Below are 57671 nucleotides of genomic sequence, written 5' to 3'. Positions count from 1 at the left end.
CTTTACAGCTAATTTAATTGATTATTTTCATGCAGTCCTTTATGGCTGCTCTATACTCAAGATAAAATACTAATCGATATTTTCGGTGCTACAAAGCGCCTAGCATCAAGGATCACAACATGATATTGCTGGTTGGTGGAGAAAAAGGTGGCAGTGGCAAAAGCTGTTTAGCACAAAATATTGCTGTACATATTAGCCAAAAACACGATGCGAATGTACTTATGGTTGACTGCGATCCGCAACGAACTACATCCGACTGGATCCAAGCTCGTAATAATGACCCCAGCCTAAAAGCCATCAATTGTATTCAGCTTTATGGAAAAATCCGTAATGATCTACTGAGTCTTAATGATCGGTTTGACTATGTCATTGTTGATTGTGGTGGCCAGGATAATCTAGCAATGCGAGCTGCCATGTCTGTCGCAACCTATGTTGTTATCCCACTTCGTCCTAAGCGACGCGATCTTAAAACCTTACCTCATATGGAAGACATGCTCAGTACTTGTAAAATGGTCAATCCTAAAATGATTGCCGCCATTGTGATAACACAATGCCCTGCACTGCCATCTCAAGGTAAACGGATTTTAGAAGCTAAGGAAGTGGTTGAGTCTTTTGGTTTACGCGCACTGAATTCAGTGACGTTTAGTCGTAACATCTATGATGACAGCGAAGAAAGCGGCTCTTCAGTGCTTGAAATCGATCCTAGCGGTAAAGCGGCAGATGAAATTAGAGCCATTGCCGATGAGCTTTTTGCCATTCCACCAGAAAATAGTTATGAGTTTAACTGATCTTAAGCGCAAGAAACCCAAAGATACCCGAGTAAAGGTATCTGTAGACGACTTTATCGAAGATGCTAATAATTATGCGTTAGGTCTTGGGGCATCGCATGGTCAACCCGATATCACTTCAACAACTCAAGAGTTCTTAAAAGGGCTCGATAAAAAAAGCACTAAAATTTATCGTCATGCCACTTTCACACTGACCGAAAAAAGCATTTCACAATTGGATGAGATAGCCAAAACCAGCAAAGTTGCCAAATCCAAAATTCTCAGAATACTCATTGATGAGTTTTATCAGCAAAGTAGTGTGAAACAATCTGATTTATTGCGTAAAACATCACGTTAACAGCAACAGTTTTTGGTTAATATCTTCAGAATATACTGGCATAGATGCGGTCCTGTGATGCACCAAATACCCAAGTTATAGCGTATTATCGATTGTGAGCAATGATATGTTGAGACAACTCATCATGGTCGACTCATCATGGTCGACTCATCATGGTCGACTCATCATGGTCGACTCATTAGTCGTGACAAAACGTGATAGTTCAGCGATGCATCGAAATACAATATCCCGGTTCTAAAACAACCTTAGTTGATAACCTATTATTACTGTTGATAGCTTTTTAACAATAGACTGAAATTGAAATAGTATGGTTTTATATTACACTCACATTTTGAAAACCAGATGCTGAGAACTAGACTTGACTAACCTGTTAATACACGCTCACAAGAGTCAATAATATATCCACCACAATTTGACTGCGTTTAATTAATCCAAAGAGAATATATGTCGTTAATAATACTGCTAACACAGCAAATGTGTGTTTACTTAGTTATCGTTTACTTAGTCAGTAAAACGCCATTGTTTAAACTTTTCGCAGAAACATCAAAAAGATTACCGCACAAAATTTTTATCTATCTGGTGTTCTCAAGCTTTTGCATTATGGCGACTTACTTTGGTGAGCAAACATCTGGAGCCATCGCCAATACTCGTGCTATGGGCGCTGTGTTGGGCGGATTATTAGGTGGACCAGTCACTGGTCTACTGGTTGGGTTAACTGGTGGATTACACCGTTATTCAATGGGTGGATTCACTGATATTGCTTGCGCCATATCCACCACCTTAGAAGGCTTATCCGCGGGTATGATCAGTTATTACTTCAAAAAAGCCGGTAAATCAGAAATAGTTTATCAGCCAATTGTGGTATTTGGTGTGACGTTTATGGCTGAAATAATGCAGATGTCGATAATTGTATTAATCGCAAAACCCTTTGACCAAGCCTGGGAATTAGTCAAACTCATCGCCCCGCCAATGCTACTGATTAACTCACTAGGCGCGGCGATGTTTATGAGTATTGTTCGCGACCAAAAGGCCATGTTTGATAAACTTTCTTCCAGCTTTTCGACTAAAGCACTCAAAATAGCTGAGCGCAGTGTCGGCTTACTGTCTAAGGGGTTTGATTTAGAGTCGAGCCAAAAAGTCGCCCAGATAGTAATAGAAGAAACCCAAGTCGGCGCAGTCGCCATTACCGACACCACTAAATTACTGGCATTTATTGGGCTTGGTGCCGATCACCATATACCTAATACGCCTATTTCCTCAAAAATCACTCTCGAAGCCATCGCACAAAATAGTGTGATGTTTGCTGATGGTGTCGATACCACTTATTCCTGTTCTATATCGCCCAATTGCAGTTTAGGCTCAAGCCTAGTTATTCCGCTGCGCAGTAACGACGAAGTCATTGGCACCATTAAATTATACGAGCCTAAAAACAAATTGTTTTTAAACATTAATCGTACTTTAGGCGAAGGTATTGCCAGGTTACTGTCTAACCAAATTCTTTATGGCCGCTTTGAACAACAGCAAAACTTATTGATGCAAGCAGAGATAAAATTGCTACAAGCTCAAGTTAATCCGCACTTTTTATTTAATGCACTCAATACAATCAGTGCGATTATTAAGCGTGACCCGCAAATGTCTAAACAATTATTACAGCAGTTATCGCAATTTTTACGCATCAACTTAACCCGAACGACTGGACTTGTGACAATGGCTGATGAACTTGAGCACATAGACGCTTACCTAGCCATTGAACGCGCCCGTTTTATCGACAAACTGCACGTCAACATAGATATTGCTATGATTTATCATCACCAAAAAATGCCTGCATTTACCTTACAGCCTTTGATTGAAAATGCAGTTAAACACGGTACGTCGCGGATGCTCGATGCTGGTGTTATTGATGTTAAAGCCACATTAGACGGCGATGACTTATTGCTTAACGTGACCGATAATGCCGGTTTATATCAACCCTCTAAAAACACAGATGGTTTAGGCATGAACTTAGTCCACAAACGAATTCAAAATTTATTTGGCAGCCAATACGGTATTGAAGTTGAGTGTGAACCCGATGTATTCACCCGCGTTAGTGTGCGTTTACCGTTAAAGGAAATTGACCAATGATCTCGTGCTTAATCATTGATGATGAACCCTTCGCCCGCCAAGAAGTGGCAGATTTACTCGACAAACATCCTGATATCAAAGTCCTTGGACAGTGTAGTAATGCTATTGAAGCACTACAACAAATTAACCTGTTAAAGCCCGATCTGATTTTTGTTGATATTCAAATGCCACGGATAAATGGCATGGAGTTAATCGCCATGCTTAATCCTGAAAAAATGCCACGAGCAGTATTTATTACCGCATTTGATGAATATGCGATCAAAGCATTTGATAACAATGCATTCGACTACTTACTTAAACCCATCGATGAAAAACGCTTTAACCAAACTTTAGACAAAGTACGCACCAACATGACGCCGCAACTAATGACGCAGATACTGCCAACGCAATTAGCCCATTTACCCTGCTACAGTGGCAATAAACTCAAAGTTGTCGCTACCGCTGATGTAGAATTTATAGTCAGTGATGTAGGCGGTATTCACGTGTGCTCCAATAAAGGTTTCAGTCACACCCAATTAACCCTTAAGGTATTAGAACAAAAAACCGCGCTATTTCGTTGCCATAAACAATACTTACTGGCCACAAGTGCTATTTCAGAAATTGAAATCACCGACACGGGTGCAGAAGTCACCACCCATAGCGGGGCAAAAGTACCTGTGTCACGTCGTTATCTTAAAGAGTTAAAGCAGTTGCTTGGATTTCAATAACTAGGTATACGCCACATAAAGCGTGACATGCACCACATTTGCCCAACCACCAACACCGCTCAGGATGACTATTTACCGCTTACTCAGCCTTTTTAACCTGTCACTCAGTTAGTCCCAAATACCCTATTTTGATGTTTTAAAATGATGTCACTATAAAAATGGGGAGATAACAAAATGACGTGGTTTTTACTTTGTGTAGGCCTGCTAATTGGCGGCTATTTTATTTATGGGGCTTTTGTCGAAAAAGTGTTCGGCATTAACACCCAAAGACAAACGCCTGCTTTCACTCAGACAGACGGTGTCGACTTCGTACCGATGTCTAAAGGGAAAGTATATTTAATTCAACTGTTAAACATTGCTGGTGTCGGTCCAATTTTTGGTCCGATCCTAGGTGCCCTTTATGGCCCGGCGGCGATGCTATGGATAGTATTTGGTTGTATTTTTGCCGGTGCGGTTCACGATTATTTTTCGGGGATGTTATCGGTACGCAATAACGGTCAATCAGTTCCTAACTTGGCTGGTAAATATTTAGGTAAAAATGCCAAACACTTTATGAACTTGTTTGCCATTATCTTATTGTTGCTAGTTGGCGTGGTGTTTATCTCTGCTCCTGCAGGATTACTAAGCAAACTTACCGGACTAGATGTCACCATCTTTGTTGGTATCATTTTTGTGTATTATTTAATTGCTACCATCGTGCCTATCGACAAGATTATTGGTCGCTTATATCCATTCTTTGGTGCATTACTGGTCTTTATGTCACTCGGACTGATTATAGCGTTAGCATTATCAACCGAACATACCATGTTACCTGGCTTTGAAATGGGTGACTTCTTTAGCAACTTAAACCCAAATGACATGCCATTATGGCCAGCCTTGTTCATCACGATTGCATGTGGTGCAGTATCGGGATTCCATGCAACACAATCACCTTTAATGGCGCGCTGCGTTGAAAATGAATCAAACGGCCGCTTTGTGTTTTTTGGCGCCATGATTGGTGAAGGTGTTATTGCATTAATTTGGTGTGCAATTGCATTATCATTCTTTGGTGGTGTTGAAGGATTGAATGTCGGTATGGCTGGTAACCCAGCAAATGTTGTATACGAAGCATCTAATGGGCTATTGGGTACATTTGGTGGCTTCTTGGCTATCTTAGGTGTCATTGTATTGCCTATCACCTCTGGCGATACCGCATTTCGTTCAGCGCGATTAATTTTGGCAGAGTTCTTTAACATCAAGCAAATTGAGTTACCGAAGCGTTTAATGCTCGCGTTACCATTATTTGTCGTCGGTGCCGTATTGACTCAAGTCGACTTTGGTATTATCTGGCGCTACTTTGGTGTCGCAAACCAGACTACTGCTGTATTAATGTTATGGACCGCTTCAGCTTACTTACTGCGCTACAATAAATTCCATTGGATTTGTACTGTACCGGCTATGTTCATGACCTGTGTTGTGATTAGCTTTATGTTGAACTCATCAACATTAGGTGCAGGTCTACCGATGACGGTGTCAACCATTGCAGGTTTAGTCACTACCGCAATCATTGCGACAATGATTATTATTAAAACCAAAGGCAAAGGGGATATTGACACTGACGAAGATGACAAAGTTGAACTAGTCAACGAGCTATAGAGGTTAATATCATCAATAAACGGCAGCTTCGGCTGCCGTTTTTGTGTTGATATCACTTTGGCAACAATGTGGGTATAATATTGCCAAACTTAATTAGCTCGCACGGCTCATGACACAAGCAAACAATCCGCTTCACGGCATAAAACTAGAAACTATCGTGACTTCACTCGTTGAAAAGTACGGCTGGGAAGAGCTCGCATCTAGGATAAACATTCAGTGTTTCAAAGATAACCCGAGTGTAAAATCAACCTTGAAGTTTTTACGTAAAACGCCTTGGGCTCGTGACAAAGTTGAATACTTATATCGTAAAGCAAACAAGCTGCCATTACCGCCGCCTAAAGAAGATAGCCGTGGATCATTTTCCGCTAAATCTCGGCCAGCCAAAGCCAAAGTGAATGCGGCTAAACCTGCAGCAAATAAAGTCGTTTCTGCTAAAGCTAGCTCAGAGACTGCATCGACAGAACCTGTGAATGCCAATATTTGGGGAACTAGCTCAAATTAATGTATTCACCTATTCACATTGGTAGGGCTTATAGCGGAAATTCAAAAATTAAGCGCCACACTTTAAGCCCACCACCGACTTGATAACTTAATCCAAAATGTTCAATTTCGACACTGTCTAAGCCTATCGCACTCAAGTTGATAGGTTTAGAGAATGCTAGCGTTGCGCCTATTTCATAGGTGTATGAGGTTAGAACATCTTTCCCAACTGGGGTAACAAATTTTAGTTTATCGAAATACCAGTGTCCGGCAATAAACAATCTCGGTTCAACCCGGACATCTTGCCACTGCCAATCATAATTAACCCCAAAATCTACACCTGTTTTAAAAACCGAATAGCCTTCTGTGCTGTCGTTTTGATTACTTTGGTAACCTGCATAATAAATCCGATTTACCCAAATAGGGGTAAACAAAGGCGCATCAAGTTTATAGAGTGCAGAAACGCCAGTGGAAAAAATACCCACATGACTGTAAGTTGAAAAATTATGTCCATAGCCTAAATCAACATAGCTCTCAAGCGTTAACTTGTCGTCCACCAGCCAGTGATATTCAAGCCCAGGGGTTAGAGTAATTGTGCCGACATTGTTAGGAATGCTGCCTTGAGGTAGGTCATTAAAGGAGTAATCAAAAAAACCAAATGATGCAGTAAAGCGTAACTTCAATAAATAGTCATCTGTTGAGTCAAGCACAAATCCCATAGGAATATTGGCGACAGCAGCGCTTTGGCCAGAAGTTCGATACACACCGCTGCCTAGGTAATTGGCAAATGCATAATGAGACGCGTCAGGTTCAGTGATAAGCTCAGGTGGTGTAGTCGGCGTTAATTCAGCAGCATGACTCATACTGCTACAAACAATAAGCAATATCATCAAAGATAAGCGGAAGGTTACATCTATAAAACGCAGGTAATCAAACAATGATGATTCAATAAGCGGTAAGTTCTGCCTTTGTTTCATCATCATTTAGACTATTATTGTTGCAGACTATTCATCGTGGAAATGGTATTCCGACATCATATGGCCCAACTCTGTTGATTTGGTCTTTAAGTATGATTCGTTATAGCGATTCTTTCCCACTTGTAACGGAATACGTTCTGCGACTTCGATACCCATATTTTGCATCGCCATCACTTTACGCGGGTTATTGGTCATCAACTTTACTTTAGTCACGCCAATTTGCGTTAACATCGGCAAAACCATGTCGTATTTACGCATATCAGCTTCAAAGCCTAAACGCTCATTCGCTTCAACCGTATTAGCACCAGCATCTTGCAGCTCGTAAGCTCTTATTTTATTAAGCAACCCAATACCACGGCCTTCCTGGCGCAAGTACAGAAGAAACCCCTGCCCTTGTTCAGCAATACTCTGCATTGCTGCTTGTAATTGAAAACCACAATCACAACGTAAACTAAATAATGCATCACCGGTCAAACATTCAGAATGAATACGACCTAACATGGGCTCTGTGGGATCCAGTTGACCAAATGTCAAAGCAACGTGTTCTTTACCTGTCGCGGTTTCTTCAAAACCGTGCATAGCAAAAACACCCCAAGGAGTGGGTAACTTAGATGTTGCGATATACTTTACCGACATGAATTAACCTTACGACAACTAACTGTAAAAGAAAATATTAGAACTTAGCAGGCGCAAAACCCGTCACATCTTTTATGCCCATTTCACGGCCTAATGCCGTTAAAGGATGCACAACGACTAAACCTTTAACCGACTTGTTTAACTTACCCATATCGGCTTGTTCGGCTTTAGTCAGCACGCGCTTAAATCCTAACGCTTTCAGCGCCACACCTTCTTTGCTGAACTCGCGAGTTTGCTGGCCTTTAATGCTGGCGATTCGCTTAGTCACTGTCGCCACTTCTTTCTTAAACTGCAGGACAATCGTGGCATCGCCACGTGCTTCAGCCGCAGCTAACTTGCGACGAAACTTGTCTAATTTATCATTCAATGTCTGCAGTTCTAGCTTTAAATTCATTTGATTACCTTAAGTGCTTTGGCGTGTTAGTGAATCGTTTACGCTTATACGTTTATCACAACACCGTTTCGGAGGCAGATTATATACCCAAAACCACCTAAGATGCGAATAGCAAACGCTTCATATATGAATGTACAGGCAAAGTTTTTCACCCTGTACAAACAATCTGGATATTATCGCATTACAATTAATCATCAGCGTGAGACGCGGTGCACTTATTGGATAACAAATACTAATGGGTGCTTAAGCCACTTAATACCTAAGCTTTACCATGATTTATACCCTTTATTGGCAAGTTAACCATGTTCATTCCTCACTCAAATTGTGCAATTGATCAGCAATCAAATCACCAAAACCCATTCTTTGCCACATTTATCACAACACACCATTGCAATACTTATGATAATCATTATCATTCGCAACATTGTTAATAAAGAGCTTAACCCGTTATGACGCCATTACGTTTATCGCTACTCGCCCTTGCTTGTCAAAGTGTACTGTTTCCCGTTTATGCTCACGCACAAACGCCTACTTCCCAACCTGAGGTTACAACACAACCTGCAGATGATACGACCAATGCATCATCCTCTACCAATTATGAACGAATAACAGTTTATGGTAGACAAAACCAAGTAGTGATGAACTCCGGCTTAGCAACCAAATCTGATATGTCGCTGATGGAAACGCCTGCCGCGGTGGTGATTGTTGATGAAGCATTAATTGATGCCCAAGGCATCACCAACATGCAAGATTTGGTTCGTAACATCAGCGGCGTAACTCAAGCGGGTAATAATTATGGTATTGGCGACAATTTGGTCGTGCGCGGATTAGGCGCCAACTACACTTACGATGGTATGTATGGCGGTGCTGGATTAGGTAACACCTTTAATCCAACTCGTTCACTAACCAACGTGAGTTCCGTTGAAGTACTCAAGGGCCCTGCTACTGGTCTGTATGGTATGGGCAGCGCAGGTGGCGTGATTAACCTTATTGAGAAAAAACCTCAATTTGACAGTAAACAGTTGTTTGAAGCTGAAGTGGGTCAATGGGATAGTTATTCTCTCATGGCCGATTCTACGGGCGGAATAACTGACGATTTAGCCTATCGCCTCGTGGCAAAAACGGCTCGTAGTACAGGTTATCGAGATCTTGGTACCGACCGCGATGAAATATATGGCTCGCTTAAATATGTATTGAATGAAAACCAAAATATTATGCTATCAACAGCATATATTAGCGATGCGATCCCCGTTGATTCAATCGGCCATCCTATCCGCATTTATAACGCAGCTTCAGTCGAGGGGAAAACCGCTGGTGAAGTCAGCTGGCAAGACTTAGCCAACGACCCTACCAGTAATGGTTTACAACTAACAGACGATCAGCGCCAACAATTAACCGACTCGTTAAGCGCAAATGATGGCCTAACACCGTATGAGTTTGGTCATAACGGTCTTATCTCACCAATGGCGAAAGACAATGAAGGCGAAGAGTTGCGCTTTAAACTAAGCCATAATGTGTACTTAACCGATGACTTATTTTTAAACCAACAACTGCAATACCGTAATTACGAAACCAGTTTTGCTCGTCAAACAGGGGCTTATAATTATGTTTATTGGCAACGTAGTGGCGTAATTAACGCTGACCCACGTGCGCCCTTGGTTGAAGATGGCACTCTATACCCTTATGCGGCACGCCGTCAGGAATACCGCAAAGTCTCGGCAGAAGAAAAGTCATGGCAGTATTTTGCCGACTTACGTTATGACTTCGACATTGGCAATATCAGTAACGAATTATTAGTTAATGCTAACTTTGAAGATCGCGATATTCGCTTTAAACAGTATTCAATTTACGACGCAGATTACACCTTGAAAGATGCCGATGGTAATTTGTCATATCAAGGTTCGCTACCGTATATTTATGATATCCGTAACCCCAATTGGGGCGAAGGTGAATTTGAAGACTACGATCCATTATTAACCAGTAACTACAATAAATCTGTCACAGCTTGGGGCTTGGGCTTACAACATGTGGGTTATTTAGGTGGCGGATTTACTAGCCGTATTGGTGTCGCATTCAATGAAATTAAACAAAGTTATGAACACTTGGGTGTCGATGCTCGTTACAGTAGTAGCTTAGCTGACCCTCAACCAGAAGCGGATACCACAGATAACGGTGTAACCTACAATTTAGGCCTAACTTATATGCCTACTGACGATATCTCTATTTTCGTTAATCATTCTAAAGGCCGTACAGCATACAGTGTGTTGGGCGATGTAAAAGGCAATGAAGCAGACCGTGAAGATTCTCAATCTATCAGTAATGATTTAGGTATTCGTGCCAAAGCATTTGATGATCAATTGCTTGCATCTTTGGTCTTTTTCAAAACATCACGTACTAATGTGGCTTATAGCAATCCAGAATACGAAAGCAGCGAAGCAACACCTGATATCTTCCCGTATTTTTACGACGGCAGCGAAGATACTAAAGGGGTGGAGCTAGATCTGAATGCATATTTAAGTGACCAATGGAAAGTCAACGTTAACGCGGTTTACCAAGATGCTAGAGACAATCAAAATCCAAATAGCAGTGATTATGGCCAACGCCAAAAAGGTGTACCTTACGTCACAGCGGGCGCTTGGGTAACTTATGCCGCAGAATTTGCCTTACCAGCACCGGTATCAATCAGTCTTGGGGCTAAATATGTCGATGAACGCAGCACACACTCTAGTTCTTTTGGTATTCCAGATGGTTATGTGCCAAGTTATACGGTAATCGATTCAGCGATTAGTTATGACGTTGAACGTTATAAAATTCAATTGAACATTAATAACTTATTTAATGAAACATATTACGATAAAGCCATGTTCTTAGGCGGATTACCCGGCGAAGAGCGTAATGCGAAGTTAACCCTAACTTATCGTATTTAAAAACATATCAATCTGGATTTTGTTTGCTCGAAATCTAGATCTCAATTTAGCGCTAAATTGAGTAACGAGATGATGAAAGCACTGCCTGTGGCAGTGCTTTTTTATCCCTTTCTAATAAGGACAATTGACTATCTAGGCTACTTGTAGGATAAACAACACATTAATTCAGCGGCTTACCTTAGGATATTATTTCATGGCTAATACCATTTTCACACCATACACCTTGAGCAATGGTGCCATCATCCCCAATCGATTGGTTAAAGCCGCAATGGAAGAAAACCTTGCTAACACCTTACAACAACCTGATGACGCATTGTTCAACTTGTATGAAACATGGGCAAAAGGCGGCGTAGGATTAATGATCACCGGTAACGTGATGATTGATCCCTTAGCCATGACCGGCCCTGGCGGAGTGGTATTAGATCCCAACAGCGCACTTGAGCCGTTCATCCAATGGGCCAAAATAGCTAAGCAAAATAACGCCAGAATATGGATGCAAATCAATCATCCAGGTCGTCAGGTGTTTAAAGCGATGGGCGGTAAAAATTTAGCCCCTTCTGCCATCGCACTCGATTTAGGCAAACACTCATCCATGTTCTCTCAACCAAAAGCGATGACAACGTCAGACATTGAAGAGGTTATCCATCGATTTGTTACCACGGCACAATTGGCTCAACGAGCTGGGTTTGATGGAGTACAAATTCATGCTGCACACGGATACTTGCTGGCTCAATTTTTATCGCCGTTAACCAATCAACGTAATGATCAATGGGGCGGAAAGCTTGAAAATCGTGCCAAGTTATTACTCGAAGTGGTTAAGCAAGTAAGACTTAAATGTGGTGCCGATTTCGATGTAGCAGTAAAACTCAACTCTGCCGATTTCCAACGCGGTGGCTTTGATGTCGACGACGCCGAAAAGGTCATTAATATGTTGGCACAGTATCACGTTGAAATGGTGGAATTATCAGGTGGCAGCTACGAGGCACCAGCCATGCAAGGTCGCAGTGCTGATGAGCGAACGTTAGCTCGAGAGGCTTATTTTTTAAGTTTAACAGCGCAATTGGTCCAGCGTAGCCCTATTCCATTAATGTTAACCGGAGGTATTCATCGCCTACCTGTGGCTCAACAAGTTATTGATGCTGGTTTTGCATTGTGTGGTATCGCTAGCGCCCTCGCCTTCTATCCTGACTTAGCCAATAGATGGCAAATTCAGCCAGAGTTTGTCCCGTCAATTCCAACTGTCAATTGGCAGAGTAAACCTTTGGCTGGACTGGCGACGATGGCCGTCATTAAACGCCAACTTCGTCGTGTAAGCCAAGGTAAGTCGCCACACACTAATGATTCACCATTGTGGAGTTTATTAATCGATCAATATAAAACCAAACAGCGCACTAAACGTTATCGCCATATTGTGGGTCTTTCTAATCATTAACGGGTTAACGATTAGCGGATTAAACATTTATTTGCTAACGATTAGCGCGCTGACAGTTAACGTGCTGACAGTTAACGTGCTGGACATTAAGCGACTCGTCTTAACGCCTTCATATAAAACGCTAGCGCATAAAACGATGGATCTGTTGATTGCTACTGCCGCGCCATAATAGCGCGGGGTCGGCTTTATCTTGCTCATACTTACCGTCAATCAACACATCCACAAAGTTCACCACAGCTTGTTGCTGCGGTGTAAGTTCAGCCAGTTGATAACCGGTCCACAGCCAAATATCTTTATCGGGACATTCCAGCTTTACCCGCGTAACCAATTTTAGTACGCCTTCAAAATTGGCGGGATGTAGCGGATCGCCACCACTTAACGACAAGCCTCGACGGTAAATACGAGTATCGGTTAAATCATCAATAATCTGATCTTCTAGTGCTTGGCTAAAAATATGGCCAGCATCTACACGCCAAGTACTTTGGTTATAGCAACCTTTACAACCATGCTCGCAACCGCTGACAAATAACGTACAGCGGGTGCCTTCGCCGTTGATCACATCAACGCTATGATATGCACTGTAATGCATTATAAATGCTTCACTCTACGCTTAACTTCTTCTTGCTTACCGAAGTTAAATGGTCGTGCATCTGGGCTACCTAAATAACCACACACGCGACGGGTAACAGACACTCGGCTTGGCTCATGATTACCACACTTAGGGCACACAAAGCCCTTACTAGTACAATTAAATTCACCAATAAAACCGCAATCGTAACACTCATCAATGGGAGTATTGGTGCCGTAATATGGCACTCGGCTATAACTGTAATCCCAAACGTTTTCGAGCGCTTCAATATTGTGCTGCATGTTGGGATATTCGCCGTAACAAATAAACCCACCATTAGCGATCGCTGGATAAGGTTGTTCAAAATCAATCTTATCAAAAGGATTTACTTTCTTTTCGACATCTAAGTGAAAACTATTGGTGTAATAGCCTTTGTCGGTCACACCTGCCACTACGCCAAACTGGGTAGTATCAAGCTGACAAAAACGGCTGCATAAATTTTCACTTGGGGTACTGTATAAACTAAAGCCATAACCTGTTTGTTGTTTCCAAGACTCAGTGGCTTGCTTTAAATGACTAATAATGGCGACAGCTTTATCACGTAATTGTGTGTTATCAAACACATGTTCAGCATTGCTATATAAAGCATTAATGGTTTCGTGAAGACCAATAAACCCTAACGAAATTGATGCCCGGCCATTTTTAAAGATTTCGCTCACATCATCATCCGCATTTAGGCGCACACCACAGGCGCCTTCCATATAAAGGATTGGTGCCACTCGTGCTTTGACTCCGGCTAAACGGGCAATACGCGTTTCTAAGGCTTTGCGGGCAATTAACAAACGCTCATCGAGTATTTGATAAAAACGCTGTTCATCTTTACCTGCTTCCAACGCTATACGCGGTAAATTAAGACTGACAACACCTAGATTATTGCGGCCTTCATGGACCAATTGACCATTTTCTTCATAGGCGCCCAAAAATGAGCGACATCCCATTGGGGTTTTAAACGAACCGGTGACTTTCACGACTTGATCATAATTGAGAATATCTGGGTACATGCGCATACTTGAACACGTTAAGGCCATCTTTTTGATATCGTAATTAACATCAGTCGCTTTATGATTCACGCCATCTTTAATGGCAAACACCAATTTTGGAAAGACTGCTGTTTTACGATTTTTACCTAAACCCGCCATACGTACAGTTAACATCGATTGCTGAATTAAACGCGACTCCCACGACACGCCTAAACCAAAACCAAATGTGACAAATGGCGTTTGGCCATTAGCGGTATGCAAGGTATTCACTTCATATTCAAGTGACTGGAATGCGTCATGACACTCTTTTTCGGTTTGCGTCATGGCATAACCTTCTACGTCAGCCACTTGCCATTTTTTAGCGACGCTAAGGTGCTTTTGGTAACTGATTTGCACAAACTCAGCTAACACTTCGTCGATACGGTTAATCGTGGTACCACCATAAATATGGCTCGCGACCTGGGCAATAATTTGCGCCGTAACAGCAGTGGCAGTTGAGATAGACTTAGGCGGTTCTATTTCAGCATTACCCATTTTAAAACCATGCGTTAACATGCCGGCTAAATCAATTAGCATGCAGTTAAACATCGGGAAAAAAGGCGCATAATCTAAGTCGTGATAGTGAATTTCGCCTTTTTCATGGGCGGCGACCACATCTTTTGGCAGTAAATGGGTTTTGGCATAATGCTTGGCCACAATGCCCGCTAATAAGTCTCGCTGGGTCGGGATGACTTTGGCATCTTTATTGGCATTTTCGTTTAAAATCGCACTATCCGATTGCTCAACTAAACCGCGAATAGCACAATTTAATTTACTCTGGGTTTCACGGTGTTTATCTCTATCGTGACGGTACTCAATGTAATGACGCGCCACCGACTTAAACGGGCCCGACATTAATAAATTTTCAACTGCATCTTGTAGTTCGTGAATATCAACTTCGGTCTTCACAGCCATTTGCTGCTCTACCGTCTGCGCTAACTGCTGTGCATATTGATGGTCGGCTATACCTGCAGACTCCATTGCTGCCACAACAGCCTCTTTGATTCGACATCCATCAAACGCAGTTCGGCATCCATCCCTTTTCACTACTACAAGCATACAACCATCCTTTACAAGCACTATATATAGCGCTTTAATACACGCACAACACAAGATAGAGTGTATTAGACACATTTACGCGGAGTAATACCTTGATCCAGATCATAATTGTCGGCAGTACTTAATATTGAAAAAACACTTGCTATCAACGATAGATATTGTAGGAATAGCAACTAATTTTGACAGGCTAATACAAGGGGATAAAATCGACATAATTTAGCGATTTGGGATGCTTTGCTGAATCGATAATCTGATGTGCAAACGCCATAAGGGTTGTATTTGACAACTTAAAATGGTGCTGAATGACGGTATTAAGTCATTGATCGAACCTTAAATGGCTAGATCAACAACATAAATAACGTACCCACTGTATCTAATGACTCGGTAGTTATCGTTAGATAATTGCGGGTAGACCATTGCGGATAGATCATTGCGGGCAAGTCACTACTAGATAATGACTAAAACACCATGAGTTAACTATGAGAGAGTGAATAATCTTATCAACTACATCAGACTGCGCAGGTTAGACAATGCCCTAGTTGAATAACAAACGCGGATTTAATGACAAATACCGATAAAATAGCAAATATTCACACAGCGGCAATCAACGGGTGTATTTATCATAAACACACCACTATATTCGATACTGCTTCAACATTTCTTTAAGGTCGCTTCGATTAAATGTTTAATATCACTTACAGCCTGCTCACCTGCTTTAATCGCTTCTTTAGCGCGATGAAACTCCATGGTGCCAATATCACCCACATCAGGTACGATGCAAATATCAGGTGGCTCGCCCATTAGGCGTGAACGTTTATGGCGTTGTTCTAAAATATCCATCGATTGTGACATCACCGCCAGCATACCCGGATGGGATTTTGAACTTCCTAAAGAGAATTTATCGGTTAAGCCATTCATATAATCTTTGCCTTTACCCCATAGGTCCATAAAGCCAGATTCAAGCTCGCGCTTTTCATCAATAGGTTCAGACTTAGTGGCTTTGCGGCTTTTTACTTGCTCTGGGATTAAGTGCATTTGGCCACGACGATGGCCATTTAAATCCACCGCAATAACCACATCAACGCCCATAGAGCGAGCTAATGATACCGGCACAGGATTCACTACCGCACCGTCCACAACCCAGCGATGCCCTTGCTGTACTGGGGGTAAAAAGCCCGGCATTGAACATGAAGCCCTAACCGCATGGCGTAAGTCACCTTCTTTAAACCAAATCTCTTGCCCAGAATATAAATCTGTCGCGACTGCAGCAAAGGGACGATTCAGCTGTTCAATGTTAAGGTCGCCAATACGATTAGCCAATACATCAAATACTTTTTCACCACTGATAAGTCCGCCTTTTCGCCAGCCTAAATCCATTAACCCGAGTACATCCCAACTTGAAAATCCACTCACCCAGGTTTCAAGTTCACCCAAATGATTATTGGCATAGGCAGCACCCACTAATGCCCCTACCGAACAACCTGCCACTTTGTCAGGATAAATATCTAACTTGGCTAAACCATTCAATACCCCAATATGTGCCCAACCTTTAGCGGCTCCACTGCCTAGCGCTAATCCCACGGTGAGCTTTGTCATCTTTCGTTCCTTCCATGCTCGGTATTCAATTTTACGATACGCCCGCCTGAATCGTCCAATAGCGACGTCGAACTCAGGCCATAATATAAAGCTAAAAAATAGCATAACTAAAGCGACTCTTGTTGGCTATAGCAAGGTGAAACAGCTATAATCGTCGGCTATCATTTTTTAGGGGATTTACCTTTGCAATTTACCGATTTTTCGTTGGACAAGCGCCTGCTTGACAGTCTAAAGCACCTTGGCATTTCTACGCCTACCGATGTTCAAGCGCAAGCACTTCCCATTGCCTTATCAGGTAAAGATTTAATGGCATCGTCTAAAACCGGCTCAGGTAAAACCTTAGCGTTTTTATTGCCCGCAATGCAACGCGTGATATCCACTAGAGCATTGTCGAAAAAAGATCCTCGGGTACTTATCTTGTTACCGACTCGTGAATTAGCCCAGCAAGTTTATGGCCAATTACGTTTATTAGTCGCCAATACCCAATATAAAGCCATTAGCGTACTCGGCGGTGAGAACTTTAACGACCAAGCCAAAGCATTGGCCAGAGATCCACATTTCATTGTTGCTACACCGGGACGTATTGCGGATCACTTACAACAGCGCCACTTATATTTAAATGGCTTAGAATTACTGGTTCTTGACGAAGCTGACCGTATGCTCGATTTAGGTTTTGCGCCACAGCTAAAAGCCATTAATGATGCCGCTGATCATAAGCGTCGCCAAACGTTAATGTTTTCAGCTACGTTAGATCATGAAAGCATCGGTGACATTGCAACAACATTGCTCAAAACACCAAGCCATGTCTCTATCGGTGAGTCTTACACTGAACATAAAGATATTGAGCAACGAATTATTTTGGTTGACCATTTAGACCATAAACAAGCCTTGCTACAGCACATCTTAAGCCAAGAGCAACACAAGCAAGTGATTGTATTTACCGCTACGCGTTCAGATACCGACCGTTTAGCCACGCTATTGGCTGCGCAAGGTTTTGCCACCTCAGCACTCAGTGGTGATTTAAAGCAATCGGCTCGTAACCAAATTATGGATCAATTTGCTCGTGGCCAATCAAAAATATTAGTGACAACCGATGTGGCATCACGCGGCCTTGATTTAATCAACGTATCATTAGTGATTAACTTTGATATGCCAAAGTTTGCAGAAGAGTACGTCCACCGTATTGGTCGTACTGGCCGTGCAGGCGCTAAAGGTGATGCGGTTTCATTTGTAGGTCCTAAAGATTGGGACAGCTTTAAAAAAGTACAATTGTTTTTACGTAAAAATTTCGACCTCACGGTGATTGAAGGCTTAAAGGCCAAATTTAGCGGTCTAAAAGATAAGCCTCAGGCAGGCAAAGCTGGTACCAGTGCAAAAGCAGCGGTGATCAGCAATAGAGTTAGCGCACCTAAAAAACCTAAAGCGGCACCAAAGAGTGATAAACGCTTTATCACTGGCGTCGATGTCGGTGATGCGCCAGTTCGCCGTAAAGTTAAGCCTATTGTCATTATCGAAGACGACGGCACAGCAGAAGACTAAATAGCCCATAAATCGCAGGTAATCTGCAAGTAGATGACCAACAAACTGCGATGACAGAATAATGAATGTAGGGCAGTACACTGCCCTGCAACAAATGAACGATAACGAGCATGCCAACGGCACACTCGTATGAATAAACCAGTAAGGATTAACATGAAAATTTGTGGTGTGGAATTAAAAGGCGGCGAAGCCATTATCTGTTTACTGACCTATGAAGGCGAAACCTATAACGTGCCAGCATGTCGTAAAGTTTCATTCAGTATTTCACAATCAGCTAGCACGGACTCAATTCGTGAGTTTGATTTTGCGTTTAAAAAACTAATGAGCGACTACAAAGTCGATGAAATAGCTATTATTGAACGTGAACAAAAAGGCAAGTTTGCCGGCAGTGCCACCAGCTTCAAACTTGAAGCGGTACTTCAATTAATGGACCTTCCAGTTTCGCTTATTTCTCCATTGATTATTAAAGAGCAATTAAAGCGTAACCCGCCACAAGTTGACTTTGAATCATTGGATCTAAAACGCGTGCAGCTTAATGCATTTGATGTTGCTTATGTTCAGCATAACCGACTCATCTTCGGTAAAGTGTAACCCACCGCTTTCACCGTTCTATATTGGCGTTATCGATACCGACTCAGATAACGGTAACGCCAAAAAATCAGTTGAACTACAACCATGTCAGATACTAAAACTAAAACACCTAAAGCCCCACCTAAAATGCCAGTCAAGTCGGCAAGCCAATCATTAAAGCCAAAAACAGATCTCAGCCTGTTAGTCACCAGTGCCGACATTAAAAAGCAGCAAAGTGAACAAAGTGCATTGCGTTATTTGAATGGTTATCGTCCTGACGTGGTCGAGAAAATTCGCCAACTCGTTGACGCTAACGCCTTAGCTGCCCACTTTTTAACACGCTACCCAAAAATACACGACGTTCGCACAGACAAAGCCTTATACGATATGGCGCTGACATTAAAAAATACCTATATGCGTCAGTCAGACCCATTAGCCAAAGTCATTTTTGACGAAAAAATCAGCTTAAGCCACCATGCCCTGGGTTTGCATTCTTATGTTAATCGCCGCCAAGGTAATAAAGTGAAAGCCAAAAATGAAATTAGAATTGCAGCACACTTAAAACACGTTCCGTTTGAGCTATTACAAATGGTAGTGGTGCACGAATTGGCCCATCTGCGGGAAAAGGAACACAACAAAGCTTTTTATCAACTATGCAGCTTTATGTTAGCGGATTACCACCAATTAGAATTTGATATGCGAGTATGGTTAGTAGCTGAAGAAGTCGGACAATCGCCCTACGCGAAGTAATCGATAAGCTATTGGCTCAATATTTTGTTTTAAAAAGACCCAGATACTGAGAGCTTGCAAACAGACCCCTCCATACTGAACAGAACAAATTAATCCATAAGTTAAGCACCGACATATTCAAGTTTGATTGTGTTGTAACTCATTTATGGACAAAGGTTAGTTTAAGATCTGGCCTGCAGCCACTAACGTCGCAAATAACCGGATATCAAAAGCCGCATAGCGCGAAGCGGCGCAGTTCTTGACAGTCCGAGTTAATTTGCCTTGTTAGATTTTTGCCTTGCCGGCTTCTGTTGCCTCTGGAACTTCTACAAGGCTTCCAGATTTACAGTCATAAATATAGCCATAAATTGGAATATCACCTGGAACCATTGAGTTACTTCTGATTCGCTGAACATCCTCCAAAACACTTTTTTCTTGATCACTGATAGTTAACCAATTGATGTATTTACCATCGGTTGTACCACCACCAGCATTGCTATCGTGCCAACCCGAGGCATCAACGCTTGCGGTTTTGAGACTACCAGACAACAAACCACCCATAATTTCATTGTTGAATGTTTCCATCCCACAATCCGTATGGTGAATTACAAACCATTCTTTCGTTCCAAGTAACTTATATGAAATTACCAAGGAACGGATGGCATCATCACTTGCTCGGCCACCCGCATTACGAATCACATGGGCATCACCTTCAGCAAGACCTGCATATTTTGCAGGATCTAAACGAGCATCCATGCATGTAAGTATTGCAAACTGCCTTCCAGGAGGCATTGGTAGATTACCTTTATCTCCAAAGTCAGCCACGTAATTAGCATTTGCAGATGTTACTTCCTCTACTATTTTACTCATCATCATTCTCCTTTGTTTTGCCGCCAATTTTTCTCTATTGCTAGTTTCCACGACAGATTATGAAAACCTAACATTTTAGTCTTTATGCGTTGTGCTATTTGCGACGAATTAATCGCTTGTTGGACTTGGCCGATGCCTAGTCAAAGCTAATTGACATACTTAATGCTATTTTTGATGCGGGCTCTGGGCTACAGAGCAGTTTTTTGGTCAATTGATATCGAGTAGTGGGTAAGTTTTCATTGAAATCACTTTTCATAGTATTTTTCTATCATACATCTTTAAGCTTGGCTGATTCAATGAGGGTTATAAACTCAATTGAAACCGAGAATTTTTATGATTACATAACGAGAAACAAAACGGCTAATTTACAAAAGGCAAATTATAACTGTGCTTATACACAGCATTAGAGGTCTATGCCTTCTATGGTATTTGTTGAAAAAAATAGCATGAAGCTCACATGGTTGTGAGCTTAGTTTTCGCGGTACAGGTCGTTATTTGGCATCCATGCCACCACGACATTAGTGAATCCATTCACATCAGATTCCAATCGAAAGCGTTAGCATTTTCACTCTTTACAACAAAATGGGCCGAAGCCGTATTCAAATGAGGTTCAACGCTGAATTAATCCCTATGGCGACCTTTTCGCTCTGTTGTTTAAGTAAATAAGGAAAATATTGCGGGGCAGCGGGGCCAATTATTTTGTAAACTATAAGAGGGAACTACCGTTGGTTTACTCTTGGTCTGGTGTGGTCGAAGCGCCACGTTCGTAGTGGCCGCAGGCCAGAAAATTAACCATGCTCCCTATTTCTATAATGAATTAACATAACTACTTTTAGCTTTAATTACGATAGCTTTCAAGATGATACAACTGTATAAATTGAACAGGAATTACTGACAAACAGAGCGTTAGATAGAAAGTTCTGTCCAATTCAGTAGATTCAAAGCAGTGCTAGTGGTTTGATCCGCCTTGTGGCTTCATCACGGCCAATACTAGCCCTTTTATCACGAGTCCCTTATCACCAACCTAATGCCGCCATTTTATTATTCGCTATGCTTTTATTAGTAACATGCTCAAACATTAATAACCGAGTCACAATTTTCGCACCTAAGTCCAAGGCAAGATATATAAAAACTGTAACCACTGTAACAACTGGTATATGCTGCAAACCACTGTTAAATCAATTCCTTATTCGATTTATTCTAAGAGAGTTTCATCATAATGACTCTTTTCAAATAAGCAGTTTGTTACAAAGGTTATGACTGGTAAACATTTCAATTTATATCATCTTTATTGAAAGCATTTATCACAATATTTAGAGTAAATATTGTTCGATTTCAGTGCAATGCTGCTCAGCATTGTACCGCTGTAAAACTAATCTAAACTGCAAAACCAAAAGCCATACTCTCAACGTGCTGATTTATAAAATAAAAAAATAATAACCACACTTGGCATAAATCTTCCTTTCATATTGTGTGTCAGTGAAATGTGTAAAACGCAGGTTACATCAGCGTTAACCAACGTCGTTTCTTGCAACAACATCGCCCAGTTCTGTCCCAAATAGTACGATAAGCAGCGTCACACGCGGTATTAATAAACTAAAACACGCTTTAATACCTGGGCAAATTCGGAGTTCATTACAATCAATCTTGGTTATTAGCTGTGTGAATTGGTGACGTATCACACACAAAACCTATTGGAGTGACATGTTAAACGCGTTAATCCCACTTTCAGCATTACTCATATCTAATGCATTCTTAATTCTTGGCCATGGTTTATTACTGACTCTGCTCCCCATTGCGGCGAGTGAATCTGGTTTTAGCGATACTCAAGTCGCTTTAACCGGATCGGGTTACTTTTTAGGATTTGTTTCCGGCTGTTTAGCCACACCCTATATGCTAAAACGAGTTGGGCATATTCGTAGCTTTGCTGTATTGGCAACATGTTACTCGGTGGTCATCTTACTATTTCCTTTATTACCCGTGTTTTATAGTTGGATGTTATTAAGGTTTTTAATCGGGGTGATGATTTCTGGTTTATATATGATCATTGAAAGCTGGCTAAACGGCACGTCAACAGCGAATAATAGAGGAACAATACTGTCTATTTATACCACGCTAAATTTAATCATGGTGATGTGTGGCCAACAACTGTTCAATTTAGGCAGCGAGCACGAATCGATGCTATTCGGTCTAGCCGCTATATTTATCTCTATCGCAATCATTCCGGTGTCACTGACACGTTCATCAGCACCTGCGGTGGTAAAACACGTTAAGTTGAATATGGCCAAGGTATGGCGGCACTCTCACGTTGCATTGATTGGAGCCGTGGTTGCCGGTTTTGTCACAGGTGCATTTTGGGCATTAGCGCCTATTTACGCTAAAGATAATGGTTTTGACAGTATTCAACTCGGTGCATTTTTATCTGCTACCGTCCTTGGCGGAGCTTGTTTTCAAGTACCACTAGGTAAGTTATCCGATAGGTTTGATAGGCGCAGTGTTTTGATGTTTACTGCCTTAGGTGGCTCCTTGGTGTCATTACTCTTCGTCACTCTGCCTTACGTAGTCACTACTTTTGGCGGTTGGCCAGCAGCAATATCAGCCTTTTTTTGGGGAGGGACATGTATGACGCTATACGCAATATGCTTAGCCCATGCTAATGACAACGCCACCGCTGAAGATTTTGTTGAAATAAGCAGTGCCATGCTTATCACTCTTGGGTTATCGTCGGCTATTGGTGCGCCGATGGCTTCACTTGCGATGGGATTATTTGGCGCCAAGGGTTTATATGCCTTTACCAGTTCATGTTTGGCGATTTTCTTCGTGATAGTATTATTAAGACGCCGCAGCCATATTGCCCCCTCAACACTTGCAACAAAAGAAAGTTTTCGTGCCGTCACCGATATGGCAAGCCCAACAGCATATGAAATGGACCCCAGAACTGAGATAGATCCACAAGCGGAAGCACTGCAACGATAAGTAACAACAAGGGACAACCGTTACCGCTAGTATTGAGCACTCTATTAAGTACTGTGATTTAACAACAAAAAATGCAGCCAATATAGGCTGCATTTTTATCAATCAGAGTTCGCTTACACGCGTTGTGATTAGCCTAAATCCATCATCATGCTACGGCTATGCACCAAAGCTTGAAACGCTTGTAGTTGCTTTTTAGGTAATACAGTAGCTTCTGCAATATTGGCTTTCATTGCGTCGATAGGACGACCATTTACAATAAACTCATAATGTAAGTGAGGACCTGTTGAAGCACCAGTATTACCCGACAATCCAATCGGTTGACCACGAGTGACACGTTGGCCTCTTTTAACTAAAAACTTCGATAAATGCAGGTAGCGTGTGCTGACCTTATTGTCGTGTTGTATCACAATATAGTTGCCTGCATAAGGATGTTTAGTCACCATAGTAACTATGCCATCTCCCGGTGCTACGACTTGCGTACCTATTGGGGTAGCAAAATCAGTGCCGTTATGTGGACGAATACGACCAGTAATTGGGTGTTTACGATTAGGGTTAAAGCGCGAACTTAAACGAACTTTTCGGTTAAGCGGAATACGTTGAAAAGCAGGCGTTAAACTTTGACCTTCAATGTCGTAATAATTGCCATCGACATTTTGAAACGCGGTAATGTCGCGACGGCCGGTATTAATACGAATGCCTTCAATCGATGTTGTGCCTGTTGGTTCACCTTCAACAAATTGGTCGTTAACTAAAACCGAAAAAGTATCACCTGCGCGCAACTCACGAGAAAAGTTTAATTTCGTTTTTAACAGAGTTTCAACTTTTTGAATTTCAGCGGCACTTAAACCAGCGTTTTTAGCCGATACATAAAAAGAGCCGTTAATTTCTCCGCCAACGATGCGATTTTGCCAAATGCCATCGATGTTAATGTCATTAACACCGTAAGTTCCGTCTTTAAAACGGGAGAATACTACTTGGTGAGCAGGGCTAAAGTACAGTTCAAGCTTATCAAGCTCACCATTAGCGTTGTCCCAAAATTGGATTCGGTTACCCGGCAGAAGTGTATCTAGTGCTAAGACTTCTAAATCAGCCTCAAGTACTTTATACATGGTTCGTTGGTCGATACCGGCTAATTCAAATAAATGACTTAAGGTATCACCACTTTCAATCACGCGATTTAAAATCGGTGAAATAGGCTTTACCAGCTTCAAAGCGCTATCTTGTTGAGCTATGTGTGGCAATAACGAATCTATATCGATTGCCACTGGAATACGTTGTGATGAAAACTCTTGTTGTGTTGGCCATAATAAAGCCGCCCCGACAACAAATACACTCGCTAGCAAGACTTTCTTGTGCAAGTTTGGCAAGTTCAATTGACTTACCGCTGGCCTTTGGAAGCCCATAATTTTACTCATTAGCAATGTCTAATCCACCCTAAAAGATGACGCTTTATATTTTTTATTTTTCTTTTACTGCAAATTGTTATTGCGATATTGGGCATAAATTCAGTTAACGCTATGCCTTCATGTCGTTTTTTATGGTGAATATGACCCAATATTTGATACTACGGCATCCGGTATAAACAGCTAAAAATACGGACTTTTGCACTCAAATTGCATATCAACGCTCTTTTATATCAAAAAATAATCATTTTACAAATATAAAATGATATTTAATTAATAATTAATTTGAACTCGATTACAGTAATCATGGGAGTTTGAGGCAGATCAAGACCCACTTACAGCAAACTCACCCTGCAATTTACTGATACCAAGACCGTTCATTTTAGTCACTTTTATCTGTACGTCGATCCGCTCTTTCATGGCTTCAATATGGCTAATGACACCAATCATTTTGCCCGAAGCATTTAAATTATCTAATGCGTCTAAAGCGGTATCTAATGTTTGGCTATCCAACGTACCAAAGCCTTCATCTAAAAACAGTGAGTCAATGCTCGTTTTATGACTAACAAGGTCAGATAATGCGAGCGCAAGGGCTAAGCTCACTAAAAAGCTTTCACCGCCCGACAAGGTTCTGGTGTCTCGCACTGCATCACCTTGCCAGGTATCGAGTACTTGTAGCTCTAAATCAACCGACTCTTTGCGTTCAAGTAAGTACCGGCCTTGCAAACGTTCTAGCTGCCTGTTCGCCAATGCCACTAAATGGTCTAAAGTAAGCCCTTGAGCAAACTTACGGAACTTATCGCCCTTTTGTGAGCCAATTAACGAATGCAGGTACGCAAGATCGTCGTAATCTTGTTGCATTTGAGCTTGTTCCGCTAACAGTTGCTGTTGCCCTGCCCGCTTATTGGTATCTTGCTCTAACTCATGACTTAAGCGCCACAGTGTTTGCTTGTCTTGTTGGTGCTTAGCTTCCATCGTTTGATATTGCAGCATTGTATCGCCGTGTTGAGTAATATCGTATCCGTGTTGCTCTGCCAGCTGCGCTAACTCCGTTTGTTTTGTTAAGGCTTGCTCAACTAACGTATTGGCTTTGACAATGTCGTTATCAAGTTGCAGTTTTAATTGCTGTAAGGTGTGACGCTCTTGTGGCGTCAATAAGGCTTGCTCAAATGATTGTTGATCTGCAAATGGACTTGATTGTAATGCCACTTGCCATTTTTCCTGCAACTGTTGTAACTCTTGAGTCGCCTTGGTTGTTTGCTGCGTTGTCGATTGCAGCTGTACTTGCAAACCAGCAAAATGTTTATCCGCCGCTTGCAGTTGTTGTTGAATTGAGACAAATACCTGCTGAGCTTGATCTACTGCGTGTTGGCTAAGCAGCTTTTCATCTTCAACCACTTTCTCTGCAAACACGACTTTACGCTTTGCGAGTACCGAATCGAGTTGCTCGTTAAGCGTAACTACTTGCTCAGTCACTTCCGCTAGCTTGGTTGCTATTTCAGTGGTGTGTAGATTGTTTGCGGTGAGTTTTTCTGCGGTGACACTGAGCTGCTGTTGGTTATCGATAGCCTGCTGCTGCGCTTCAATCCAACGCTCAAGTTGTTGTTGTAAATGATGCAGCCAAGTGTCGGCATCCTCAAGTCTCGGCGGCGTTAACCCTGTAGCAATAATGTGCGAATCCAGAGCGCTACTCAGTTGCTGCAGTTGCTTGTTAACAGATTCAATTTGCTGCTGCTGACTCACTAAACCTTGGGACAAATTATCGAGCTGCTGTTGCAATAACCCTTGCTGATTAATTAATACTGCCAACGCTTGTTCTGCTTGAGTAGCATTATGCTGATGTTGATGTAAGGTTTTTTGGCATTGATTAAGCTGGCTTATCGTTTGGGCAAGTTGCTGCTGTTTGGCTTCTGACTGGGCAATATAATCAGTTAGTTTATGTTGTTGCTCCTCATGTAATTCAAGCGTTACTGCAAGCACCTGAGTATGTTGTTGCCACTGTTGCTCAGTTAATTGTAATTCAGTTTGCGCTAGGCTCAATTGCTTGAGCGAATTGTCATGGTTAACTTGCAACGCCGTTTGTTGATTTTTAAGCTGCTCACCTTGCTGTTTAATCGCATCAAGTTCAATTTGTAGTTGCTGCATTCTTTGCTCGGTAACAGACACATTCAATGCTTCATAACGCTCAACTAACGGGTGCTCTGTCGAACCGCACAATGCACAAGGCTCACCGGCTTTAAGCTTGGCACGCTCTAAGGTTAAATTGGCTATTTGCTGTTCTTGCTGCAATATGGTTTGCAGATCTTTTACTTGCTGATTTTTTTCACTCCACTGGGTTCTTACCTGCGAAAGTGAATGCGCTAAAGCCTGTAAATCAGTGTTAAATTGCACCGATTGACTGCTTAATTGCTGGCATTGTTGCTGCTGACGCACATAGTGACTAAATAGCTGGGTTAACTGATAACGCCCAGCTTGCTGCTCGACCAGTTGTTGGTAGACATGATTAATCTGACTTTCGTCTTGGCCGGCCAATAATGCCGTTATTGCTTGCTGGCTGTCGGCTTGTTGAGCCAACGCTTGGGCGACCGTCGTTTTGGCAAGCTTAATTTGTGGCGAAAGTTCAGTTAACGTTGTTTGAGTTTGCTCGATATTGTGTTGTTGCTGAACTCGTTGAGTGTCAAGTTGGCTCAACTGCTGGTTTAATTGCAATACTTGGCTATATTGCGTCTGCCAAGCCGCAAACTTTTTGGCCACTTCTTGGCCTTGTGGCAAACTATCAAGTTGTTGCTGTATGTCTTGCTTTGCCGACGTGAGTTGCTGTTGCAACGCCATCAACTGTTGCTGTTGCTCAATCGTTTTGTGTTGTTGCTCAGCCGTTTGCTGATGGCTTAATCTGACCTGAGACAACTGATAGTTCAATTGGCTAATGTGTTGGTCTAACGGCAACACCTGTTTGTCGATAAGATTAAGCAAATCTTTGTGTGCTTGATTGGTTTTATCAACGCCTTGCTCAGCTTGCGTTTGCTTGTGGGTGTGCTGTTGCAGTGTTTGTTCAGCTACACCAACCTGTTCCGTTAACTGTTCAATCTGTTCCGATAATACTAGGGTGCTTAACTGGGCTTTTTGTTGCTGTTCAAATAGAGGCTGGATTTGCTGTGCTGGCTCACTATGTTCAAGTCGAGTTAGTTCATCGCTATGTTGCTGTACGCGAGACAGTGCTAGTTGCTGTTGAGCCTGAACGTTAACTAATGTCTGCTGCGATTGCTCAGTATTGTCCGCCCAGGTAATAAATTGGCTTAATTGAGCTAATTGCTGTTGATCGATCACAAGCGCCTGATTGAGTTGTTCAATCTGTAGTTGCTGCGCCACAACTTGTTGTTGATCAAATAACTCAACACTGCCAAGCTTAGCTTCAAGCACTTTTAGGTTAGTTTTGGCATCAGAAAAATGCTGATGCACTCGCGCTGAAATTAAGCTGTAAATTTCAGTACCCGTTAGCTCTTCCAATAGTTCTGCGCGCTCATTGGCTTCGGCATTTAAAAAAGCGGCAAACTGGCCTTGTGACAACATCATCGACTTAGTGAAACGAGCAAAGTCGAGTCCGGTGATTTCTTCAATTAATTCGGTTTTACGTTTTATCTGACTGGCAAGGATTTTACCATCACTGAGTTTAGCCAATTCGACTTGCGCATCTTGTAAATTGCCATCGGCTTTGTCGCGCGAACGACGCTGACTCCAAAACGCTCGGTAAGCGACACCTTTAACTTCAAATTCAACTTCAGCTAAACATTCTGCAGTGCCACGAGTCATTAACTCGTTGGTGGTTTTAGAAATATTACTTAACCGCGGTGTACGATGGTAAAGCGCCAAACAAATCGCATCGAGAATGGTGGTTTTACCTGAGCCTGTAGGACCTGTAATAGCAAATAAACCGTTTTCAGCAAATGGCGATTGGGTGAAGTCGATTTTCCACTCATTTTTAAGTGAGTTAATATTTTTAAAGCGAAGGCTTAGAATTTTCATTATTGCTCACCCTCGGTTGCACTTTTTGTTGCAACGGCTTCTGTCGACGTTTCTTGTAACACATGGCTCGCAGCCGTTTCTTGACTGTTTCGCTCAGACTCCACTTCGGCATACACTTGGTTAAAGCGTTGCTTTATTCGTCCTAACTGTGCCTGTTGCGATTCACTCTCAAACTCTTCTTGCGACAAACGTCGCCCAAATACCTCGTCGACGCTGAGCTCAGATAAGGTTTCATTATCGAGCTGCTTAATGTGTTGCTGTCGTTGACTACGGGCACGCTTTAACTGCAATACTTCAACCGCTTTGTCTTGAGTCATGTCGGCAATGCGCGATTGCAAATCAGACAAATAATCTTGTTGTGACACTTCAATGCTCAACCAAGTCATTTTTGCGGATTCTGCTTGCAAAGCAAATGCGCTTATCTGCTGTTCAATGCTATCTAAGTCGCCTTTTAACACCTGCATCGGCTGGAAAACTGGCACCATTAATGCTGTGATTTGAGATAATTTGGCATCTCTAAATTCGACCAAAAACACCGATTTATTAGTGGCATTATCTGCCGCGAGTTCATCAAAACTTAACGCTATCGGTGAACCGCTGTAACGAATATGTTCAGATTTCGCCACCACTTGGGGGCGATGAATATGACCTAATGCAATGTAGTCTGCGGCAGGAAACAGCGCTGCATTAAAGGCATCTAAACTGCCAATATAGATATCACGCACGGATTCTGAAGTACTTGCACCCACTGTGGTTAAATGACCTGTCGCAATAATGGGTACTGGCGTAGTAAATGTATTATTGAGTTGTTCAGCTTGCTCAAAACAGCGCTGATACAACTCGCTAATGGCATCACCCAATTTACGTTGTTTATCAATTGATGACTCACCTGATTCACTTAGCACCACATCACGCGGGCGTAAAAAGGGTAAACCACATAAAATAGCACCCACTTCACCTTGGCGATTTTTGAGGGTAAATACATGCTCTTCAACATGCTCGAATGCACCTGGAATAACCACAGTATTTAGGCAAGCAAGGAGATTTTTAGATTCATTCAACGTCGACACAGAGTCATGATTACCGCCCAATAAAATTAGCTGGCAACCTGTTTGTTGAATTTGAACAATAAATTGATTGTATAGCGTACGGGCATAACTTGGCGGTGTGCCAGTATCGAAAATATCGCCCGCGACAATAAGCGCATCAACTTGGTGGATGTTGATTTGCTCAAGTAACCACTGCATAAAGGCCTGGTGCTCAGCTGCGCGACTTTTACCATAAAAATATTGGCCAAGATGCCAATCTGATGTGTGAATAATGCGCATAACATCCCTTCAATAAAAACAAACACGTACACCACATAATGCTGGCGTTAATAAACCCAAATTATCGCTACTATGATCACATGTACCGCGATCACATGCACTGCTATCACATATATTGCGACCACAATAATTTGCCGCTCATGCCCAATGACATCACTACCACCAAAGGTTTAATGATTTTAACGCCTTTGGTCACCACTAAACGTGAACCTAACGTAGCACCAATTGCTTGGCCTACCAGCATAATTAATCCCAATACCACTGCGACTTGACCACCGATTAAAAAGAAAATTAACGACGCAATGTTAGTGGCAAAATTGAGTAGCTTTGCATGCGCGGTTGCCTTGGCCAAACCAAAACCAGCCAATGACACAAATGCTAAGGCAAAGAAACTTCCAGTACCGGGGCCAAAGAAACCATCATATAAACCAACGCCCAATGCGGCAGTAAAGGCAAATACACTTGGGGTGAGGACTTGTTGGCGATCTTGTTCACTTATTTTTTTAGAGAATAAAAAATAACAACCAATGGCTAGAATTAAAAATGGCAGCACGACCTCCAATAATTTAGCGTCGATCATTTGTACTAATATTGTTCCAATTGATGCACCAATAAAAGCGCATATCAACGACAGTTTGATACTGCGTAAATCAACCATCCCTTTACGTACAAAATATAAGCTCGCAAAAAAGCTGCCACCGCACGCTTGCAGTTTATTAGTACCCAATGCCGCTGCTGGAGGTAACCCTGCCCACATTAATGCGGGAATGGTCAGTAAGCCTCCGCCGCCAGCAATCGAGTCGATAAACCCCGCAACCAGAGCAACAAAAAATAAAATAACCGCGAGTTGGAGCGTGAGTTCAAGCATGGGGAGTCTCGTTATTAGGAATAGCGTGAAGTCGGCTGACATAATATAAGGCGTTATTAGACAATCTTTATCGTCAAAATACAAAGCGTTCTGTGTAATTTATTCAGCTTTACCCAACTAATTTCAGCTTGGGCTAATAAACACTGACCAAATAACGTATTACCCATTAATAAGCTTATATTGACTTAAACATCAGATTTGAAAATCGATTTGAGAAATGGACTACAACCGCTTTGCTGTTCACTTAGGCATTGTTATAGTAGTCGGCCTAGTAAATATTGAGCTGAAGGTTTTATTATGATTGTTATTACCGGCGCAAGTAGCGGCTTAGGTGCTGCACTAACACAACTGTATGCTGCAGAAAATCAACCGTTATTGGTGACAGGTCGCAGTGAGCAAAAATTAGCAGGTGTAATGGCTGGCCTAACTCAACCAGAGCAAGCTAACGTACAAACTCACACAGCAGACTTGTGTGTGGCCGAAGATGTCAGTGCATTATTTTCGCGTTTATCAGCGCCGCCAAGCAAGGTTATTCATTGTGCTGGCAGTGGTTATTTTGGCCCTATCGAACAACAAGCACATGAAGCGATTAATCAGTTAATCCACAACAATCTCACTTCAAGCATTCTAGTGCTGCGTGAACTTATTAGTCGCTATCGTGATCACAACCTTACTGTAGTAGTCGTGATGTCGACCGCAGCGCAAGCAGGCAAAGCAAATGAGTCGACTTACTGTGCCGTAAAATGGGCCATAAAGGGATTGGTAGAATCGTTACGATTAGAATTGAAAGGCAGCCCGATGAAATTGATTGCGGTATATCCAGGAGGAATGGCAACGGACTTTTGGCAAACCAGTGGCAAAGACATTAATACATCAAGCTTTATGACGGCAACAGAAGCCGCCACCATGCTCAAGCAAGCCTTAATAGCGACAGAACATGGATATGTCTCTGATATCACCATTAACCGAGGTTAATATTCCATAAATTAGTTAACCTAAAATAGAACGAACAGTTTATTATCCCAAGTTAGCTATTCGTGATGTTCTTAAGTTTAGGTTTATTTGGATAAAAACGGTTTGGTTGACCAGTACCAGCAATATATCCACCCAGCAGGGGCAAAAATGAGATTTAACACAAGAGCGTAAAAACCCACCAAGGGTAAATTTGTGGTTTTCCCCTTGGCAAATCTTAAGGTGAAGAACACCACAACTAAGGTTAAAACGAAAATAATTTGGCCAATCAATGTGCCATTTAACTCCATGATTACACCCTTTAACCATCAAACCCGTTATGCTGAAATAGCAACGACGCTAAGCTGATGATACATCTCATATTAGATTATTGATAAGGCTACTACAATGTGTAAAAAAATCATCGTAATACTGATATCGTTTAGCTTTATTCTATCTTTGTCCGCCTGTGCTGAATTAAAACAGACTGGCAAAGAAATCGGTCACACCACAAAAAAAGTGACCACAGCTATCGGTCACGGGACGCGCGATACCGTTAAAGCTATTGGACATGAAACCAAAGAAGTCATTAATGAGATAAAAGAAGACTAAACTACGTCGCTTTGTATAATCAAAAAGCCGTTAATGCTGGGCATTAACGGCTTTTGTTCAATTGAATAATTCAATCTATAGTGAAGACTATGTTAGTTGCTGGCAATGTTAGTGCTTACAATGCTCAGTGTGAACATGGTCATCATCTGCAAATTCATTATCGCTGGCTTGGTTTTGCATCACGCCCCAACCATCAGAAATACCGTCAAACTCTTTGGCAAAGTTATTTAACTCAGTTTCTTTAGCCACAAGCGTTGCGTATTCAGGTACCATTTGCAGGCAAACAATCACTTCCCACTTGGTGCTTTCTTCATCAAAGTTAAGCTCAAGCTCACCTTGGAGGTCTTTTTGGCTTAATGCTTCTAAGGCTGACTCGGCATCACGTTGATCGTCAAACACCAAGAAGAAATCGACTTCTATTGATTGAGTAAGGTCAATACCGGCATCTGCCATTGCAGCCAACATTTGGCCATTATCATCTTCTGGGAATTGCATTTATCAATCCTTACTGTGCAGGAACAATTTCAATTGTCGCGCCATTGAACGAAACGACATCGCCAACAACACACTTTTTACGTTTACGAGTATCAACTTCACCGTTGACGGTAACTTGACCTTCGGTAATGACATGCTTTGCTTCGCCACCACCGTTCACTAAACCGAGTACTTTGAGTACTTTGTACAGTTCTACGAATTCATCACCTTGAAGTAATGCAAACGCTTGAGTTTGAGTCGTCACAATAATCGCCTTTTAATCAAAATATTCTGGCTATTATAGCCTATGCCAGTTTAGCAAGCATCAAGCATTTTGAATGGATTATTAAACGCATATGTAAACCCTAACTGATGACAGATTAACTGCCCATCGATAGTTTTATTGGGTTGTTGTTGTTGATTAAATTCTGGCGCACTTAACCCAAGATGTTCAGCGGCAGCAACATAAAACTCACCACGAGTAGGATGAACGTTTGCAGCAAGATTATAAATAGCTAAAGTATCGTTGCGAGAAAGAATTAAGCTAACAGCAGCAACACAGTCATCTAAATGCACCAGATTAACCGCAACATTGGCGCCACTGACATCCGTTTTTCCGGCAAAAAAACGTCCGGGATGTCGCTTAGGTCCAACCAAGCCTGAAAATCGTACAACACAGCTATTTTTCATAGCTGAAAACATCGCTTCTGCTTGTAATAATGTACCACTGGTATCATTAAAAGCAGCAGCATCTTGTTCGGTTACAGTTTGATCTAGCGAAGGATAAACCCCAGTCGTACTGATGAAAATAATTTTTTGATATTGGCGTTCACCCATCAAGTTTATTAACCGAGTTAAATAGCCAAGGTAATCAGTTTCGCCTCGTCTAAGTCCCGGTGGTATGTTAATCACGATAGCGTCTGCATCGAATAAAGACGAGTTTTTTGCTTGGTTAGTCACATTTGCCAAATCTAACTGATAAGCATCAATACCGGCTTGCTGTAATTGGACTAAATCCTCAGGGTGACGTTTTGAAGCCTTTACCTTAATACCTTGCTTAACTAATTGTGTCGCGAGCGGCAAACCGAACCAACCACATCCGATAATAGTAACTGTATTCATGTATTCTCGATATTACGACGTTAAATTTTAATGATTGAAGTTATTGAAGTAAAAACTAATTGGACTATTGGCTTGCAATGTTTTAATGGCACCCTCAGATAATTCGTCTAATTTCATTACTTCTTGAACTTGAACATCTTCGTTAATTAAAAAACGAAAACTAGGTTCCCCCCCACTGAGGTTACATGACCACACATGTGGCTGTTTTACATCGGCAGTTGTCATCATCACCTTAGCGATGCTTTCGTCGGTTAAGCGCACTATAGTGCCTGGAGGATAAATACCTAATATTTTGACTAAAACCGAAATTAAATTATCACTGTGTTTACTGCTGTGAGTTTTAAATAAAATACCCAGTGCAACTTGTGGCGTTTGGTATTGATGTAACAGTGTTTCATAGTCATTAGCTAATGACACTATTTGGGTGGTGGGTAAAATTTTAGCTTCGGTCAGATTATTAGGAAAACCGCTACCATCAATAAACTCATGATGATGCAACACTATGTCTAACATGGCTTCAGGAAATAATCCGGTGCGGTTAAGCATCTCGTGGCCAAAGTTAGGGTGCATTTTTAAAAAGTTAATTTCATGGTCAGTTAACTCACCACGTTTTTTACGCCGGATTGCCTCTGGGACTTTTAACTTACCAATGTCATGAAACAAACTGCCTAATGCAATGTCACGAACCTCTTTTTTAGACAGTGATAATGTGTGGGCAATCATCATAGAGATCACCGCAACTGAAATACCATGTTGAGTAACACTAACATCTGTTTCGCCACTGCCCACGAGCGTTAAATGAGGGGTTTCACTTTCATATAAATGATCGACTAAATCTTCGACTAAGGTGGCAGCTTCACGATAAGCACCTTCAGGATCGCTGACTATTTTACCAAAAACGGTTCGACTATCGTTAACCGATTTTACAAAGCGCTGTTGGCTAACTCGCATACTTTTTTTAGCCAAAGGTCGATAATCAATTTCTTGTTCAACAACCTCTTCTGGTGGCTCAATTTCAACGGGCTCATCAACTTTAGGCAGCAAATCATGGCCATCAATCACGTAAACAAATGACACATCGAGACCTTTGATCATCTCTATTTGCACTTGTTGTTCAAGCTTTACTTTACTGCGAAAAAAAGGATGGTTTGTCCATGACAAAGGCAGCTTAACGGTTAACCCGATAACCATTTGCGAAACAGGTATTTGTGTTAATTCTGTTTTAGCCAAAGTACTGATCCTTTTTCACATTAGCCAAGTTATGGCCGAGATGATAATGTCATTTCTACGCTAACATTTTTGAAATAGAGCTATGTGTATCAAAGTCATACATTTTAATGTTTTTGGAAACCAATAAATAATAGTGTATTTATACCAAGTCGTACATTATTTCGTATCTGGCTTAATCTCATCATCAGATATGGTTTCGACTTGCACAGTACTATCATCAGGGGTCCAGTCGGTAAAATAGTAATATAACCGCTTTGATTTGAAGACATATATAACTGACCAAAACAGAAAAAGTGCATCAATCGAATAGCCAATTTTAAACAAATAGTCATCGTGCATCATACGTTGGAACAAAAATAGTCCATCAATAATGAGTAATCCCCACAAAAACCAAGCACTACGTCTAAACAAAGGTATTAATATCGGCCAGCTGCGTTTACGCTCGGCAATAATAAGTCCATAAATCAGTATCGCCCCGACACCAGCAATTAGCGCCGATACAAAATCGCTTTTTTCAGGATAAAATAACCTTACTAAACCAGCACGGTCATTAAACTGGGTTAAGGATGCAATAAAAATACACCAGCCACGGGCTAAAAAGACCAAAATCAAATACAAAAATAATGGCGGTTTTATATGACCACGATCATCTAACCAAGTAATATTACTAAAATTCACAATAAACTCTTATCGGCATGCACCAGCATAAATAAAGCAATACTAGTTTTCATGTTAGTTAGCCGCATTTAATAAATCCATCAGAGCTTGTTCATCTATCACCTTAACGCCCAACTCTTCAGCTTTTGCTAATTTAGAGCCAGCTGCTTCACCAGCAACAAGGCAATCAGTATTTTTCGAAACACTGCCAGCCACTTTGGCGCCCAAAGCCTGTAATTGGGCTTTGGCATCGTTACGATTAAGTTGAGTTAGCGTACCAGTTAACACCCACGTTTGCCCTTTAAGACTAAGCTGCGATTCGTCAGCTTGTTCAATAACAGGCCAAGTAATGCCGGCTTCAAGCAATTGCTCTATTACTTCAATGTTATGTGGCTGTGCAAAAAATTGTCGAATGTGTTTTGCTACAATGTCACCAACATCAGCGACTTCGAGCAGTTGTTCAACGCTAGCAGTTCGAATACGCTCAAATTCGGCAAAGTGTTGGGCTAAATTAGCGGCGGTAGCTTCGCCGACTTCGCGGATCCCAAGACTATATAAAAAACGCGCCAATGTAGTGGCTTTAGCGTGTTTAATCGCCGCGACAATATTTGTGGCTGACTTCATCGCCATGCGATCTAACATCGTGATGCTAGAAGCGGTCAGGGAAAACAAGTCTGCTGGCGTTTTGACCAGTTCTTTATCAATTAATTGCTCAACGATTTTATCGCCCATGCCATCAATATTTAATGCTTTACGGGATGCAAAATGTTTAATCGCCTCTTTACGTTGCGCTTCACAAAAAAGTCCACCACTACAACGCGCTACAGCTTCACCTTCTAAACGCTCAACAATGCTTTGACACACCGGACAATGTTGCGGAAAGATAATATCTTGCGCATCATCTGGACGCTGTTCTGGCACGATAGCAACAATTTGTGGGATAACATCACCTGCGCGGCGAATAATCACTGTGTCGCCTATTTTCACCCCAAGACGGGCAATTTCATCAGCATTGTGCAAGGTCGCGTTAGACACGGTCACGCCACCGACAAATATCGGTTTGAGACGGGCAACAGGGGTAACAGCACCCGTTCGGCCAACCTGAAAGTCGACCGACTCTAACAAGGTCATTTCTTCCTGGGCTGGAAATTTATAGGCGATGGCCCATCGAGGGGCTTTAGCGACAAAACCAAGAGTTTGCTGCTTAGCAATGTCATTGACCTTTATGACGACGCCGTCGATTTCATATTCGAGCGCACTGCGTCTGGCCATAATATCAGCGTAATATGCATAGACTTTTTCTAATGAATCAGTCACTTTCACTTCACTACTAACGGGAATACCCCATTGTTGCAACTGTGTCAGTTGGCCATAATGGCTTGTTTGCATCGGTTGTGACTCGCCTTCGACCACACCCAATGCATAAGCATAAAACCCAAGTGCCCTTGAAGCAGTAATTTTACTGTCTAATTGGCGTAAACTACCGGCTGCAGCGTTACGAGGATTAACAAAGACTTTGTCACCTTTGCTGATTTGACGCTGGTTTAATGCCTCAAAAGCCGCTTTAGGCATAAACACTTCGCCACGGACTTCAACTAAATCTGGAAATCCTTCACCGCGTAACTTAAGAGGAATTGAACGAATAGTGCGTACATTTGCAGTAATATCTTCGCCAACGCTACCATCACCTCGCGTTGCGGCGCGTTCAAGAACGCCGAAACGATAAGTAATACTCACGGCCAAACCGTCGAGTTTAGGTTCGCAAACATAATCAACGCTATCGACTTTATCCGTTATACGCTTATTAAAAGCAGCGAAATCAGTTTGTTCAAATGCATTGTCGAGACTTAACATCGGTTTAAGATGGGTAATTTGAGCAAATTTTTGTAATGCTATACCACCGACGCGTTGTGTCGGTGAATCTACCGATTTAAATTGCGGATAGTCACGTTCTAACTCAGTTAGGCGCTTAATTAATCTGTCGTATTCAGCATCGGGTATTGACGGAGCATCATCAACGTAATAACGAATATTATGTTGGTTAATGGTGTGAGTAAGTTGATCCATTTCAGTTTGAATAGCGTGCATTGTGGCATCCGTCATACAGGTTGTAACCGTGATTTGCTTGATAAAGTGTAAAGGTATAAAACAATTAAGGCCGCTGCTGCGGCCTTAATAAAAACATCAACCTACGCCGCATTGAGTCGTCGTAAATAATCTTTTTTGGTTGCATCTGACCAAGTTTGGCGTTGTCCATCCAATAATTCAGCACCGAGATCCTCGGCAATTTGATAAGCCGAGTTCAGCATAATGGTGAAGTTCATCAATGGATCGCCATAGCCAGGTAAGGTCATAAACAACACCACACCTTGGGTGACAAATTGTTCCATATTATCCGGGTCAAATATCCCAGGCTTTAACATGTTAGCGAGTGAAAATAGCACCTTGCCAGTACCAGCATTGTCGATGTGGCGATGAAAAATATCCATATCACCAAATTTGAAATTGAGCGACAACAAACTTGGCAATAATTCTGCGCCTTGGATTTGCTCGCCTGCTTTAGCAACAATGTGCAGTACTAATACATCGGTCGGCTCTACAGGTTCATTTACTGGAGCATCTGCTTTAGAGGTAATAACCTCAGATTTAACCTCTACTTCAGCTTTAACCGCTACTTCAGGGCTAACATCCACTTTTGGCACCGCGGCTTGTACCGTTGGCTTAGTGGGTTCTGGTCTGGCGGCGACAGGTTTACCTGTGTAACTTTCTAATTTGGCTGTACTGGTTGAAGTATTGAATATCTTTTTAGGGGTATTCATTGACGTACTTGCCGTAGGAGCAGGTTTAACATCGTCTTCAACAAATAAGCTTTGTTGCGCAGGCTGTACTACTTTAGGTTGAATATGTTCTGGCTCAGTTTGGTGCGGACCAGGCTGACGCAGTGAGTCTTGTAAAGGAGTATCGGTGAGCTTAGTTGCACCTGAGTGTGGTTTTTGACTTAAATTGGTCTTTAATACAGGCTTAATGACTACATCTTCAACCTCACCGGGTTTACGTACACGCACTTTGCCAATGCCATCGGCATCAAAACCTTCAGAGTCTCGACGTTTAGCTTGGTCTTTATAAAATCCTGCCATCGGACTTTGTTTCATAGATTTAGGTTGTTGTTTGCGAATCGACCAAAAACCGTGCACTAACACCGCAATAATTGCGATCGCGCCTAATACGAACAACACCAGTTGTAGATCTTTCATTAGATTCCCTGTCTTGCAAATTTATACCGCGTCTGCCATGGCGACGGCGGCTTCAATGTCCACTGCGACTATTCTTGAAACGCCAGGTTCATGCATAGTAACGCCAATAAGTTGATCAGCCATTTCCATTGTTATTTTATTATGACTGATATAGATAAATTGCACACTTTGTGACATTTCTTTCAGTAACCGACAAAAACGTTCGACGTTGGCGTCATCCAAAGGTGCATCTACTTCATCTAGCATACAAAAAGGTGCTGGATTCAGTCTAAAAATGGCAAAGACTAATGATAAAGCGGTTAACGCTTTTTCTCCACCACTAAGTAAATGTATGGTGCTATTCTTCTTACCTGGCGGTTGCGCCATAATAGTAACACCCGTTTCAAGCAGGTCATCACCGGTTAATGCCAAATAAGCTCTTCCCCCACCAAAAACTTTAGGAAATAGCAGCCCTAAATCATGGTTTACCGTTTCGAATGTGGCTTTAAAACGGCTTCGGGTTTCTTTATCTATCTTACGGATAGCGTCTTCTAAAATCGCTAATCCTTTATTTAGGTCGTCATCTTGACTGTCTAAATAAGCTTTTCGCTCTCGTTGCGATTCAAATTCTTCAATGGCTGCAAGGTTGATAGCACCTAAACGTATAATGTTCTGTTTTACTTTTTCAAGCTGTTGCGACCAAACATCAACAGATGCATGTTCAGGTATGTCGGCAATGACCTGTTGTAGCTGAATTTGCTGTTCTTGCAGCAATTGCAGCTGCCCATTAGCCTGCCCTTTTAAGCCCTCACGACGTAACTTTAACGTGCTTATCTTTTGAGTCAAGTCTTGTAACACTACAAGCTGTTGTTTTTGCATCAATACTAAACGGTCTAAACTGGTTTGAAGCTCTGCTTGTTGAGACCGATTTTGCTGTAATTGCTGCTGTAATGCTTGTTGCTGCTCGAGTGCTTGCGCCAGTTGTATTGATAATTGACTTAAATCATGTTGACCTTGTTGTTGCTGATTGTCGAGCAACATTTGTTGTAACTGAGTCAATTGACTGACTAATTCTGTCTGTTTTTCATGTTGTTGCTTTAATTTTTGTTCACTCAATGCTTGCTGGGTAGCATGTTGTTGCACTTGTGCTTGCAGCTGTTTAACGCTATTTGCAGCATCGGTGCGAGTAACTTTGGTTTCACGCAATTTAGCTTGGCTTGTTTGCCAAGCTTGTTGAGCAACATCGTGTTGATTCATTGCTTGCAACAATACATCTTCTTGCGTTAGCACTTGTTCTTCAAGGGCATCGACATGTATTTGTTTATCACCAATTTGCTGTTCAAGCTTGGCGATTGATTGGCTGCATTGCTGTTGCTTATCGCGTTTCTCAACGGCTTGTTGAGTTAAACTCGTCACCAAAGAGTGCAGTTTTGTCTGCTCTATTTGCAACTGATGACAAGCCTGTTGGCATTGATTCAGCTCTACCTGAGTGGTCGCGGCCCGTTGAGTTAACGATGTCAGAGATTGTTGAGACAATAGCTGTTGTTGCTCAAGTTCTATTAATTGCTGGCTTAAGCTTGCTCGCTCTTGGCTCAGTACAATAGCGGATTGCCCTGCCTGAGTATGATTGAGCACAAAACCATTGCCTATCAAGTAACCTTCTTGAGTGGCAATATATTGCTCAGGAAGCAATGTTGGTAATAACTCCTTTGCTTCACTGAGACTGGACGCCCACACAACATGTTGTAACCATGGCGTTAAATTAACTGGGGTTGTTAAAGCAGGATACGTCACTTGATGCTGTGGTTCAAAACCCACTGTAGGCGGATAAACGCTCAATGAAGATGTTTGCCCCAACCCTAGAACAGGTAATTGACTTAAGCCTTGTAACACTTTATCGACCGCTTTCTCCCAGCCAGGCACAACCTCAATAACTTGCCATAATTGTTGGCCATCATCTTGAGTATGATCGGCCAGTAACTCATCAATAAATTGCAATCGAGAATGATGACGAGTGACAGTTTGCTTAAGGGTTTGATAAGCATCACTCGCTTCAGTGACGGCTTGTTGCTGCTCAAGTAAGGAAAGCTCAAGTTGACTGTACTGCAGCTGTTTATCATTTAGTTGTTGTTCAACATTAGCTAATTCTGCCGTGCTGTTTTGCAACTGCTGTTGGTTGTCTTGCTGAGCTAAAACAGCTAACTCTGTTTGTAATTGAGCTAAGTACTGTTCGTTTTGAACCAAACTTTGCTGTTGATGGCTGAGCGTCGATTGGCTCAGTGCCAACTGCATTTTGTTAGTTGCTAAGATCTCAGCATATTGGGTTACTTGTTGCTGCTGATCATCACACGCTTCTTCGATAGCAAAAACTTGCTCATCGATTTGCTCAAGCACAATACTCGCCTGTTCATAAGCGGGTTGGTGAGTATCCAATTGCGCAACCAATTGCTGATGAGTATCGGTCATGCTGATAATATTATCGTCAGCTTGTTTGATTTGCTGTTGTAATACTTGAATTTGCTGCTGTAACTGAGAGTCTTGTTGCTGCTGATGAGCAAGCTGCTGTTCAAGCTTGGTCATGGTATTACCGGCTTGGTAATATTGCTCTACTAGCTTATGTTCAGCATCACTGAGCTCAGCCAATTGCTGTTTCACCTGAATAACACTGGTGTCGCCCTGCTGTGCGGTTTTGGCTAACGCTTCAGATTTAAGCTCACCTTCGGCCGTTTCGGCATCAAGTCGGTCTGTTTGCTGCAACAATTGCTGATAGCGCATCACTAATAGTTGACTATGCAACTCACGTTCACTATTTTTTAATTCGCGATACTGCAGAGCAGCTTTTGCTTGTTGCGATAATTTGTCTAATTGAGCACCGAGTTCAACTCGAATATCGTTTAAACGTTCGAGGTTTTCACGGGTATGACGAATACGGTTTTCGGTTTCACGGCGACGTTCTTTATAACGCGAAATGCCTGCAGCTTCTTCAATAAACACTCTTAATTCTTGAGGTTTAGATTCGATTAAGCGTGAAATAGTACCTTGCTCGATAATGGCATAACTACGCGGCCCAAGACCCGTACCCATGAATAAGTCGGTTATGTCTTTTCGACGACATTTTTGACCATTAAGGAAATAACTTGATTCACTGTCGCGGTTAACTTGTCGCTTTACCGAGATTTCTTGATAACTGGCATATTGTCCAGTGAGCCTTCCCTGAATGTTCTCGAATACCAGTTCGACACCCGCAACAGAAATGGGTTTGCGTGCCGATGAGCCGTTAAAAATAACGTCGGTCATCGAATCACCGCGCAAATGCTTTGCTGAACTTTCGCCCAGCACCCAGCGCACGGCATCAATCACATTGGATTTCCCGCAGCCGTTAGGGCCAATAATCGCTGATAAGGCGTTATCAAATGGGATTTTAGTTGGGTCTACAAACGACTTAAATCCAGCAAGTTTTATTTGTTTTAATCTCATGTTGCCAGTTCAGGTACGCATTAAAAGGAAAAAGCAGCTCACTTTAGCAATTGAGCAGCTTTTTGTAACGATTTTTATCCTTTTGACACAGTTTATCACTTGTTTTATTGTGCTTGGCTCGTCAAAATCAACAATATAAGTCACAAAATAGGCAGTCTCAATGGTTACCAATTCAATAATCGCCAAGAAAAGTGGTGTGAATTATTTTATCCAAGGGTTTCAATTAATTAAACAACCGGGTTTGCGCTCATTTGTCTTTATACCGCTGATGATCAATTTAGTCTTATTCGCCTCAGCGATGTATTTTGCACTAGGACAATTAACAGCATTATTTACCTGGATGGATGGACAACTCCCAGAATATCTAAGCTGGTTGAATTTTTTATTATGGCCATTAGCCGTACTAACAATGCTAGTGGTAATGTCATTTTTATTCAGTTCCGTAATGAACTGGATTGCAGCGCCGTTTAATGGTTTGTTGGCCGAAAAAGTCGAGCAGCATCTCACCGGAAAAAGCTTAAACACCGGCGGTTCAGTCGATATGATCAAAGATTTGCCGCGAATTTTTGGTCGAGAATGGATTAAGCTAAAATACTATTTACCACGAGCATTATTGTTTTTAGTGTTATTTTGGTTGCCGATTATCGGCCAAACTGCAGCGCCCATTTTATGGTTTTTATTCACTGCGTGGATGATGGCAATTCAATATTGTGACTATCCATTTGATAATCATAAAGTGCCTTTTGATGATATGAAGTTCGCCCTCAAAAATACTAAAGGATCTAGTTTTAGCTTCGGTGCTACCGTGACAGTGTTTTCAATGATACCGATTGTAAACTTTATCGTTATGCCGGTAGCCATTTGTGGTGCAACCGCTATGTGGGTCGATAAATATCGTGACGCCTACAAAAATAGCAGTATTGCCCCAGATTAATCTGTAGAGAATTAATGCTTAGATGCATGGATGCATGGATGCATGGATGTATGGATGCTCCAACAGTAGACCAGCTTAGATTGCAGCGCCTCAAGACAAGCCCGATAGCGACTATCGGGCTTTTTTATTACATTCACGCAAGCTAATTTAACATTCAGTAACAATTTAGTGATGATTTTAGTACAAGTCGGACCTACGTTTTAAGGACTTTTTTGCGACAATAAGACAAATAACAAAAAATAAAAAAGAGTAAAAGTGATCAACGACTTAATGCCAACTAGCAGCTTAACCCCAATCAACCGATTAACCCGCACCTGTGACGTTATATTCACGTTAGCATTGGTAATATTAAGCAGTTTATTATCTTTTGCTGCGTTTGCGGGGTCGAGCCAGCAATTTCATCTCGACATCCCGACCATCAATGAAGATATTGAGCTTGATGGCGACTTTAACGAGCCTGCATGGCAACATGCTACCGAGGTAATACTGCGTTATGAAACCTCTCCTGGAGAGAATACCGCTGCACCAGTGACAACCACAGCTAAAGTCTATGCGTCGAACACCAGCCTATATTTTGCGTTTACTGCCCACGATCCTAATCCGGACAATATTAGGGCAAATCTACGTGATCGAGACAAATCCTGGGGCGATGACATGGTGGGTATTAAATTGGACACCTTCAATAATGCTCGTTTAGCCTACCAATTTTTTATTAACCCTTATGGCGTCCAAAGTGATTCCATAGAAAATGAACTCACAGGCCAAGAAAGTGATGCGTGGGATGGGATTTGGTATAGCAAAGGTAAACTGACCAAAAACGGTTTCCAAGTTGAGGTACAACTCCCTTTAAGACTGTTTAATTTTGATGACAGTAATCCAATTCAAACTTGGGGCATTGAGCTTATTCGCTTTTATCCTCGCAATGAAACCCATCGCTTATCCACTCATAAAATCGACCGTAACGTGTCATGTCAGTTATGCCAATTAGGTATCGCATCGGGTTTAGCCGGCGCAACTCAGGGTAAAGACTTACAACTCACGCCCTCTATTGTGGCAAATCAAGGCCAGCAACGAGACGTAACACAAGCCCAACCTTGGAGCGATGACAGTAATGTCGATGTTGGATTAGATTTACGTTGGGGGATCACACCGACTACCTTACTTAACGCCACCATTAACCCAGACTTCTCTCAAGTGGAAGCCGATGCGGGTCAGCTAGATGTTAACAACACATTTGCACTCTTCTTTCCTGAAAAGCGCGCCTTTTTCTTAGATAACAAAGATTACTTTGATACCCAATTAGATTTGCTACACACCCGCAATATTAGCTCGCCAGATTATGGTTTAAAATTGACCAGCAAAACCGACAACCATACTGTTGCAATATTGGCGGCCAATGACACTCAAACCCAGTTTTTAGTCCCTGGCAATTTAAGTTCTGATGTGGCGATATTAGATCAGCAAAGTCATAACATGGCGGCTCGTTATCGATTTGACCCCAGCAGAGAGTTTTCAATCGGTGGCCTGGTGACCTTAAAACAAGCGGATGATTATCATAACTATGTTGCCAGTGTTGATATAAAGTACCAACCGACGAAACAAGATACTTTTACCGCACAATATGCGCATTCACAAACAGCTTATCCGGACGATTTATTCACTAACTTTTGCAATACGGATGATTGTTTACAACCATCTGAACGATGCGAATTTGGTGATTGTAATATTAACGAACGCGTTTTACGCACCCATAAAGACGATAATTTTAACGACAACATGTACGCGGTTAGTTATCAACACGAACGCCGTAATTGGTATGCCAGTACTCACTACGAATCTACAGGTGATGATTTCCGTGCCGATCTTGGCTTTATCGACAAAATTGATGTCGCAAAATTTGTTGCTGGCGGTGGCTACATCTGGTATCCAGACAATCATTTTTTCAGCAAAATTAACCTCGGCGGCGATTGGGACATTACTCATAATCAAAACAACGAACGACTCGAGCAAGAAACAGAAATGTATATCGAGTTTGACGGCGGGCTTCAAAGTTTTATCGCCACAGGGATAGTGCAACGACAACGAGTGGGCAGACGCCACAATCCGAGCATTATTGATATAGAGAATAACACTAGTGAATTTAATGAAACCTTAGGTTGGTTTTACACCAACTTCACTCCTATTGGATCGCTGAAATTAGAACTAGATGTTAACTATGGTGATGACATTGATTTCGCTAATGACAGGCCTGCAACTATCACTATGTTGAATCCGGGCATCGAATGGAAATTAACCGAATCATTAGTGCTTGATATATCACACCGCTACCAGACATTAGACGTCGATGATGGTCGTTTATTTACCGCTAATCTCAGTGATATGCGCCTCAATTGGCAGCTGACGCTAAACAGTTTTATCCGCTTAAGCAGTGTGTATACTCGCATAGAGCGCGACCCTGACTTATATCGTTACCAACGTCCAAATACACTGTATCAAGATATTGGTAATGAATTGCTCTATGGCTATAAACTTAACCCCCAAAGCGTGTTTTATCTCGGTTATTCAGACGCATTTATTGCTAATGATGACATCGACTCGTTAACCCAAGACGAAAAAACCTATTTCATGAAACTCAGTTACGCTTGGCTGCTTTAGGCATAACCAATAGGTTTACAATTAACCTTGTCGGGACAGCCATCGAGGCAAAAAAGCCGTTGATACTCAAGTATCAACGGCCTTATATTAGCTAACTCATCAGATGAAGTAACTTACTGAGAAACAACCTTATTGCGACCTGCATTTTTAGCTTTATACAGCAACTCATCGGCACGTTGCAGTGCATGGTCTAATGTTTCATTACTCAAGGTAGACACGCCGCAACTAAATGAAACAGACAAATCCCCTGCCGAGGTCATTATCGGGTTGCTTTCACATTGTTCCCGAAATTTATTCACTAGTAGGCTAGCTTTAATGGCATCTAAACCTTTAAAAGCAACAACAAATTCTTCTCCACCAAAACGCGCTACAGTAAAGTTAGCTCCAAAGGCGTTTTCTAAGCGTTGCACAAATTCAATTAACACTTCATCGCCGACATCATGGCCATAGGTATCATTGATTTTTTTAAAAAAATCAATGTCTAATAGTGCCACTGATAGCAGTTTCTGTTCCGAATCATTTTGTTGGTATTGACCAAAAAAATAACGCCGAGTGTAGGCTTTAGTTAAATAATCACGATTGGCTTTACGCCACAAATTACGCATCATATCGAGTGAATCAAGGGTGTTAAGCACTCGACAATGAAACTCTTCATGCACAAACGGTTTTTGTAAAAAATCATTAGCGCCGTTTTTAATAAACTTTGCCGACAAACTTTCATCATTGTCATTAGACAAACCAATGATAGCGATATCTTCACGGTTAAACTGCTCACGTACCCGCAAAACAAGTTCAACACCATCAACCTTTGGCATGTTGTAATCAGTAATAAGCAACTGAATATCAGGCTGCGCCTCTAATACGGCTAATGCTTCTTCACCATCATTGGCTTCAATAACTTTGAACAAATGCTGTTCAAGTAGCATTTTTACAAACTTACGACTCACCAGCGAATCATCTGCAACCAATACTTTAACGTCTTGATTGCGATAAAGTCTGTCAATTAACTTGACCACATATTGATAACTGTGACGTTTATCTTTTGGGATATAGTCAACGATGCTGAGTTTCAAGATTTCTCGACGTTGAGCAGCATCTAGATTACTAGTCAGTACGATACAAGGAGTCGAATACGATGCCACTAACTTGACAATATCGCCGTCAGAAGCATCGGGTAAATTTAAATCTGCAACCACTACAAAATATTGATTTTTTTCTAAAAAAACCAATGCACTCGACATATCAGGTGCGATATCCACATGGTATCCAAGATCCTGAACAATCATGTGTTTTAATATTTTCGATACCGTGGTGCTATCTTCTACAATCAACACTCGCAATATGGTCACCTTTATTATTGTCTCGTACTCGAGCTATCTAACACTTTTCAAGTACGATACTACCGATAGAGTAGCCTGCACCAAATGAGCACAACAAGCCTAAATCACCTGTTTTAAAATCGTGGTTAAATTTATGAAAAGCAATAACCGATCCCGCAGAAGCGGTATTGGCATACTCATCTAATACAATAGGCGCTTGAGTTGGTTCAACATTATCACCAAGAAGCTTCTTCACTACAAACAAATTCATGTTTATATTGGCTTGATGAAGCCATAAGCGCTTAAATTCTTCAGGCTTTATTTGTTCATCGGTAAATTGTGCGTCCAAATGCTGGTAAATCATCGGCAGTAGTTCTTTAAATACTTTACGACCTTGCTGATGAAACAGCTTATCTGCCGTGGTTGCATTTTCAGGGTCGCAGCGATTAACAAAGCCAAAGTTACTGCGAATATTACTAGAATATTCGGTTACACAGCGCGTAGACAACACGTTAAAGGCAAGTTTTGATGTAGATAACTCTTCGCGTTCAACCACGACTGCAGTAGCAACATCACCAAAAATAAAATGGCTATCGCGATCGCGAAAGTTGATTTGCGGCGAGGTTAACTCAGGATTAATGACCAACACTCTATTAGCTGTGCCGCCACGAATAGCGTTAACGGCATTCACAATTGCAAACGTAGCCGATGAACATGCCACTAACATGTCATAGGCAAAGCCCTTGGTGCCCATAGCTTGTTGGATTTCAATGGCAATAGCTGGGTAAGCTCGTTGGGTATAAGCACACGCCACAATAACCAAATCGATATCTTCAGCCGTTAAGTTTGCTTGTTGTAATGCTTGGTTCGCAGCTTCAATACCCATCTCGGCTTGCATAGACAAAGATTCAGAAGGTCTATCTGCAATTAATGGCATCATAATATTGGTATCAAGAATACCGTCTTTTACCATGACATAACGGCTTTTAATCCCAGAGGCTTTTTCGATAAACTCACTTGACGAATATGCCAACGCTAGCGTGGTCCCGGCCTCAATTTCGGCCGAATGCTGTTGATTAAACTGGTCAACATAACTATTGTAGCTATTAACTAATTCGTCGTTAGAGACACTGTAAGGTGGTGTATATAAACCACTGCCTGAAATCACAACTTTATTCATTTTACTCTACCATTTTTAGTGAATGAGTTAGCGAAAGTTCATTGAGCGCCAAATACATCGATATGGATCACTGAAGGTTTTAACATCGCTTATCGACGACCTTACTGATCAATTGCGTGGCACGACAGAGAAACATTTTGCTGATTAACGCTATTCTAGTATTTTATGATTTAATCTCGTCATACTAAATTAAATTTGTTTGATGGTCAGACCATTGAGTGATGACAATTGACTCCAAAAGCCTAATATAGCAGCATCTATAGGGTTTTTAGAATAAAAATAAACCCCTTAATAACTAAAAAGCATAAAGAAGAACAAACTTTCACTTCTAAATCCTGCTGAGCAGATTATGATTAGACGATGCAACCATAGGAGCAAATAATCCATGAGCAAAATTTTCGAAGATAATTCATATACTTTAGGCAACACACCGTTAGTTCGTTTAAACCGCGTTAGCAACGGTAAGGTGTTAGCAAAAATAGAAGCACGTAACCCAAGCTTTAGTGTTAAGTGTCGTATTGGCGCTAACATGATTTGGGATGCTGAAAAGAAAGGTATACTCACCAAAGATATCGAGTTAATTGAACCTACATCAGGTAACACCGGTATTGCACTTGCTTATGTTGCTGCAGCACGTGGTTATAAATTAACCTTAACTATGCCAAATACCATGAGCTTAGAGCGTCGTAAGCTACTGAAAGCATTAGGTGCAAACTTAGTGCTCACAGAAGGCGCTAAAGGTATGAAAGGTGCCATTGATAAGGCTGAAGAAATTCGCCAATCTGCGCCTGAAAAATACCTAGTGCTTGGCCAATTTGATAATCCTGCTAACCCTGAAATACACGAAAAAACCACTGGTCCAGAAATCTGGAATGATACCGATGGTGAAGTTGATGTATTTGTGGCCGGTGTTGGTACTGGCGGAACCTTAACAGGTGTAAGCCGTTATTTAAAAGCACAAGGCAAAACCATTACCTCTGTTGCTGTTGAGCCAGTTGATTCTCCGGTTATTGCGCAAGCATTAGCAGGCCAGCCAATTCAGCCAGGTCCACACAAAATCCAAGGTATTGGCGCAGGTTTCATCCCAGGCAACCTAGATTTATCTATTATTGACCGCGTTGAAGCGGTAACCAACGAAGAGTCTATTGAAATGGCTCGTCGTTTAATGAAAGAAGAAGGTATCTTAGTCGGTATTTCTTCTGGTGCCGCGGTTGTGGCTGCAAATCGTATTGCTGCATTACCAGAGTTTGCTGATAAAACTATTGTGGTTATATTGCCTTCAGCTGCTGAACGTTATTTATCAACGGCGTTATTTGCTGGTGAGTTTAGCGATAGCGAAAACGTACAGTAATAGATTGCTTGAATAGACTCTACATTTGTCTATTATAAAAACCAGCTTCGGCTGGTTTTTTGTTTCATCTCCATTTTGTTTCATCTCCATAATAAAGCCTAAACGTTGCTCAACTAAAAAAGCATCATGCTCATCGCATATATTGCTAACTCCTTGTCTAATTTCGATAAATAATTATTTATTTGTACTAAAAACTAAACCTCAGTTGCAAAGTTGATATAAGTCGCTTGCCTATGCAACAGCCTTCCGTTTTACTTATTGAAGTAAACACTAGTAAACATCAATTTTATTGATACTTAAATGATTCATAAAACGGAGCTATTACGCTGATATGAAATACTCGCTTAAACAAATTACCGTTTTTGATGCTGTGGCCAGTCTTGAAAGTGTTAGCGCAGCTGCCAGAAAGCTATCGATGACCCAATCAGCGGTGAGTATGTCACTTTCTCAGCTAGAGAATTTACTAGACCGTCCGCTGTTTATTAGACAAGGCAACCGACTAACCCTAAGCCATTGGGGCAATTGGTTAAGGCCCAAAGCACGCCAATTACTTCAAGATGCACAACAAATTCAATTTGGCTTACACGAACAACACATAATTAGTGGTCAATTTAAGTTATGTTCGAGCCAAACTGCAGCAGAATATTTATTGCCAAACTTAATCAGCAAAATTGATAATGATTTTCCAGAATTAAGGATTGATCTTGAGGTTGAAAACACCGAACACGTTGTTGAAGGATTAATTAACTACGACTATGACCTTGGTATTATTGAGGGGCGTAACGACGATAGCCGCTTACATCAAGAAAAGTGGATTGATGATCATCTTGTGGTAGTTGCCGCGCCGCACCACCCTTATGCCAATGCTGAAAAAATTAGTTTAGCGCAATTGGAACAAGCAAAATGGGTGCTTAGAGAGCAAGGTGCTGGTACCAGACGCATTTTTGAAGGAGCTATCCACGGTGTGCTTGAAAAACTCAATGTGTGGAAAGAATACGAACATGTACTGCTGTTAAAGGCATTGGTCAGAAATGGGTCTTACTTAAGCTGCCTGCCCCATATTACCGTAGAGCAAGATGTTGCTGAAGGTAAGCTGGTTATGATTGATACACCACAGCTTAACCTACAGCGTCAATTGTCTTTTGTATGGCGCAATGATGCGGGTGATAATCCGCTTCGTGATTGCGTCCTAAATGAAGCAAGACGCATGAGTAAAACGCTTTAATGGTATTTGATAACGCCTTTACTTAACCATTAGATGGCTTGTGAAAGGCGTTATCGATTGAGTTGACTATCCCATCACCGAACAAATTTTAGTAGCTATCTGTTCTCGAGTAATAACTCCAAGCAATATTCCCTCATTTACAACAGGAAAACTACTCGGTTTATTCGCAGAAGCATGTCTTAAACGTTCTTCATAACTCATAAAGCGGCTACCGGTATACATTCCGCTAGCGGTAACAGGAAACAACTTCTCTCTGTCGACAACCATTAACTCAACAAGATCGGCAATTTTATCGTTGCCAGATACGGTCATCACTTGCGTCTGCATTAAATCAGCAACATGACTGTTAATGTGTTTGTTATATTCTTCTGACCATAAGCATCTTAATAAATCTTGTTGAGATACAAATCCTAATAAGCGATTTTGTTTGTCGACAACTGGTGCTCCTCGTTCTTGCGCAGCAGTGAGTTGCATCAGTCCTTCATGAATAGAGAGTTCTGGTGATAATGTAAAAGGTGTCGCTTGCATTAATTCACTGACAGTAAGATTAATAATTGATTTAGGCATAGCAGTTCTCCCATTCGTTTTTAGCGAAGGTGTAAGGTTAGATTCATGGTGGATTTGGGTTAATACTGAATGTGATTTGGAAAAATCTGTGGTCGATTGACTGACCATTGGTCGACTTGATATTGGTACGTTAGGTATTGGCTTATCTGAATTAGGCTGGTTAGAAGCAGACTTATTTGACATAGCCTGGTTTGGCATAGCCTGGTTTGAAATAGCCTGGTTTGACATATGCGCGTCAATCGCCGGAATACATTCAGCTAATGCCAACGTGGCTAACGCCATAGGCGCTGTATGATTAGCATTAGAGTGTTTTAATCGTTCGATCATTAAATAAGCAAGACCGACAAATAACGCACCGCCGACGATGTTGCCTAACGTGACAGGAATAAGATTATTAAACAGAAAATGCATTATTGTGATATCAGCAAACTGGCTTGCGGGTACACCAATAGCGTTAAAGAAATCCACCGATGCAAATTGCTGCAACATGATCCCCAGCGGCACCATAAACAAGTTAGCGATACTGTGTTCAAAACCACTGCTGACAAACATGGCAACGGGTAGCATCAGTAAGAAGGCTTTGGTTAGTACGTCTTTACTGGAAAACGTCATCCAGACACCTAGGCACACCAAAACATTACATAATATGCCCAAAATAAATGCTTGGCTCCAATCATGATGTATTTTGTGTTGCGCAATATTTAATGCATTCAAGCCCCATTGACCATCATTGAGCAGGTGCATTTTAGCCCCTAAAATCAACAACAACATCAACATAGCGCCAATAAAATTGCCAACATAGACCCGAGTCCAACACATCAATAAATCTCTAGTAGTAACCCGTTTTTGAGCCCATGCAACACTGCTTAAGACTGTGCTGGTAAAAAGTTCCCCCCCACAAATAACCACTAGAATTAACCCTAAGCTAAACGCTAAACCACCAATAAAGCGCACTTGCCCCCAAGGACCAATTGTTCCGGTCGTTACCGTAATATAAAAAACAAAAGCCAACGCAATAAAAGCACCGGCAAAAATAGCTAAACCGAATGACTCAAGGTGCGACTTAATGACTTTAGATTGCCCGTATTGTTCAGCTTGCTGGCACATGTTGATAACTGCACTATTCGCAGCGTCTTGTGTGTAAGCACTCTGTATCGGCACTGTTGAAGTTTTTGTTGTTAAAGCAGTCATAAACTACATTCCAAATAAACTAATGGTTATTCTTTGGCTGCAGCATAAATATTGTAGGAACAGTGAGACATGTATTATCACTCTACTATTCATGGCGGCCTTCTTGTCGAAACATAAGACTACCTTTGAAATAATCAGAATAAAATCTGATAATAATGATGGCAACCATCAATAATATTGATTCACAATTCGTAATACCAACATCTGAAAAAATAGAATGATACCGATGGTAAAGTTGATGGAAGAGTTGATGGAAGAGTTGATGGATTGATCACTGATAGTGGTATTTTTATTGGTACTGATACTGATACTGATACTGATATTGATGTGAATGTAGATGCCAGCACTGATGTGCAGTAACGGTTATTCGTAGTTATCTCGCGATGCAATGTAAACCATTATGTTTGCGGCTGTTGAGTCTGTTAAATCAGTATCGTGTCAGCTTTTATACACTTAATCCGCAGTTACCCCAAAGTCATGTCGCAGGTTCATCGTTGTAATCTTAGACCTAACTATTATTGACTGAGCTAAAACGGTAACCCGTGCAAAGTCTATCTATACTGCTCACCGTTAATGAAGAGAAAGATATCATAATGGGTATTTACTCTGTTTCCGCTATTACGATAGATAATCATATGCCTACATTTGCCAATAAAAAACGGCAGTAGCCATAATTTATGTTGCAGCGTTCTATCTACATGAGGCTTTATCATCGATGTTATTTGCTGATTTATTTTGTGATTATAAAAACCTACGCTAGTGAATCAGGATTTTATTAGCCATTAAAAATGATGGATAGTGTTCAATATTAATGGTGCTTATGGACAGTACTTATGAATAGCGCTTATTGATAAAGTATCTGCAATGTTTCTTACTAGTCTTTTTTGTTTATAAAAAACTCATCTATGACAATCATCTATGACAATCGACATCATGCTAAACATAATAACGAAGCGCATAAAAAACCACTTAAAAATCATTAATATTCAAATAATGAATAATAATCTATTATCAACGAAGGTCAAAACCTAGATTTTTTTACGTAAAAACCACATTAATTAAACTCATGAAAAAAATTTATAATATGTTAAATCGGTAATTTACCTAAAAAAAACGCTAGGTTATAATTTTTCATATAAAAATTAAAAATAATTTATGAACATTATTTTAACAAATTAAATTTCGGCAGCCACAAATAACACAACAAACCAATATATTAAAAACCATTTATTAACAACACAAACTACTTTAAATAACATTGTAATCTTGATGCTTACATTATTACAACTTATTGGCGTTTATGATGTCGAATTGTTAATAAAAATGAGCTTAATTGTATATACCCAGCTAATTACCAACCAGATGGCCTGATATTGTTTTTTTATTTAGGTGTGCTTATATCGATAGCTGTGTAACTTTGTTTCATTTTTATATTAAAAATGATCTGAATGATTACACCATAATAAAAAAACATTTTAGGGAGTTAAAATATGCAAGTTAATTCGCATTTAGCCAAAGCTATTCGCTTTGCGCTAATCAGTGGTGTCGCTGTTTCTGCAGCAACCACATTCAATACCTTTGCAGCAGAAGATCAAGCTAATCCAGCATCAACTGTTGAAAGAATATCGGTAACAGGCTCACGTATTATTCGTGAAGGTGCTGTTGCACCAACGCCGGTTACAGTAATTACTGGCGACGAGTTATTATCAACTGGTGTAACAAATATTGGTGAAGCGCTAAACCAATTACCTGCACTAGGTAACACCTACTCACTTGCCAACTCAGGCCGCTTTATTGGTACTTCGGGTCTTAACTTGCTCGATTTAAGAAGCATGGGTACCGCCAGAACACTCGTGTTAGTGGACGGTAAACGCCATGTATCAAGTTCTGCAGGTACTTCTTCAGTCGACGTCAATACCATTCCAAGTGTATGGATCGATAGAGTAGAAGTGATTACCGGCGGTGCATCTGCAATTTACGGTGCTGATGCGGTAACCGGTGTTGTAAACTTCATTTTAAAGAAAGATATTAATGGCTTAGATGTATCAGCAACCAAAGGTTGGGCTGACGATAGTGGCCACAATAAAGACCGTTTCTCATTATCTTATGGTTCTGATTTTGCCCAAGGTGATGGTAATGTTGCCTTTGCGGTTGAATACAGCGCTCAAGAGCAATTAAGAGCATTTGATCGCGATCAGACTTCAACTGCTTTTTCGAGCCTAGCAAATAAAAACCGCACTGAAGATAACAATGACCCATCAGATCCAGACAAAATATGGACTCCTAACGCCGGTCACTACACGATTAGTAATGCCGGTACCTTCAATTTAGATGGTTGGAAAAGCTTTAATCCTGATGGCTCATTAAGCGATGTTTATAGCGGTCAAAATGTTGATGGTATTCGTTGTGCAAATTGTGATGTCACTAACTTAAACCAGTTTGTCGAATTACAACCAGAATTCGAACGTTACAATATTAACTTTAAAGCAAACTACCAGCTTAACGATAATCATAACGTTTATTTTGAAGCTAAATACGTTAACAGCCAATCAACAGATGAAGGTCAACCGGCATTTTTCTTTGGTAACCCGGTCAACGATATCAAAATTGATAATGCTTTTATCAATCCTGAGCTGGTTGCTTTAATGAAAGCAAACAAAGATAGCGACGGTAATTCAGCGCCATTAGATACACTTAATATTCGTCGTTTTATGACGGACTTGGGTGCGCGTATTGAAGATGATACTCGCGAAACTCAACGTTATGTTATCGGTCTTGAAGGTATAGTATTCCAAGATTGGGATTACGATGCCTATGCTATTTATGGTCAAACTGATTTAGAGCGCGTTAATAAAAATAACTTAATCTATGACAATTACACCAACGCCCTTGATTCTGTATTAGAAAACGGGATTGCAGTATGTCGTGATCAGTCAGCTAGAGATGCAGGCTGTGTGCCAGTCAACATTTTTGGTTTTGGCGCGCCAAGTCAAGATGCTATTAACTATATTAATACCGCTTCAACTGGTACATCGATTATTAAGCAAACCGTATTAGGTGGCTCACTAACTAACTCTAGTTTATTTGAATTACCTGCCGGTTATGCAGGCTTCTCTACTGGTGTTGAATACCGTAAAGAAGAAAGTGAGATATTTGAACCTTCAAATGCAGCAGGTACTTTCTTCAATGCATTGGGCGAAGATAAAGGCGATTTTGATGTAAGCGAAATTTTTGCTGAAATCACGCTTCCTTTGCTAGCCGATTTACCAATGGTACGTCAGCTAGACTTAGATCTTGCAATACGTTTTGCTGATTACAGCACCATTGGTAATGCAACAACATGGAAAACGGGCTTAAGCTGGGAAGTTGATGATCAGATCCGCGTTCGTACTACATACTCAGAAGCTATTCGTGCACCTAACATCAGTGAGCTTTATGGTGCTGCAAGCCAAACATTCTTCTCTGTAGATGACTCTTGTCGTGCTAAAAACTTAAATGATCTAGCTGATCCAACTCAACGCCAGGCTAACTGTGCGGCGCTAGGGATCCCTGCTGGTTTTGACGCTGATTACGACGATAAAACCCTTGAAGGATTAAGTGGTGGTAATCGCGAGCTAAAAGCAGAAGAATCGAAAAGTTTCACGTTAGGAATTGTTTATCAACCTGATTTTATTGATGGATTATCGATCACTACCGATTATTGGAATATCGAGATCGAAAATGCAATCAGTGCTGTTGGTGCTCAAGATATTATCGACCGTTGTGTTGATTCTCCATCTGGTGTGAATAACGAATACTGTAGTTTGATTACTCGTGATTCAACTAGCCACGAAATTACTCAAATTAGACAGTTCTCATTAAACATTGCATCTCTTGAAGCTGCTGGTATCGACTTTGATATTGGTTATAACTTTGAAGCCTTTAGTGGTGATGTACGCACTAACCTTATTGCGACTCGTCTATTAAAACGTAAAGACTTTTCATTCCAGGATGAACCAGATACGTTTGAAGAACTTGCAGGCACGGCAGGCTATGCTGAATGGCAAGCAAACTGGAGCCTAAGTTACTCAATCGATAGCTGGGATGTTAGCTGGAGAACGCGCTATGTTGAGGGTGTAAGCCTTTATACTGATAAGGAATTAGCCTTAAACGCGAATCCTAATAGCAACATGGAATTTGACGATTACTTTATCAACGACATGGCAGTTGCATACAACTTCGATTCAGGTATTCGTTTGAAGTTTGGTATCGATAACGTGTTTAACCGTGAACTACCATACGGTTATACAGGTACTGATACTACAAGCTCAGCTTATGACAACGTAGGTCGCTTCTTCCATACTACAGCCTCTTATAAGTTCTAAACTATTCGTTATAAGCGATAGGTTTATTGATACAACGGCATCTTCGGATGCCGTTTTTTTATCCATTCATGTTTATCAATTTCATGT

42 protein-coding genes (1 of these 42 running past the window's edge) are annotated in these 57671 nt (G+C 41.3%); 20 read left to right on the top strand and 22 right to left on the bottom strand.

Annotated elements, in window-relative coordinates; all coding sequences use genetic code 11:
* The 7 genes from H5125_RS11725 to H5125_RS11695 all read left to right on the top strand — a co-directional run.
* On the top strand, positions 1 to 17 hold the 3' end of the coding sequence (locus tag H5125_RS11725) for a PilZ domain-containing protein (RefSeq protein WP_101088124.1). It extends 286 nt beyond the left edge of the window; only the last 17 of its 303 coding nucleotides appear in the window; its start codon lies off the left edge, out of view; it ends in the stop codon at positions 15 to 17.
* A gap of 102 nt (positions 18 to 119) precedes the next feature.
* On the top strand, positions 120 to 788 hold the full coding sequence (locus tag H5125_RS11720; protein ID WP_011637885.1) for an AAA family ATPase: 669 nt from the start codon (positions 120 to 122) through the stop codon (positions 786 to 788).
* Positions 775 to 1125 (top strand): replication protein RepA, encoded by a 351-nt coding sequence (locus tag H5125_RS11715; protein WP_101088122.1) that lies wholly within the window; start codon positions 775 to 777, stop codon positions 1123 to 1125. Before H5125_RS11720 ends, H5125_RS11715 begins: the two co-directional genes overlap by 14 nt.
* 444 nt (positions 1126 to 1569) lie before the next feature.
* On the top strand, positions 1570 to 3246 hold the full coding sequence (locus H5125_RS11710) for a sensor histidine kinase (protein WP_101088120.1): 1677 nt from the start codon (positions 1570 to 1572) through the stop codon (positions 3244 to 3246).
* Positions 3243 to 3953, top strand: a complete 711-nt coding sequence (gene btsR, locus H5125_RS11705; RefSeq protein WP_101088118.1) for a two-component system response regulator BtsR — start codon at positions 3243 to 3245, stop codon at positions 3951 to 3953. The genes H5125_RS11710 and btsR overlap by 4 nt, the downstream gene beginning before the upstream one ends.
* Before the next feature lie 174 nt (positions 3954 to 4127).
* Entirely contained in the window at positions 4128 to 5588 is a 1461-nt protein-coding gene (locus tag H5125_RS11700) for a carbon starvation protein A (protein ID WP_101088116.1), read from the top strand.
* Between the two features lie 109 nt (positions 5589 to 5697).
* Positions 5698 to 6090, top strand: coding sequence for a VF530 family DNA-binding protein (locus H5125_RS11695; protein WP_101088114.1), 393 nt, complete (start codon positions 5698 to 5700; stop codon positions 6088 to 6090).
* A 28-nt stretch (positions 6091 to 6118) separates the two neighbouring features.
* On the opposite strand, the gene H5125_RS11690 is transcribed toward H5125_RS11695, so the two are convergent.
* Genes H5125_RS11690 through H5125_RS11680 form a run of 3 tightly spaced genes read right to left on the bottom strand, consistent with a single transcriptional unit; the run spans position 6119 to position 8075 of the window.
* Positions 6119 to 7051, bottom strand: a complete 933-nt coding sequence (locus tag H5125_RS11690) for a hypothetical protein (protein WP_101088112.1) — start codon at positions 7049 to 7051, stop codon at positions 6119 to 6121.
* A gap of 21 nt (positions 7052 to 7072) precedes the next feature.
* Positions 7073 to 7681, bottom strand: a complete 609-nt coding sequence (gene ribA / locus H5125_RS11685) for a GTP cyclohydrolase II (RefSeq protein ID WP_101088110.1) — start codon at positions 7679 to 7681, stop codon at positions 7073 to 7075.
* 37 nt (positions 7682 to 7718) lie between these two features.
* On the bottom strand, positions 7719 to 8075 hold the full coding sequence (locus H5125_RS11680; protein WP_059746680.1) for a YibL family ribosome-associated protein: 357 nt from the start codon (positions 8073 to 8075) through the stop codon (positions 7719 to 7721).
* A gap of 449 nt (positions 8076 to 8524) precedes the next feature.
* Between H5125_RS11680 and H5125_RS11675 the strand changes: the two genes are divergently transcribed.
* The gene (locus tag H5125_RS11675; protein WP_182744313.1) at positions 8525 to 11002 is read left to right on the top strand and encodes a TonB-dependent siderophore receptor; all 2478 of its coding nucleotides are present in this window, start codon (positions 8525 to 8527) and stop codon (positions 11000 to 11002) included.
* A gap of 193 nt (positions 11003 to 11195) precedes the next feature.
* Positions 11196 to 12434: an NADH:flavin oxidoreductase/NADH oxidase family protein gene (locus H5125_RS11670; RefSeq protein WP_182744312.1), complete on the top strand. Its 1239-nt coding sequence runs from the start codon at positions 11196 to 11198 to the stop codon at positions 12432 to 12434.
* Positions 12435 to 12555: 121 nt separating this feature from the next.
* On the opposite strand, the gene nrdG is transcribed toward H5125_RS11670, so the two are convergent.
* From nrdG to rssA, 3 genes are all read right to left on the bottom strand, one after another.
* Positions 12556 to 13023 (bottom strand): anaerobic ribonucleoside-triphosphate reductase-activating protein, encoded by a 468-nt coding sequence (gene nrdG, locus H5125_RS11665; protein ID WP_182744311.1) that lies wholly within the window; start codon positions 13021 to 13023, stop codon positions 12556 to 12558.
* Positions 13023 to 15140, bottom strand: coding sequence for an anaerobic ribonucleoside-triphosphate reductase (nrdD, locus tag H5125_RS11660; protein ID WP_101088102.1), 2118 nt, complete (start codon positions 15138 to 15140; stop codon positions 13023 to 13025). The genes nrdG and nrdD overlap by 1 nt, the downstream gene beginning before the upstream one ends.
* 651 nt (positions 15141 to 15791) lie before the next feature.
* Complete coding sequence (rssA, locus tag H5125_RS11655; RefSeq protein WP_101088100.1) at positions 15792 to 16736, bottom strand: patatin-like phospholipase RssA; 945 nt, start codon at positions 16734 to 16736, stop codon at positions 15792 to 15794.
* 183 nt (positions 16737 to 16919) lie between these two features.
* Between rssA and H5125_RS11650 the strand changes: the two genes are divergently transcribed.
* The 3 genes from H5125_RS11650 (at position 16920) to H5125_RS11640 (ending at position 19595) form a co-directional block, all read left to right on the top strand.
* A complete protein-coding gene (locus H5125_RS11650; protein ID WP_101088098.1) occupies positions 16920 to 18275 on the top strand; it encodes a DEAD/DEAH box helicase in 1356 nt (451 codons plus the stop codon).
* A gap of 153 nt (positions 18276 to 18428) precedes the next feature.
* The gene (locus H5125_RS11645) at positions 18429 to 18866 is read left to right on the top strand and encodes a DUF3010 family protein (protein ID WP_101088096.1); all 438 of its coding nucleotides are present in this window, start codon (positions 18429 to 18431) and stop codon (positions 18864 to 18866) included.
* A gap of 126 nt (positions 18867 to 18992) precedes the next feature.
* Positions 18993 to 19595: a M48 family metallopeptidase gene (locus H5125_RS11640; RefSeq protein WP_101088226.1), complete on the top strand. Its 603-nt coding sequence runs from the start codon at positions 18993 to 18995 to the stop codon at positions 19593 to 19595.
* A gap of 264 nt (positions 19596 to 19859) precedes the next feature.
* Here H5125_RS11640 and H5125_RS11635 read toward each other — a convergent pair whose 3' ends face one another.
* Positions 19860 to 20444, bottom strand: a complete 585-nt coding sequence (locus tag H5125_RS11635; RefSeq protein WP_101088094.1) for a carbonic anhydrase — start codon at positions 20442 to 20444, stop codon at positions 19860 to 19862.
* A 1704-nt stretch (positions 20445 to 22148) separates the two neighbouring features.
* Between H5125_RS11635 and H5125_RS11630 the strand changes: the two genes are divergently transcribed.
* Positions 22149 to 23420 (top strand): MFS transporter, encoded by a 1272-nt coding sequence (locus H5125_RS11630; protein WP_182744310.1) that lies wholly within the window; start codon positions 22149 to 22151, stop codon positions 23418 to 23420.
* 128 nt (positions 23421 to 23548) lie between these two features.
* On the opposite strand, the gene H5125_RS11625 is transcribed toward H5125_RS11630, so the two are convergent.
* The 4 genes from H5125_RS11625 to H5125_RS11610 form a co-directional block, all read right to left on the bottom strand.
* Positions 23549 to 24835, bottom strand: a complete 1287-nt coding sequence (locus H5125_RS11625; RefSeq protein ID WP_101088090.1) for a peptidoglycan DD-metalloendopeptidase family protein — start codon at positions 24833 to 24835, stop codon at positions 23549 to 23551.
* A 312-nt stretch (positions 24836 to 25147) separates the two neighbouring features.
* A complete protein-coding gene (locus H5125_RS11620) occupies positions 25148 to 28846 on the bottom strand; it encodes an SbcC/MukB-like Walker B domain-containing protein (RefSeq protein ID WP_182744309.1) in 3699 nt (1232 codons plus the stop codon).
* Positions 28846 to 30174, bottom strand: a complete 1329-nt coding sequence (gene sbcD / locus H5125_RS11615) for an exonuclease subunit SbcD (protein ID WP_182744308.1) — start codon at positions 30172 to 30174, stop codon at positions 28846 to 28848. Before sbcD ends, H5125_RS11620 begins: the two co-directional genes overlap by 1 nt.
* 106 nt (positions 30175 to 30280) lie before the next feature.
* Positions 30281 to 31042 (bottom strand): TSUP family transporter, encoded by a 762-nt coding sequence (locus H5125_RS11610; protein WP_041413055.1) that lies wholly within the window; start codon positions 31040 to 31042, stop codon positions 30281 to 30283.
* 297 nt (positions 31043 to 31339) lie between these two features.
* Here H5125_RS11610 and H5125_RS11605 point away from each other — a divergent pair, with 297 nt between their 5' ends.
* Positions 31340 to 32017 carry an SDR family NAD(P)-dependent oxidoreductase gene (locus H5125_RS11605; RefSeq protein ID WP_182744307.1) on the top strand — a complete coding sequence of 226 codons (678 nt, stop codon included), beginning with the start codon at positions 31340 to 31342 and terminating at the stop codon, positions 32015 to 32017.
* A gap of 384 nt (positions 32018 to 32401) precedes the next feature.
* Entirely contained in the window at positions 32402 to 32605 is a 204-nt protein-coding gene (locus H5125_RS11600; protein WP_101088078.1) for a hypothetical protein, read from the top strand.
* A 108-nt stretch (positions 32606 to 32713) separates the two neighbouring features.
* Here H5125_RS11600 and H5125_RS11595 read toward each other — a convergent pair whose 3' ends face one another.
* The 8 genes from H5125_RS11595 to H5125_RS11560 all read right to left on the bottom strand — a co-directional run bounded on the left by H5125_RS11595 (position 32714) and on the right by H5125_RS11560 (position 42798).
* Complete coding sequence (locus H5125_RS11595) at positions 32714 to 33100, bottom strand: ribonuclease E inhibitor RraB (RefSeq protein WP_162022792.1); 387 nt, start codon at positions 33098 to 33100, stop codon at positions 32714 to 32716.
* Positions 33101 to 33110: 10 nt separating this feature from the next.
* Positions 33111 to 33344 (bottom strand): RNA-binding S4 domain-containing protein, encoded by a 234-nt coding sequence (locus H5125_RS11590; RefSeq protein ID WP_101088074.1) that lies wholly within the window; start codon positions 33342 to 33344, stop codon positions 33111 to 33113.
* A 50-nt stretch (positions 33345 to 33394) separates the two neighbouring features.
* Positions 33395 to 34201, bottom strand: coding sequence for an SDR family oxidoreductase (locus H5125_RS11585; RefSeq protein WP_182744306.1), 807 nt, complete (start codon positions 34199 to 34201; stop codon positions 33395 to 33397).
* A 27-nt stretch (positions 34202 to 34228) separates the two neighbouring features.
* Positions 34229 to 35431 carry an HD-GYP domain-containing protein gene (locus H5125_RS11580; RefSeq protein WP_182744305.1) on the bottom strand — a complete coding sequence of 401 codons (1203 nt, stop codon included), beginning with the start codon at positions 35429 to 35431 and terminating at the stop codon, positions 34229 to 34231.
* A 156-nt stretch (positions 35432 to 35587) separates the two neighbouring features.
* Positions 35588 to 36109, bottom strand: coding sequence for a DUF2919 domain-containing protein (locus H5125_RS11575; protein WP_101088068.1), 522 nt, complete (start codon positions 36107 to 36109; stop codon positions 35588 to 35590).
* Positions 36110 to 36163: 54 nt separating this feature from the next.
* Positions 36164 to 38176 carry an NAD-dependent DNA ligase LigA gene (gene ligA, locus H5125_RS11570; RefSeq protein ID WP_182744304.1) on the bottom strand — a complete coding sequence of 671 codons (2013 nt, stop codon included), beginning with the start codon at positions 38174 to 38176 and terminating at the stop codon, positions 36164 to 36166.
* A 101-nt stretch (positions 38177 to 38277) separates the two neighbouring features.
* Complete coding sequence (gene zipA, locus H5125_RS11565) at positions 38278 to 39342, bottom strand: cell division protein ZipA (protein ID WP_101088064.1); 1065 nt, start codon at positions 39340 to 39342, stop codon at positions 38278 to 38280.
* Between the two features lie 21 nt (positions 39343 to 39363).
* Positions 39364 to 42798 (bottom strand): chromosome segregation protein SMC, encoded by a 3435-nt coding sequence (locus H5125_RS11560; protein WP_101088062.1) that lies wholly within the window; start codon positions 42796 to 42798, stop codon positions 39364 to 39366.
* A 160-nt stretch (positions 42799 to 42958) separates the two neighbouring features.
* On the opposite strand from H5125_RS11560, the gene cysZ reads away from it, so the two are divergent.
* On the top strand, positions 42959 to 43732 hold the full coding sequence (gene cysZ / locus H5125_RS11555; RefSeq protein WP_101088060.1) for a sulfate transporter CysZ: 774 nt from the start codon (positions 42959 to 42961) through the stop codon (positions 43730 to 43732).
* Positions 43733 to 44002: 270 nt separating this feature from the next.
* Positions 44003 to 46387 carry a carbohydrate binding family 9 domain-containing protein gene (locus tag H5125_RS11550; protein WP_101088224.1) on the top strand — a complete coding sequence of 795 codons (2385 nt, stop codon included), beginning with the start codon at positions 44003 to 44005 and terminating at the stop codon, positions 46385 to 46387.
* A 113-nt stretch (positions 46388 to 46500) separates the two neighbouring features.
* On the opposite strand, the gene H5125_RS11545 is transcribed toward H5125_RS11550, so the two are convergent.
* Both H5125_RS11545 and H5125_RS11540 read right to left on the bottom strand, forming a co-directional pair.
* The gene (locus H5125_RS11545; RefSeq protein WP_174839635.1) at positions 46501 to 47727 is read right to left on the bottom strand and encodes a response regulator; all 1227 of its coding nucleotides are present in this window, start codon (positions 47725 to 47727) and stop codon (positions 46501 to 46503) included.
* A gap of 37 nt (positions 47728 to 47764) precedes the next feature.
* Positions 47765 to 48886, bottom strand: coding sequence for a beta-ketoacyl-ACP synthase III (locus H5125_RS11540; protein WP_101088058.1), 1122 nt, complete (start codon positions 48884 to 48886; stop codon positions 47765 to 47767).
* A 385-nt stretch (positions 48887 to 49271) separates the two neighbouring features.
* On the opposite strand from H5125_RS11540, the gene cysK reads away from it, so the two are divergent.
* Together cysK and H5125_RS11530 are read left to right on the top strand one after the other, a co-directional pair.
* Positions 49272 to 50237, top strand: a complete 966-nt coding sequence (gene cysK, locus H5125_RS11535; protein WP_101088056.1) for a cysteine synthase A — start codon at positions 49272 to 49274, stop codon at positions 50235 to 50237.
* 331 nt (positions 50238 to 50568) lie between these two features.
* Positions 50569 to 51462, top strand: coding sequence for a LysR substrate-binding domain-containing protein (locus H5125_RS11530; protein ID WP_101088054.1), 894 nt, complete (start codon positions 50569 to 50571; stop codon positions 51460 to 51462).
* 66 nt (positions 51463 to 51528) lie between these two features.
* Here the strand turns inward: H5125_RS11530 and focA are convergent, their stop codons facing one another.
* A complete protein-coding gene (gene focA / locus H5125_RS11525; protein ID WP_182744303.1) occupies positions 51529 to 53220 on the bottom strand; it encodes a formate transporter FocA in 1692 nt (563 codons plus the stop codon).
* A 1490-nt stretch (positions 53221 to 54710) separates the two neighbouring features.
* Here focA and H5125_RS11520 point away from each other — a divergent pair.
* Entirely contained in the window at positions 54711 to 57584 is a 2874-nt protein-coding gene (locus tag H5125_RS11520) for a TonB-dependent receptor domain-containing protein (RefSeq protein WP_101088049.1), read from the top strand.
* The last annotated feature ends 87 nt before the right edge of the window (positions 57585 to 57671 follow it).

It is taken from the genome of Shewanella sp. SR44-4 (genome assembly GCF_014163715.1).
Classification (GTDB): Bacteria; Pseudomonadota; Gammaproteobacteria; order Enterobacterales; family Shewanellaceae; genus Shewanella.
This window is presented reverse-complemented; position numbering and strand designations above follow the sequence as displayed.

What these genes read in the sequence shown, in the direction of transcription:
- H5125_RS11600 (WP_101088078.1), top strand. Translation starts at nt 32,402, where the DNA reads ATGTGTAAAAAAATCATCGTAATACTGATATCGTTTAGCTTTATTCTA.
- H5125_RS11680 (WP_059746680.1), bottom strand. Translation starts at nt 8,075, where the DNA reads ATGAATTTAAAGCTAGAACTGCAGACATTGAATGATAAATTAGACAAG.
- H5125_RS11605 (WP_182744307.1), top strand. Translation starts at nt 31,340, where the DNA reads ATGATTGTTATTACCGGCGCAAGTAGCGGCTTAGGTGCTGCACTAACA.
- H5125_RS11635 (WP_101088094.1), bottom strand. Translation starts at nt 20,444, where the DNA reads ATGAGTAAAATAGTAGAGGAAGTAACATCTGCAAATGCTAATTACGTG.
- zipA (WP_101088064.1), bottom strand. Translation starts at nt 39,342, where the DNA reads ATGAAAGATCTACAACTGGTGTTGTTCGTATTAGGCGCGATCGCAATT.
- rssA (WP_101088100.1), bottom strand. Translation starts at nt 16,736, where the DNA reads ATGACAAAGCTCACCGTGGGATTAGCGCTAGGCAGTGGAGCCGCTAAA.
- H5125_RS11690 (WP_101088112.1), bottom strand. Translation starts at nt 7,051, where the DNA reads ATGATGATGAAACAAAGGCAGAACTTACCGCTTATTGAATCATCATTG.
- cysZ (WP_101088060.1), top strand. Translation starts at nt 42,959, where the DNA reads ATGGTTACCAATTCAATAATCGCCAAGAAAAGTGGTGTGAATTATTTT.
- H5125_RS11695 (WP_101088114.1), top strand. Translation starts at nt 5,698, where the DNA reads ATGACACAAGCAAACAATCCGCTTCACGGCATAAAACTAGAAACTATC.
- H5125_RS11560 (WP_101088062.1), bottom strand. Translation starts at nt 42,798, where the DNA reads ATGAGATTAAAACAAATAAAACTTGCTGGATTTAAGTCGTTTGTAGAC.
- focA (WP_182744303.1), bottom strand. Translation starts at nt 53,220, where the DNA reads ATGACTGCTTTAACAACAAAAACTTCAACAGTGCCGATACAGAGTGCT.
- H5125_RS11610 (WP_041413055.1), bottom strand. Translation starts at nt 31,042, where the DNA reads ATGCTTGAACTCACGCTCCAACTCGCGGTTATTTTATTTTTTGTTGCT.
- H5125_RS11585 (WP_182744306.1), bottom strand. Translation starts at nt 34,201, where the DNA reads ATGAATACAGTTACTATTATCGGATGTGGTTGGTTCGGTTTGCCGCTC.
- nrdG (WP_182744311.1), bottom strand. Translation starts at nt 13,023, where the DNA reads ATGCATTACAGTGCATATCATAGCGTTGATGTGATCAACGGCGAAGGC.
- H5125_RS11640 (WP_101088226.1), top strand. Translation starts at nt 18,993, where the DNA reads ATGCCAGTCAAGTCGGCAAGCCAATCATTAAAGCCAAAAACAGATCTC.
- H5125_RS11645 (WP_101088096.1), top strand. Translation starts at nt 18,429, where the DNA reads ATGAAAATTTGTGGTGTGGAATTAAAAGGCGGCGAAGCCATTATCTGT.
- H5125_RS11630 (WP_182744310.1), top strand. Translation starts at nt 22,149, where the DNA reads ATGTTAAACGCGTTAATCCCACTTTCAGCATTACTCATATCTAATGCA.
- H5125_RS11715 (WP_101088122.1), top strand. Translation starts at nt 775, where the DNA reads ATGAGTTTAACTGATCTTAAGCGCAAGAAACCCAAAGATACCCGAGTA.
- H5125_RS11550 (WP_101088224.1), top strand. Translation starts at nt 44,003, where the DNA reads ATGCCAACTAGCAGCTTAACCCCAATCAACCGATTAACCCGCACCTGT.
- H5125_RS11700 (WP_101088116.1), top strand. Translation starts at nt 4,128, where the DNA reads ATGACGTGGTTTTTACTTTGTGTAGGCCTGCTAATTGGCGGCTATTTT.
- ribA (WP_101088110.1), bottom strand. Translation starts at nt 7,681, where the DNA reads ATGTCGGTAAAGTATATCGCAACATCTAAGTTACCCACTCCTTGGGGT.
- ligA (WP_182744304.1), bottom strand. Translation starts at nt 38,176, where the DNA reads ATGCACGCTATTCAAACTGAAATGGATCAACTTACTCACACCATTAAC.
- btsR (WP_101088118.1), top strand. Translation starts at nt 3,243, where the DNA reads ATGATCTCGTGCTTAATCATTGATGATGAACCCTTCGCCCGCCAAGAA.
- H5125_RS11720 (WP_011637885.1), top strand. Translation starts at nt 120, where the DNA reads ATGATATTGCTGGTTGGTGGAGAAAAAGGTGGCAGTGGCAAAAGCTGT.
- sbcD (WP_182744308.1), bottom strand. Translation starts at nt 30,174, where the DNA reads ATGCGCATTATTCACACATCAGATTGGCATCTTGGCCAATATTTTTAT.
- H5125_RS11520 (WP_101088049.1), top strand. Translation starts at nt 54,711, where the DNA reads ATGCAAGTTAATTCGCATTTAGCCAAAGCTATTCGCTTTGCGCTAATC.
- H5125_RS11530 (WP_101088054.1), top strand. Translation starts at nt 50,569, where the DNA reads ATGAAATACTCGCTTAAACAAATTACCGTTTTTGATGCTGTGGCCAGT.
- H5125_RS11620 (WP_182744309.1), bottom strand. Translation starts at nt 28,846, where the DNA reads ATGAAAATTCTAAGCCTTCGCTTTAAAAATATTAACTCACTTAAAAAT.
- H5125_RS11540 (WP_101088058.1), bottom strand. Translation starts at nt 48,886, where the DNA reads ATGAATAAAGTTGTGATTTCAGGCAGTGGTTTATATACACCACCTTAC.
- H5125_RS11625 (WP_101088090.1), bottom strand. Translation starts at nt 24,835, where the DNA reads ATGAGTAAAATTATGGGCTTCCAAAGGCCAGCGGTAAGTCAATTGAAC.
- H5125_RS11670 (WP_182744312.1), top strand. Translation starts at nt 11,196, where the DNA reads ATGGCTAATACCATTTTCACACCATACACCTTGAGCAATGGTGCCATC.
- cysK (WP_101088056.1), top strand. Translation starts at nt 49,272, where the DNA reads ATGAGCAAAATTTTCGAAGATAATTCATATACTTTAGGCAACACACCG.
- H5125_RS11595 (WP_162022792.1), bottom strand. Translation starts at nt 33,100, where the DNA reads ATGCAATTCCCAGAAGATGATAATGGCCAAATGTTGGCTGCAATGGCA.
- H5125_RS11710 (WP_101088120.1), top strand. Translation starts at nt 1,570, where the DNA reads ATGTCGTTAATAATACTGCTAACACAGCAAATGTGTGTTTACTTAGTT.
- nrdD (WP_101088102.1), bottom strand. Translation starts at nt 15,140, where the DNA reads ATGCTTGTAGTAGTGAAAAGGGATGGATGCCGAACTGCGTTTGATGGA.
- H5125_RS11675 (WP_182744313.1), top strand. Translation starts at nt 8,525, where the DNA reads ATGACGCCATTACGTTTATCGCTACTCGCCCTTGCTTGTCAAAGTGTA.